We start from the raw sequence: 54,412 nt of genomic DNA, 5'->3' as shown, positions 1-54,412 counted from the left end.
TCCCCCCCCCCCCCCCCCCCCCCCCCCCCCCCCCCCCCCCCCCCCCGGGGCCATGCGGTCCGCGCGGCCGGTTTCCGCCGCCGCGCGGCGGGCCGGCGGCGGCCGGAGCAGGTGCGGGACACCGTAGCCCGGCGGGACAGGCGCGACGATCCGCTTCATGAGGGCGTAACACGCGCTATGTCATCGTCACCTACGTGAAACAAGTGCGGCCATCGACCGAAACGGCCCTCCGAAACGCTGTGGCGAATCCTGACCCGACCGAAAACATGCCCGCACGGGTCGTCGTTCTGAGGAGACGTCCACTTTGATTCCTGAGGAAGTGCAGTCATCGACCAATATCGCCTTCGTGGTCGTCAGTGCCGCGATGGTGATGCTCATGACTCCTGGTCTCGCCTTCTTCTACGGCGGCATGGTCCGGGTCAAGAGCGCGCTGAACATGCTGATGATGTCCTTCATCTCGCTGGGCATCGTCAGCGTCCTGTGGGTGCTCTACGGCTTCTCGCTGACCTTCAGCGAGACGAGCACCAGTCCGATCCTGGGCAATCTCGACTTCATCGGATTCCAGGACATCACCGTGGACCAGGGTGAGCTGCTGGCGTTCGCCGTGTTCCAGCTGATGTTCGCGATCCTCACCCCGGCGCTGATGAGCGGCGCACTCGCCGACCGGGTGAAATTCTCCGGCTGGGTCCTCTTCGTCTTCCTGTGGGTGACGGTCGTCTACTTCCCGGTCGCGCACTGGGTGTGGGCCGCCGATCAGGGCTGGCTGTTCAACCAGGGCGTGATCGACTTCGCCGGCGGTACCGCCGTCCACATCAACGCCGGTGCCGGCGGCCTCGCCGCGGCCCTGGTGGTCGGCAAGCGCATCGGGTTCAAGAAGGACCCCATGCGCCCGCACAACCTGCCGATGGTCCTGCTCGGCGCGGGCCTGCTGTGGTTCGGCTGGTTCGGCTTCAACGCGGGCTCCGCCCTGTCGCCGAACGGCACCGCCGCGATGATGGCGCTGAACACCCAGCTCGCCACCGGCGCGGCCGTTCTCGGCTGGCTGATCTACGAGCGCATCCGCCACGGCGCGTTCACGACCCTCGGCGCCGCCTCCGGCGCGATCGCCGGCCTGGTCGCGATCACCCCGTCCGGCGCCAACGTCAACCCGATGGGCGCCGTCCTGATCGGCATCCTCGCCGGTGCCATCTGCGCCTGGGCCGTCAGCCTCAAGTACAAGCTGGGCTTCGACGACTCGCTCGACGTGGTCGGCGTGCACCTCGTGGGCGGTGTCGTCGGCACCCTGCTGGTCGGTTTCCTCGCCACCGAGGGCGCGGGCTTCGAGCAGTTCGGCAAGCAGGCGCTCGGCGCCTTCTCGGTCATGGGCTACTCCTTCGTCGTCACCTACCTGATCGCGCTCCTGGTGCAGAAGACCATCGGCTTCCGCGCCACGGAGGAGGAAGAGGTCGCGGGCCTCGACCTGGCGTACCACGCGGAGACCGGGTACGACTTCAGCCAGACCGGCACCGGTTCCGTACCGGCCGGCGCAGTCCCCGGTGCCGCCGGCGCGGCGGTCACGGGTGAGAAGAAGGTGGACGCATGAAGCTCATCACCGCGGTGATCAAGCCGCACCGGCTCGACGAGGTCAAGGACGCGCTCCAGGCGTTCGGCGTGCACGGCCTGACCGTCAGCGAGGCCACCGGCTACGGCCGCCAGCGCGGCCACACCGAGGTCTACCGGGGCGCGGAGTACACCGTCGACCTGGTCCCGAAGATCCGCGTCGAGATCCTCACCGAGGACGACGACGCCGAGCAGATCATCGACGTCGTGGTCAGGGCGGCCCGCACCGGCAAGATCGGTGACGGCAAGGTCTGGAGCCTCCCCGTCGAGACCACCGTCCGGGTCCGCACCGGCGAGCGCGGCCCCGACGCACTGTAGGCCCGACACCCCGGGGGGACACCCCAGGGCACTCCTCGGAACCGGGCGCCACCGAGCCGGTCGCGGCAACCGCCGCGACCGGCTCGGGCGCCCCCCACCGCCCCCCACCGCCCCCCGCCCGGCCCCGCACCGGCGAACCCCCCGCACCGGCGAACCCCCCGCACCGGCGAAGAAGGGCACCACCGCATGACGGCGGAGACGACACCCACCAGCGGCGGCTACGCGGCCGCACGCCTGCGCCTCCTCACCGCGGACGGCCCCACCGGGCGCCCGCGCCGCGCCGAACTCGCACGCCTCACCGACACCTGGCTCGCCGGACTCCTCGCCGAAGGGCCGCGCCCCGGCCGCGTCGCGCTCGTCGCCGTCGGCGGCTACGGCCGCGGGGAGCTCTCGCCGCGCAGCGACCTCGACCTGCTCCTCCTCCACGACGGCACCGCCTCGCGCCAGGAGATCGCCGCACTCGCCGACCACCTCTGGTACCCGGTCTGGGACCTCGGCATCGCCCTCGACCACTCGGTCCGCACCCTCCCCGAGGCCCACGAGACCGCCGCCGCCGACCACAAGGTCCACCTCGGCCTCCTCGACGCACGCCACATCGCGGGCGACGGTGCCCTCACCGCCGAACTGCGCACCGCCCTCCTCGCCCAGTGGCGCGCCCAGGCCCCCGCCCGCCTGCCCGAACTGCACGAGATGGGCCGCGAGCGCGCCCGCCGCTTCGGCGAGCTGCCGTTCCTCCTCGAACCCGACCTCAAGGAGGCACGCGGCGGCCTGCGCGACGCGACCGCCCTGCGCGCCGTCGCCGCCTCCTGGGTCGCCGACGCGCCCCGCGAGGGCCTGGAGGCGGCCCGCAGCACCCTCCTCGACATCCGCGACGCCCTCCACCTCGCCACCGGGCGCGCCACCGACCGCCTCGCCCTGGAGGACCAGGACCAGGTGGCCAAGGCGCTCGGCCTGCTGGACGCCGACGCGCTCCTGCGCCGCGTGTACGAGGCGGGCCGCACGATCGGCTACGCGTCGGACGTCACATGGCGCGAGGTCGGCCGCGTCCTGCGCGCCCGGTCCGCGCGCCGCCGCCTCCGTACGCTCCTCGGCTCCCGCACCGCCCGCCGGCCCGAGGAGGAGCGCACGCCGCTCGCCGAGGGCGTCGTCGAGCAGGAGGGCGAGGTCGTCCTCGCCCGCGCCGCGCGCCCCGACCGCGACCCGGTGCTGCCGCTGCGCGCCGCCGCCGCGGCGGCCCAGGCGGGGCTGCCGCTCGCCCTCCCCGCCGTGCACGCCCTCGCCGCCGCCGACGCGCGGCTGCCCGTGCCCTGGCCCGCCGAGGCGCGGGAGCAGTTCCTGACCCTGCTCGGCGCGGGCCCCGACACCGTGCCCGTCTGGGAGGCCCTCGAAGCCGCCGGGATCGTCACCAAGCTCCTGCCCGACTGGGAACGCGTCCGCTGCCGCCCGCAGCGCAACCCCGTGCACCGCTGGACCGTCGACCGGCACCTCGTGGAGACCGCCGTCCGCGCGTCCGCGCTGACCCGCCGCGTCAGCCGCCCCGACCTCCTCCTCGCCGCCGCCCTGCTGCACGACATCGGCAAGGGCTGGCCCGGCGACCACAGCGTCGCGGGAGAGACCATCGCCCGCGACATGGCGGCCAGGATCGGCTTCGGCCAGTCCGACACCGAGACGCTCGCCACCCTCGTACGCCACCACCTGCTGCTGCCCGAGACGGCGACCCGCCGCGACCTCGACGACCCGGCGACCGTCGCCCACGTCGCCAAGACCGTCGGCGACCCCGTCACCCTGGAACTGCTGCACGCCCTCACCGAGGCCGACGCCCTGGCCACCGGGCCCGCAGCCTGGTCCGGCTGGCGCGCCTCGCTGATCGCGGACCTGGTCGCCCGGGTCGCGGCGACCTTCGAGGACGGCGGAACGGCCCGCGCCGTCCCGCCGGTCCCCACCGTCGCGGCCGAACGCCTCGCCGTCGAGGCCTCCCGCACCGGCTCACCCGTGCTCGCCCTGCTGCCGCGGCCCGAGCGGGGCCCGGCCGCCGGAGGCGGCGCCGAGGACCCCGCGACCCAGGACGAACGGGACGCGGACGCCGGCCCTGAGCCCGTCGGCGTCGAGCTGATCGTCGCCCTCCCCGACCAGCCGGGGGTCCTCCCCGCCATGGCCGGTGTCCTCGCCCTGCACCGCCTCACCGTCAGGTCCGCCGAACTGCGCTCCACCGATCCCGCGGGCCAGGGGCCCGTCCTGCTGCTCGACTGGCGCGTGGCCGCCGAGTACGGCTCCCTGCCCCAGGCGGAACGCCTCCGCGCCGACCTCGTCCGCGCCCTCGACGGCTCGCTCGACATCGCCGGACGCCTCGCCGAACGGGAGGCCGCGTACCGCCGCCCGCGCCGCCGCCTGCCCCAGGCGCCGCCGCCGCGCGTCACCGTCGCGCCCCTCGGCTCGCGGCTCGCGACCGTCATCGAGGTCCGCGCCCAGGACGCCCCCGGGCTGCTCCACCGCATCGGGCAGGCCCTGGAGACGGCGGGCGTCTCCGTCCGCAGCGCCCACGTCAGCACGCTCGGCGCCAACGCCGTGGACGCCTTCTACGTCACCGGGCCGGACGGCGCCCCGCTGCCCCCGGACGACGCCGCCCGCCTCGCCGCCGGGATGGAGCGCGCCCTGGCCGCCTGAACCCCGCCACCGGCGGGCTGACCGTTTCCGTGCGGGGCGGATAGGCTGGAGGGCACCGTTCCCCCAGCCGACCCGATGCTCCCCGAGCGTTCCCCCGACCTCTAAGGAACAGTCAGCGCCGTGTTCGACACTCTCTCCGACCGCCTTGCGGCAACGTTCAAGAACCTCCGCGGCAAGGGCCGTCTGAGCGAGGCGGACATCGATGCCACGACGCGTGAGATCAGGATCGCGCTGCTGGAGGCCGATGTCGCGCTGCCGGTCGTGCGCGCGTTCATCAAGCAGGTCAAGGAACGCGCCCTCGGCGCCGAGGTCTCGAAGGCGCTGAACCCCGGCCAGCAGGTCGTCAAGATCGTCAACGAGGAACTGGTCGGCATCCTCGGCGGCGAGACGCGTCGGCTGCGGTTCGCGAAGACCGCGCCGACCGTCATCATGCTCGCGGGCCTCCAGGGCGCGGGCAAGACGACCCTGGCCGGCAAGCTCGGCCGCTGGCTGAAGGGCCAGGGTCACACCCCGCTGCTCGTCGCCTGCGACCTCCAGCGCCCCAACGCCGTGAACCAGCTGTCCGTCGTCGCCGAGCGCGCGGGCGTCGCCGTCTACGCGCCCGAGCCGGGCAACGGCGTCGGCGACCCCGTCAAGGTCGCCGAGGACTCGATCGTCTTCGCGCGCGACAAGCAGTACGACGTCGTGATCGTGGACACCGCGGGCCGCCTCGGCATCGACGAGGAACTGATGCGCCAGGCCGCGGACATCCGCGATGCCGTGCGTCCCGACGAGGTCCTCTTCGTCGTGGACGCCATGATCGGCCAGGACGCGGTGACCACCGCCGAGGCGTTCCGCGACGGCGTCGGCTTCGACGGCGTGGTGCTTTCTAAGCTCGACGGCGACGCGCGCGGCGGCGCGGCCCTGTCCATCGCGCAGATCACCGGCCGCCAGATCATGTTCGCCTCCAACGGCGAGAAGCTGGACGAGTTCGACGCGTTCCACCCCGACCGGATGGCCTCCCGCATCCTCGGCATGGGCGACGTCCTCAGCCTCATCGAGCAGGCGGAGCGCACGTTCTCCCAGGAGGAGGCCGAGAAGCTCGCGGGCAAGCTCGCCAAGGGGCCCAAGGAGTTCACCCTCGACGACTTCCTGTCCCAGATGGAACAGGTCCGCAAGATGGGCTCCCTGTCCAAGCTGCTCGGCATGATGCCCGGCATGGGCCAGATGCGCGAGCAGATCAACAACCTGGACGAGCGCGAGGTCGACCGCACCGCCGCGATCATCAAGTCCATGACGCCCGCCGAGCGCGCCGACCCGAAGATCATCAACGGCTCGCGGCGCGCCCGTATCGCGCGCGGCTCCGGCGTGGACGTCTCCGCCGTCAAGGGCCTCGTGGAACGGTTCTTCGAGGCGCGCAAGATGATGTCCCGCATGGCCCAGGGCGGCGGGATGCCCGGCATGCCCGGCATCCCGGGGATGGGCGGCGGCGGCAAGCGCAAGGGCAAGCAGCAGCAGAAGCGCGGCAAGGGCGCCCGCAGGTCGGGCAACCCGATGAAGCGCCGCGAGGAGGAGGCGCAGCGCGCGGACGGCACCTTCGGTGCCACGGGCGCCGACCCCTCCGACTTCGAACTGCCCAAGGAATTCCGGGACATCCTGCCCCCGAAGTGACGCTCCCGTACGGGGCGCGCGGACACGGATTCACGCTCGGACCGCCGCGCCCCGTACCATCTCCGCCATGGCAAAGGCTCCCGTACTCACCCCCCAGGCGGATGACTTCCCGCGCTGGTACCAGGACGTGATCAGCAAGGCGGAACTGGCGGAGAACGGCCCGGTGCGCGGCACCATGGTCATCCGGCCGTACGGGTACGGCCTGTGGGAGCGGATGCAGGCGGAGCTGGACGCGCGGATCAAGGCGTCGGGCGCGCGCAACGCCTACTTCCCCCTCTTCATCCCCCAGTCGTACATGACCAAGGAAGCCGAGCACGTCGAGGGCTTCGCCCCCGAGCTGGCGGTCGTGACGCACGGCGGCGGGAAGCAGCTGGAGGAGCCCGCCGTCGTGCGGCCCACCTCCGAGATGATCATCAACGCCTCGTTCGCCCGCTGGGTGCAGAGCTACCGCGACCTGCCCCTGCTGATCAACCAGTGGGCCAACGTGGTCCGCTGGGAGATGCGGCCCCGCGTCTTCCTGCGCACCACCGAGTTCCTCTGGCAGGAGGGCCACACGGCGCACGCCACGTACGAGGACGCGCGCGACTACGCGGCGCACATCCACCGCGAGGTCTACCACGACTTCATGGAGAACGTACTGGCCATCGACGTGGTACCGGGCGTCAAGTCCCCCTCCGAGCGCTTCGCGGGCGCCATCAACACCCGCACGCTCGAAGGCATGATGGGCGACGGCAAGGCCCTCCAGATGGGCACCAGCCACGAGCTGGGGCAGAACTTCGCGCGCGCCTTCGACACTCGCTTCCTCTCCCGTGAGGGCAGCCGCGACCTGGTCTGGCAGACGTCCTGGGGCGCCTCGACCCGCATGGTCGGCGGCCTGATCATGTCGCACGGCGACGACAACGGCCTGCGTATCCCGCCGCGCCTCGCCGCCGTCCAGGCCGTCGTCCTCGCGATCAAGGACGACCCGGAGGTCCTGGAGACCGTCCGCAGGCTCGGTGCCGCGCTGGCGGACGCCGGTGTCCGCGTCGAGGTGGACGACCGCACCGACACCCCCTTCGGCCGCCGCGCCGTCGACTGGGAGCTGAAGGGCGTCCCGGTCCGCGTCGAGGTGGGTCCGCGCGACGTCGCGGCCGGTACCGCGATGCTCGTCCGCCGCATCCCCGGCGGCAAGGAGCCGGTCGCCCTGGACGCGCTGCCGTCCCTGCTGCCCGGCCTGCTGGAGGAGGACCAGGCGCTGCTGCTGCGCCAGTCCCGTGAGCGCCGCGAGTCCCGTACGAGCGACGTGCGGACCGTCGAGGAGGCCGTGGAGGCCGCCGCGGCGGGCGGCTGGGCGCGCCTGCCCTGGTCCGAGGTGGGCGAGGAGGGCGAGAAGCGGCTCGCGCAGGACGCCGTCACGGTGCGCTGCCTGGTCGGCGCGGACGGTTCCGTGCCCGAGGCGGTCGACGGGGAGGTCCCGCCCGGCACCCTCGCCGTCGTCGGCCGCTCGTACTGACGCGCGGGTCCCGCCCGCCGGACCCCCGGCGGGCGGGGCGTACGCCCCGGGCGCGCGGCGGCGGAATGAAGCCGAACTGACTGGTAAGTGCAAATTCGGGGACTTGACCCGGAATCGGAACACCCCGGGGGACTCGCTCGTTAGGTACGACGTGAGCACGACACCACCAGTTCTCGCCGCCGAGCTGGCACACGCGTGGGCCGACATTCAACGGCACCACCCGGAGCTGCCGGACCTGGCCGCCCCCGAGTCCCTGATCGGAGAGTCGTCGTCCGCCTGCGGCTCCGAGCTCTCCTTCGAAAGGCTGCTGCACGAGGCCGTGCACGGCATCGCCGCCGCGCGGGGTGTCCGGGACACCTCGCGGGCCGGGCGTTACCACAACAGACGGTTCCTCGCGATCGCCGAGGAGCTGGGTCTCGAACACGTCGAGGACCCCCACCCGAGCAGTGGGTTCTCGCTCGTCGTCATGACGCCGGAGACCCGGCGCCGCTACCGGCCCACGGCCGAGCGGCTGGCCCGCGCCCTGAAGGCGCACAACGTGGCCACCGCCACCGACACCAAGCGCACCTTCCGCGGCCCCGCCGCGCGGCACGGCTCCTCCGGAGGCGGCGTCCGGGTCAAGGCCGTCTGCGAGTGCGGGCGGAACGTCCGGGTCGTCCCGTCCGTCCTGGCGCAGGCGCCCATCGTCTGCGGGGCGTGCAAGAAGCCGTTCCAGATCGTGGAGGCGCTGACCGCGTCGGCACCCCACTGACGTCCTGTGGCACAATGGGCGGCTGAACTCGACAGTCGCACAGGACCCTCTCTCCTCCGGCTGGCGCGTCCATCGGGCCCGTGGCGCCGCATCCCCACGCGGAGACCGGCTGTGGCCCATCACGTCAACATGCAGGAGACACCACTCCCGTGGCCGTCAAGATCAAGCTGAAGCGACTGGGCAAGATCCGGTCGCCCCACTACCGCATCATCGTCGCCGACTCCCGCACCCGCCGGGACGGCCGCGCCATCGAGGAACTGGGCCTGTACCACCCGGTGCAGAACCCGTCGCGCATCGAGGTCGACTCGGAGCGCGTCCAGTACTGGCTGGGTGTCGGCGCGCAGCCGACCGAGCCCGTCCTGGCGATCCTCAAGGTCACCGGCGACTGGCAGCAGTTCAAGGGCCTCCCGGCTCCGCCGCCCATGCAGGTGGCCGAGCCCAAGCCCGACAAGCGCGCCGTCTTCGAGGCCGCCGCCAAGGCGACCGGCGGTGAGGCCCGTGGCGAGGCCATCACCCCGAAGAAGAAGGCCGAGAAGAAGGCGGACGCCGAGGCCGCCGAGGCCCCGGCCGAGACGACCGAGGGCTGAGGATGCTCGAAGAGGCCCTGGAACACCTGGTGAAGGGCATCGTCGATCACCCCGATGAGGTCCAGGTCGCCTCCCGCACCCTGCGCCGCGGACGTACGCTTGAGGTCCGGGTCCACCCCGACGACCTCGGCAAGGTGATCGGCCGCAACGGCCGCACCGCCAGGTCGCTGCGCACGGTCGTGGGCGCGCTCGGCGGGAAGGGCATCCGCGTCGACCTGGTCGACGCGGACGACATCCGCTGAGGGCGCGCAAGGCATCGCACGAAGGGCCGGGGGCGGATCGCCGCCCCCGGCCCTTCGTGACGTCCGTGGCCGGACCCGAGGGGTCCGCCGAACCGAGGAGTGGGAACAGAGCAGTGCACCTGGTCGTCGCGCGCATCGGCCGCGCCCATGGCATCAAGGGCGAGGTGTCCGTCGAGGTACGGACCGACGAGCCCGAACTGCGGCTCGCCCCCGGCAGCGTGCTGGTCACCGAGCCGGACACCGCGGGCCCGCTGACCATCGAGAGCGGCCGGGTCCACAGCGGCCGGCTGCTGCTGCGCTTCGCGGGCGTCACCGACCGCTCCGGCGCCGAGGCCCTCCGCAACACCCTGCTCCTCGCCGAGGTGGACCCGGACGAACTCCCGGACGACCCGGAGGAGTTCTACGACCACCAGCTCGCCGGGCTCGACGTCGTGACGGCCGCGGGCGAGGCGGTGGGCACCGTGCGCGAGATCGCGCACCTGCCGAGCCAGGACCTGCTGATCGTCGCCCGTCCCGGCGGCGGCGAGGTGATGGTGCCGTTCGTCTCCGAGATCGTGCCCGAGGTGGACGTACGGGAGCGCCGCGTGGTGATCGACCCGCCGCCCGGCCTGCTGGAGGACACGGACCCGGGTGACGGGGACGGCGACGGCGGGGACGGCGCCAGGTGAGGATGGACGTCGTCACGATCTTCCCCGAGTACCTGGAGCCGCTGGACGTCTCCCTCGTCGGCAAGGCCCGCGCCCGGGGACAGCTCGACGTGCGCGTCCACGACCTGCGCGCCTGGACCCACGACCGGCACCACACGGTGGACGACACCCCCTACGGCGGCGGACCCGGCATGGTCATGAAGCCCGAGCCCTGGGGCGAGGCGCTGGACGCCGTGCTGGCCTCCGGCGGGAGCGGGGACGGCGGCCCGGTCCTCGTCGTGCCCACGCCGAGCGGGCGCCCGTTCACCCAGGAGCTCGCCGTCGAGCTGGCCGCGCGCCCGTGGCTCGTCTTCACCCCGGCGCGCTACGAGGGCATCGACCGTCGTGTGATCGACGACTACGCCGCCCGCTGCGACGTCCGTGAGGTGTCCATCGGCGACTACGTCCTGGCCGGCGGCGAGGCCCCCGTCCTCGTGATGGTCGAGGCCATCGCCCGGCTGCTGCCCGGCGTGCTGGGCAACGCCGAGTCGCACCGCGACGACTCGTTCGCCCCCGGCGCGATGGCCGGGCTCCTGGAGGGGCCCGTCTACACCAAGCCGCCGGTGTGGCGCGGGCGCGAGGTGCCCGAGGTCCTCGTCAGCGGCCACCACGGGCGGATCGGCCGCTGGCGCCGCGACGAGGCCCTGCGCCGTACGAGCGAGAACCGCCCCGACCTCGTCGCGGGCGCCGAGCCGGAGGCGTTCGGCACGCACGACCGCGCCACTCTCGCCGAGCTGGGCTGGGAGCCGGGTCCCGACGGGCGATTTGGGCGGTCGTCGCGGCCCGTGGAAGAATAGGCCGTCGGCCCGGCACTCCGCCCGGCGCGCGACCCTGCCACAGGGGGACCGCCGCCCGCCCGCGGAGCCGGGGCCCGAGCACACACCCAGACACCACGTACCGCCGTTGACCTGTGGCACCGGCGAAGAGAGCAGCAGGTCATGAACCTCCTCGACAGCGTCGACGCCGCCTCCAAGCGCGACGACATCCCCGCCTTCCGGCCCGGCGACACGGTCAACGTGCACGTCCGCGTCATCGAGGGCAACCGCTCCCGTGTCCAGCAGTTCAAGGGCGTCGTCATCCGCCGCCAGGGCGCGGGCATCCGGGAGACCTTCACCGTCCGCAAGGTGAGCTTCGGCGTCGGCGTGGAGCGCACCTTCCCGGTCCACACGCCCGTCGTGGAGAAGATCGAGGTCGTCACGCGCGGCGCCGTCCGCCGCGCGAAGCTGTACTACCTGCGCAACCTGCGCGGCAAGGCGGCCAAGATCAAGGAGAAGCGCGACAACTGAGCCGGTCCTCCGTCCGGTTACCATCACGGCGTGACCGATACCGACGCACGGCCCCCGGAGCGCGATCCCGCCTCCCGCCCTTCGCCCGGCGGGTGGTGGCGGTCGCGCTCCGCGCGTCTGTGGACCGCCGCGGTCGCCGCGACGGTGGTCGTCACCTGGTGCGTGAGCGCGTGGATCGTCCAGCCGTTCCGTATCCCCAGCGGCTCCATGGAGGGCACGCTGCGGGTCGGGGACCGGGTGCTGGTCGACAAGCTGGCGTACCGTTTCGGCGATCCGGTGCGGCGCGGGGACGTGATCGTCTTCGACGGCACGGGCTCGTTCACCGCCGCCGAGCCGCCCGACGACCGGGGGCCGCTGCTCGGCCTGCTGCACGGCGCCGCCGCGGCGGTCGGGCTCGCCGAGCCGGCGGAGACCGACTTCGTGAAGCGCGTCATCGGCGTCGGCGGCGACCATGTCCGGTGCTGCGACGACCAGGGCCGGATCGAGGTGAACGGCGAGCCGCTGGACGAGCCGTACCTGTACCCGGGCGACGCGCCGTCCGAGGTCGGGTTTGACATCGAGGTGCCGGAGGGACGCTTGTGGGTGATGGGCGACCACCGCTCCGACTCCGCGGATTCACGGGCGTACCTCGGCTCCCCCGGGGGCGGCACGGTCCCCGTGGACCGGGTCGTCGGGCGGGTGCAGTGGATCGCGTGGCCGGTCGGCCGCTGGGGATCGGTGGACTCAGGGGATGAGTGACCAGGACCGGGACCACGCGCCCCCGCCGGAAGGCGGCCGGCGCCACGCCGGGCACCGGCGGGCCGGGGGCGGCAGGGCGCGGCGCGAGCCGGTCGCCGCGTCCTCGGGCGCGGGCGCGGCGGAGGAGCCGCGCGCCACGCTGCGCGGTCCGGGCGAGGGCCGGGCGGACCGGCGGCGCGCCGCCCGGCGCATCAGGCGGCGCAGGCGGCTGCGGGCCACCCGCGAGGTGCCGCTGCTCGTCGGCACGGCGCTGCTGATCGCGGTGGTGCTGAAGACGTTCCTGGTCCAGGCGTTCGTGATCCCCAGCGGCTCGATGGAGCAGACGATACGGATCAACGACCGCGTGCTCGTGGACAAGCTGACGCCGTGGTTCGGCTGGGAACCGGACCGCGGCGACGTCGTGGTCTTCCGCGACCCGGGCGGCTGGCTCCAGGGCGAGCAGGCGGAAGAGGACGACACCCCGGTCGGGATCAAGCAGGTCAGGGACGTGCTCACCGGGATCGGACTGCTGCCGTCGGCCGACGACCAGGACCTCATCAAGCGGGTCATCGGCGTCGGCGGCGACACGGTGGCCTGCTGCGACGCCGGGGGACGGGTGACGGTCAACGGCGCGCCGCTCGACGAGCCGTACCTCCACCCCGGGGACGCGCCGTCGGAGATCGAGTTCGAGGTGACGGTCCCCGAGGACCGCATCTTCGTCCTCGGCGACCACAGGTCGGACTCCTCCGATTCCCGCTACCACCTCGACGACGAGGGGCAGGGTACGGTACCCGTTGACCTTCTCGTGGGCCGGGCGGTCGTGATCGCGTGGCCGTTCTCCCACTGGCGGGGACTCGGTGACGACGGTCCGTTCGCGGAGGTGCCGGAGCCGGGTGCCGGCGCCGCCGCGGCCCGTGCGGGCCCTGGCGTGACGGCGGGCCGCGAGGAGATGGCGTCACTGCCGATCCCTGTGGAACTCCCGCTCGTTATGGGAGTGGTGGGCCTGTCGCGGAGGCGGATCGGGCTGGAGCGGAGCGTGAGGAGCGGATGTGGGGGATGTGGCCGTGGATGCGCGGGCCGGAGCGGACGAGCCGGGGGACGACCGGCCGGTGACGCCGGGTGCCGGAGCGTCCGACGAAGGGTCCCCCCGTCCGGACGGCGCCGCCGTGCGCCGGGGCGAGGGCGACGACGCGGCGGCGGATGACGCCACCGCGGGCGAGCGGGCCGCCGGCTCCCCGGACGGGCCCGACGCGCCGGACGCCGGCGGGACGGGCGGTGCGGGAGACGGCGGCGACGGGCCGGCCGACGACGGGGCCGCGGCCTCGGGCGGCGGCAGGCACGGGCGCAAGGCCGCCAAGCAGCGGTCGTTCTGGAAGGAGCTGCCGCTGCTGATCGGCATCGCGATCGTCCTCGCGCTGCTCATCAAGACCTTTCTGGTGCAGGCGTTCTCCATCCCGTCGCTGTCGATGCAGGACACCCTTCAGCGCGGGGACCGGGTGCTCGTGGACAAGCTGACGCCGTGGTTCGGCTGGGAACCGTCGAGGGGCGAGGTCGTCGTCTTCCACGACCCGGGCGGCTGGCTGGACGACGGCCCCGAGGACGAGGGCGGCATCGGGTCGGCGCTGCGCACCGGGCTGAGCGCGATCGGGCTCATGCCGTCCGACGAGGACCAGGACCTGATCAAGCGGGTGATCGCGGTCGGCGGCGACACGGTGGAGTGCCGGCAGGGCGGCCCGGTCGTCGTGAACGGGCAGGAGCTGGACGAGTCGGACTACCTGTTCCCGGGCAACACCCCGTGCGACGACCAGCCGTTCGGCCCGATCACCGTCCCCGAGGGGCGGCTGTGGGTCATGGGTGACCACCGGCAGAACTCCCTGGACTCCCGCTACCACCAGAACCTGGAGGGCGGCGGCACCGTCTCCGAGGACGAGGTCGTCGGCCGCGCCATCGTCGTCGCCTGGCCGGTGACGCGCTGGAGCACCCTGCCCGTGCCCGGCACCTTCGACTCCGTGACGAGCGCGGCGGCCGCGGTCGCGCCGGGCGCGGTCGGTCTCGCGGGCGCCGTGCCGCTGGTCCTGTGGCGGCGGCGCGTGGTGCTGCGCCGCCCGGAGGACGCGGCCGCCGTCCGGGACGGCGGGGAAGACGGCACGCGGGGCTGACCCCGGCCCTTCACCCCCGATAGGGTCTCCAGCGGCCCGGCGGCGGATCGTCGGCGGAGAGGGGAGGGGACCCGATGGGCGGTGCCGTGGACGGCGGGCGCGGCAGGGGACGGCTGCTGTCCGGGGTGGCCGTGGCCGTCGGATGCGTGCTCTTCCTCGGCGGCTTCGCCCTGGCCGCGCTGCTGTACCAGCCGTACACCGTGCCGACGGGGTCGATGGCCCCGGCGGTGGCGGCCGGCGACCGGGTCCTCGCTCAGCGCGTCGACGGGGACGACGTGCGGCGCGGGGACGTCGTGGTGTTCCGCGACGAGACGTGGGGCGACATCCCGATGCTGAAGCGCGTGGTCGGGGTCGGCGGGGACGAGGTCGCGTGCTGCGACGGGGACGGACGGCTGCGGATCAACGGCGAGCCGGTCGCCGAGCCCTACGTCCACTCCCGCCACGGCGCCTCGGCCACGGGCTTCGACGTCACGGTTCCGGACGGGGAGCTGTTCGTCCTCGGTGACGACCGGATGGACTCGCTCGACTCGCGCAGCCATATCACGGAGACACAGACCGGGACCGTGCCGCGCGACACGGTGGAGGCCAGGGTGGAGGCGACGGTCTGGCCGCTCGGCAGGCTGGGCGGCCTGCCGAGTCCCGGCGGTTTCGCGGAGCTGCCTGGCGGGATCTCGGAACGCGGGCCGCTGCGGCCCCTGTGCTGGGCCATGGGCGGCGGGGCCGTGCTGATCTTCGCGGGCGCCGCGTACGGGCCGCTCGCCCGCCGGGTGTCCCGTACGGGCCACCGGCGGCGTGCCGACGCGGCCGGTGGCGCACAATGAGGTAACGCACGGCTGAAGGGGATCACGCCATGAGTGCCGAGGACCTCGAAAAGTACGAGACCGATATGGAGCTGAAGCTCTACCGGGAGTACCGGGACGTGGTCGGGCTCTTCACGTATGTGATCGAGACCGAGCGCCGTTTCTACCTCACCAACGACTACGAGATGCAGGTGCACTCGGTGCAGGGCGAGGTGTTCTTCGAGGTGTCGATGGCGGACGCCTGGGTGTGGGACATGTACCGGCCGGCGCGATTCGTGAAGCAGGTCCGCGTCCTGACCTTCAAGGACGTCAACATCGAGGAGCTGAACCGCAGCGAACTCGACCTTCCGGAGGACTCGGGCTTCGGCGGCGGCCGGAGCACCTGACGTCCCGGGCTTCACCCGTACGGGCGACGGCGCTGTCCACAGGTGGCGGGTTGTCCACAGATTCACCGCCCGGCTCCCGGGCGCGGCGTGACCGGTGCAGGGTGGTCTCATGCTGTCCGTGATTGCGTCACCACTGGTCGTCCTCCTCCTGCTCCTTTCCGTCCCGGCGTCGGCCGCGCCGCCGTCCGAGGGCGCGGCCGGCGGGGAGGGGCTGCCGCTGTGGCCGGTGCCGGGCGCGGACGGCGGGCGCCGTCCGGCCGTGGACCGCGCGTACGACCCGCCGCCCGCCCCGTGGCGGGCGGGGCACCGGGGCGTGGACCTGCGCACGGACGCGGGCGCGCCGGTGCGGGCGGCGGGCCCCGGGCGTGTGACCTTCGCCGGACAGGTCGCCGGTCGGGGCGTGGTCACGGTCGAACTCGACGGCAGCGGGACACCACCGGTCAGGATCACGCACGAACCGCTCGCCGTCGCCGTCACCACGGGCGACCGCGTGGCGGCGGGCGCGCTGCTCGGCACCCTCGCCGCCGGTCCTGGACACTGCGCGGCGCCCTGCCTGCACTGGGGCGCGACGCGGGACGGCGCCTATCTCGATCCGCTGACACTGCTGCGGCCCGACCTGCTGCGCGCGGGGCCTTCCCGGCTGCTCCCGACGACCGGCGTCCCCCTCCCGGCGGGGTGACGCGGTCCGGATACCGTCACTGGATGGGACCTCTCGTGCTCGAAGCGGGTGCCTTACGGCTGCGGCCCTTCAGCAGCGATGACATCGACTGGGTATACCAGGTCTTGCTCGACCCGCAGGTCCAGCGGTTCGTCCATCTCCTCTCGTCCCGCCGGAGGACGGACGCCGCGTACTTCGTGGAACGGCCGACCGTGGCGGGCCGGGAGAACGGGACCCGAACCGAGTTCCTGGTCGAAGCGGCGGGGGAGTCCGGGCAGCGTCTCGGCCGCGTCGGGCTGCACCTGCGGGGCGACGGCACCGGCGAGACCGGTCACCGGACCGATCCGTCCGCCAGGGGGCACCGCCGTCTGCCGGTGGGCGTTCGACATCCGGAACCTCGCCCTCGTGGAATGGCGTGCCCAGGTGGGCAACGAGGCGTCGCGCCGGGTCGCGGAGAAGGTGGGTTTCTCCATGGAAGGGGTGCTGCGGCAGCGTCTCGTGCACCGGGGGTGCCGGGTGGACGCCTGGGTGGGGTCGCTGCTCCCAGGGGAGATCAAAGGCTGAACGGGTGGGCTCAGCCGGTCACATCGGCCAGTTTCGCGCGCAGTTGCAGCACCGACTTGGTGTGGATCTGGCTGACCCGGCTCTCGGTGACGCCGAGCACCTCGCCGATCTCCGCGAGCGTCAGCCCCTCGTAGTAGTAGAGGGTCACGACGGTCTTCTCGCGGTGCGGCAGCGTGTTGACCGCGCGGGCGAGGAGCCTGCGCAACTCGCGGTCCTCGGCGACCTCCACCGGGTTGTCGGCGGCGGTGTCCTCCAGCGTGTCCATCAGGCTGAGCCGGTCGCCGCCCTCGCCGCCCGCGTGCAGCAGCTCTTCGAGGGCGACCACGTTCGCCAGGGACAACTGGCTGAAGACGGCGTGCAGTTCCTCCAGCGTGACGTCCATCTCGGCGGCCACCTCGGACTCCGAGGGCGTGCGCCGCAGCGACGCCTCCAGCGTGGCGTACGCCCGCTCGATAGCCCGCGCCTTCTGCCGGACGGACCGGGGAATCCAGTCGAGGGCCCGCAGCTCGTCGATCATCGCGCCCCGGATGCGGGTGATCGCGTAAGTCTCGAACTTGATCGACCGGCCGGGGTCGAACTTCTCGATGGCGTCGATCAGCCCGAAGATCCCGGACGAGACGAAGTCGGCCTGCTCGACATTGGGCGGCAGCCCCACGCTCACCCGGCCCGCCACGTACTTGACCAGCGGTGAGTAGTGCAGGATCAGCTGCTCGCGCAGCCGCCCGTCGCCGGTGGTCTTGTAGGAGCGCCACAGTGCGTCGAGTGCGGAGGGCGCCGGGGCGAGCGCGGCCCCCTCCGTCGCGGCGGGCGCTGCCGGAGCCGCGTGCCGTGGCCCGGTGGAGTGCTGTGGCATACGTGGACGGGAACCGTTCTCCAGGATGCGGACGGGTGCTGCGTGGACGGGGCGGCGCGGTGGACGTCGCCGGAGGCGTCGGAACCCTGTGAGCGTAGCGTGACAGTCAGGTCGCTTTGCGCACGTGGAAGTCGCTCGGGTATGCGCAGATACGTTCCGCTGCCCGCACGGTGGTGTCAGTCCCGGTGATGTGTCCGAGAATTCCCTCCCCCCGCGTGTCGGGACGGCTCCCGGCACAACTGCCAGCGGTCGCCCACGCGTTCGACGAAGCCGAGGCAGCTCAGCTCGTGCAGCCGGGCGAGCGCCGCCTCCGGGCTGGTGCACGCGCCCTCCGCCACCGCCGCCAGCCCGGCCGCCCCACCGGCGGGCAGCGCGTCCAGGATCTGCCCCGCCTGCGGCGCCAACAGGTCGCGCGGGACGGCGGGGAACGCCTCGTCGGGGGCCAGCTCGCCCATGTGCCCGGCCAGTTCGGTGACCTCTCCCGCGCTGCCGACGAGGACGGCGCCGTCGCGGATCAGCTGGTGGGTGCCCGCCGACAGGCCGGAGGTGACCGGTCCCGGCACCGCCATCAGCTGCCGCCCCAGCCCGCCCGCCCGCCGGGCGGTCACCAGCGAGCCGCTGCGCCGCGCCGCCTCGACGACCACCGTCCCCCGTGTCAACGCGGCGATCACCCGATTCCGCTGAAGGAACCTGCCCCGCGTCGGGTGGTCGCCCGGCGGCAGCTCCGCCACCAGCAGGCCACCGGCGGCCACCCGCTCCAGCAGCTCCCGGTGCCCCGCCGGATACGCGCGGTCCACCCCGCACGCGAGGATCCCGACCGTCGCCCCGCCCACCGCGAGCGCACCCCGGTGGGAAGCGCCGTCGATCCCGTACGCCCCGCCGGAGACGACCGTCCAGCCGCGCTCGGCCAGCGCGCCCGCCAGCTCGGCGGCGACATGCGCGCCGTAGTCCGTGCAGGCACGCGCCCCCACCATGGCCACCGACCGCAGGGCGACGAACCGCAGCGAGCAGGGCCCCCGCACCCACAGGCCGATGGGTCTGCCGTGCCCCAGGTCGTCCAGCTGCCGGGGCCACTCCCGGTCGCCGGGACACACGAATCTGCCGCCCACCCGAGCGGCCAGCTCCAGGTCACGGCCGGGCGCCGCGCGCCGCGACCTGGCCCGCAGACCGGCCCACCGGTCGGGTGACACACCGGGCAGCGGACGGTCCGCCGCCAGCGCCTCGACCACGGACCCGGGCCCGTACTCCGCGAGCCAGCGGCCCATCAGCTCGTCACCCGGCTCGGCGACCCTCGTCAGCGCGGCCCGCGCCGACCGCGCGTCCTCCGGTTCCCGCTCCAGCGCCGCCGGCCCCTCCCGCTCCTCCTCCGTCACCGTCACCGTCACGGCAGGCTCCCCACCACACCGGCGCCCCGGCGCACCCCGGTGCGCAGTTCGAGCGCCGCGTCCACGTCCTCGGCCGTCGGCCGGTCATGACCCGCCAGGTCCGCGACCGTCCACGCCACCCGCAGCACCCGGTCCAAGCCCCGGGCCGTCAGGAGCCCCCGGTCCATGTCCTGCTCGGCCCGCAGCAGCGCGCCCGGGACAGGCGTCCACCGGGTCCGCAGCTCATGGCCGGGCACCTGGCCGTTCGCCGACCACGGCGTCCCCGCGAACCGCGCACCCGCGCGCTCCCGCGCCGCCAGCACCCGGGCAGCGACCGACGCCGTGCCCTCCCCGCCGGGCGCCGCCACCAGCTCGGCCCGGCCGACCGGCTCCACCGGCACCCGCAGGTCGATCCGGTCGAGCAGCGGGCCCGACAGCCGCGAGCGGTAGCGGCGCACCGTGGACGGAAGGCACTCGCAGTCGCCGCCCGCCGAGCCGTGCCTGCCGCACGGGCAGGGATTGGCCGCCATGACGAGCAGCACACGCGCCGGCATCCGCACCACCCCCGCCGACCTGGCCACCACGATCTGCCCCGACTCCAGCGGCTGCCGCAGCGCGTCGAGCACCTGCGCGCTCATCTCCAGCGCCTCGTCCAGGAACAGCACACCGTGGTGCGCCAGTGAGACGGCCCCCGGTCTCGGCACGCCGCTCCCCCCGCCGACCAGGGACGCCATCGACGCGGAGTGGTGCGGCGCGCAGTACGGCGGTCGCTCGATCAGCGGCCGGTCCCGCGGCAGGGCGCCGCACACCGAGTGGACGGCGGTCACCTCCAGCGACTCCCGCCGTGACAGCGGCGGGAGGATGCCGGGCAGCCGCTCCGCGAGGAGGGTCTTGCCCGCGCCGGGCGGCCCTTTCAGAAGGAGGTGGTGCCGTCCCGCGGCGGCCACTTCGAGCGCCCGCCTGGCGACCCGCTGCCCGGCCACCTCGGCGAGGTCGGGCCGCCGCTCGTCCGCCGTCAGCCAGGCGAGACCCGCCGTCGGCGGGCAGTCCCACCCCACGCCACCCGCCATCCCCGGCGGGCCGCCGGGATCACCGGGAGCCGGCTCCTCCGGCACCGGCTCGTCGGCCAGCACCGCGATCAGCTGACGCAGGCTGCGCACCCCGAGCACCGCCACCTCGGGCACGAGCGACGCCTCCGCCACCACGGCCTCGGGCACGACGACGCGCCGGTACCCCGCGTTCGCGGCGGCCAGGACGGCGGGCAGCACCCCGCGCACCGGACGCACCCACCCGTCGAGCCCCAGCTCCCCGATCATCACCAGGTCCGCGATGGCCCGCGGATCGATCCGTTCCGCCGCCGCCAGCACACTGCACGCCACCGCCAGGTCGAACCCCGAGCCGTGCTTCGGCACCGCCGCCGGGCTCAGCCCCACCGTGAGCTTCTTCTGCGGCCACTCCGCACCCGAGTTGACCACCGCGGCACGGACCCGGTCGCGGCTCTCGGACAGCGACCGGTCGGCGAGCCCCACCAGGGAGAACACGGCCACCCCCGGCTCCAGGTCGGCCTGCACCTCCACCACCACGCCGTCCACCCCGGTCAGGGCCACGGCGCAGGTCCGCGCGAACGCCATCACGCCACCCCCCGCACGTGCTCCACGACCGGTGCGCCCCGGCGGGGCACCAGCACGCCCAGCAGATCGATCCGCACCCCGCCGGACGGCGGCGCGGCGTGCTCCGGCAGCCACCGCTCGCTCAGCCACCACTCGGCCAGCTCCCGCAGACGCCGCGTCTTGCCGGGCGTCAGCGCGGCCATCGGGTGCTGGAAGCCGCCGCTCCTCCTGGTCTTCACCTCGCAGACCACCAGCGCCCCGTCCGCCGCCGCCTCCCTGGCCACGACGTCGATCTCGCCCGCCGGACAGCGCCAGTTGCGCTCCAGCACGGTCAGTCCCGCCTCGCACAGCCGCCGTACGGCGACGTCCTCCCCGAAGCGGCCCAGCGCACCTCGCCGGTTCATCACGCATCACCTCCGCCCCCGACGATGGCCCGGCCCGGCGGAAGAAGTGGATCTTGGTGGAAAAACCGGCGGATGTGGACAACTCCGTCACCCCTGCGGGTGACCATCCGTGCGTGAGCGCTCTGTCGCCCCGGGTCCTCCCCGTCCCGTACACTTCTGGTGGCGATCCGGCAGCCCCGGATCGACCTCGCATGCCCCGCCACCCCGGCGCCCGCCGGCCGGTCCACCCGGCTCCGGCGCCTCGGTGGCCGCGCACCTCGGTCCTCGGAACCGCCCGCCGCGCGCGGCGGCTCCAGGCTCAGCGCGCCGGGGCGTCAGGGGCGCCGCCCGGCCGGGCGGCGCTGACAACCGAGCGTCACAAGGAGAACGGCCATGGCCGTCGTCACGATGCGGGAGCTGCTGGAGAGCGGCGTCCACTTCGGGCACCAGACCCGCCGCTGGAACCCGAAGATGAAGCGCTTCATCTTCACCGAGCGCAACGGCATCTACATCATCGACCTGCTCCAGTCGCTGTCGTACATCGACCGCGCCTACGAGTTCGTCAAGGAGACCGTCGCCCACGGCGGCACGGTCATGTTCGTCGGCACCAAGAAGCAGGCGCAGCAGGCCATCTCGGAGCAGGCGGCCCGCGTCGGCATGCCCTACGTCAACCAGCGCTGGCTGGGCGGCATGCTCACCAACTTCTCGACCGTCCACAAGCGGCTTCAGCGCCTCAAGGAGCTGGAGGCCATCGACTTCGACGACGTCGCCGCCTCCGGTCTCACCAAGAAGGAGCTGCTCGTCCTCTCCCGCGAGAAGGCGAAGCTGGAGCGCACCCTCGGCGGTATCCGCGACATGCAGAAGGTGCCCAGCGCCGTCTGGATCGTGGACACCAAGAAGGAGCACATCGCGGTCGGCGAGGCCCGCAAGCTCAACATCCCGGTCGTCGCGATCCTGGACACCAACTGCGACCCCGACGAGGTCGACTACAAGATCCCGGGCAACGACGACGCGATCCGCTCCGTCACGCTGCTGACCCGTGTGATCGCGGACGCCGTCGCCGAGGGCCTGATCTCCCGCTCCGGTGTCGCCACCGAGGCCAAGGAGGGCGGGAAGCCCGCCGGCGAGCCGCTGCCCGAGTGGGAGCGTGAGCTGCTGGAGCGCGCCGAGGAGAAGCAGGCCGGCGAGCAGCCGGCCGCTGCCGAGGCCCCCGCTGCCGAGGCGCCCGCTGCCGAGGCCACCGCCCCGGCGGCCGAGGAGGCCCAGGCCCCCGCCGAGCAGGCCTGACGCGGAACAGAGCGACGGCCGGGCGTACGGCGGCGGCGGGCGGTCCAGACCGCCCGCCCCCCGTGCGCCCGGCCGGGCGAGTGCCAAGCGATCCGATCGACTTCCGGAAGAGAATCCAGTAACCATGGCGAACTTCACCGCCGCCGACGTCAAGAAGCTCCGTGAGCTCTCCGGCGCCGGCATGATGGACTGCAAGAAGGCGCTCGACGAGGCCGAGGGCGACGTCGACAAGGCCGTCGAGATCCTGCGCGTCAAGGGCCAGAAGGGCGTGGCCAAGCGCGAGAGCCGCACCGCCGAGAACGGCGCGGTCGTCGTGCGCCTCGCCGAGGACAGCACCCGCGGCGTCCTGGTCGAGCTGAAGTGCGAGACGGACTTCGTCGCCAAGGGTGAGAAGTTCCAGGTCGTCGCCGAGGCCATCGCGGAGCACGTCTTCGCCACCGCCCCCGCCGACCTCGGCGCCCTGCTCGCCTCCGAGATCGAGCCCGGCAAGTCCGTGCAGACCTACGTGGACGAGGCGAACGCGTCGCTGGGCGAGAAGATCGTCCTCGACCGCTTCGCGCAGTTCTCCGGCGCCTACGTCGCCTCCTACCTGCACCGCACCAGCCCCGATCTGCCCCCGCAGGTCGGCGTCCTGGTCGAGCTCGACCAGGAGAACGCGCAGGCCGCCAAGGACGTCGCGCAGCACATCGCCGCCTTCGCCCCCGGCTTCCTGAGCCGCGAGGACATCCCGGCCGAGACGGTGGAGAACGAGCGCCGCATCGCCGAGGCCACCGCGCGCGAGGAGGGCAAGCCCGAGGGCGCCCTGCCGAAGATCGTCGAGGGCCGGGTGAACGGCTTCTTCAAGGAGAACGTCCTCCTCGACCAGCCCTTCGCCAAGGACAACAAGAAGACGGTGGCCAAGGTCCTGACCGAGGCCGGTGTGACGCTCAAGGGCTTCGCCCGCATCCGCGTCGGCGCCTGACCCCGCCACCTCGCGCCGCCGCGCCGTCGGCGACGGAACGGACTCCGCCCGGCTATTGTCGGGCGGAAGTCCGTCAGGCCGCAGGCTGTGCACCGGCCGGGACGACCGTAGTTGTGACGAGGAGGCCACCGCACGGACGGAACCGCACACGGAACCGCCGGCAGTGGCCTCCTTGGTGTGTGCCCGAGGAGAGTGCCATGAACCAGGACGACAAACCGCGGCGTTTTCTGCTGAAGCTGTCGGGAGAGGCCTTCGCGGGCGGCGGCGGGCTCGGTGTCGACCCCGACATCGTCCACACGATGGCGCGGGAGATCGCCGCTGTCGTGCGGGACGGCGCGCAGATCGCGATCGTCATCGGCGGCGGCAACTTCTTCCGCGGCGCCGAGTTGCAGCAGCGCGGCATGGACCGGGCGCGCTCCGACTACATGGGCATGCTCGGCACCGTGATGAACTGCCTCGCCCTCCAGGACTTCCTGGAGAAGGAGGGCATCGACTCCCGCGTGCAGACCGCCATCACGATGGGCCAGGTCGCCGAGCCGTACATCCCGCTGCGGGCCGTGCGGCACCTGGAGAAGGGCCGGGTCGTCATCTTCGGCGCCGGTATGGGCATGCCCTACTTCTCCACCGACACCACCGCCGCCCAGCGCGCCCTGGAGATCCACGCCGAGGCGCTGCTGATGGGTAAGAACGGGGTGGACGGGGTCTACGACTCCGACCCCGCGAAGAACGCCGACGCCGTCAGGTTCGACGCCCTGGACTACGGCGAGGTGATCACACGCGATCTGCGGGTCGCCGACTCGACCGCCATCACCCTGTGCCGGGACAACCAGTTGCCCATCCTGGTGTTCGAACTGCTCACGGAAGGCAATATCGCCCGTGCGGTAAAGGGTGAGAAGATCGGCACACTCGTCAACAGCCAGGGCCGCCGGGCCTGAGCAGCCTCCCACACACCGAACCAGGAGCACGTGGTGATCGAAGAAGCCCTCCTCGAAGCCGAGGAGAAGATGGAGAAGGCCGTAGGCGTCGCCAAGGACGACCTGGCCGCGATCCGTACCGGCCGTGCGCACCCGGCGATGTTCAACAAGATCGTGGCCGAGTACTACGGCACCAAGACGCCGATCCAGCAGCTCGCCTCCTTCTCCGTGCCGGAGGCGCGGATGGCGGTGGTGACCCCGTTCGACAAGTCGGCGCTGCGCAACATCGAGCAGGCCATCCGCGACTCGGACCTCGGCGTCAACCCGACGAACGACGGCCACATCATCCGCGTCGTCTTCCCCGAGCTGACGGAGGAGCGGCGCCGCGAGTACATCAAGGTGGCCCGCACCAAGGGCGAGGACGCCAAGATCTCCATCCGCGGTGTCCGCCGCAAGGCGAAGGAGACCATCGACAAGGCCGTCAAGGACGGCGAGGTCGGTGAGGACGAGGGGCGCCGCGGCGAGAAGGAGCTGGACGACACCACCGCGAAGTACGTCGCCCAGGTGGACGAGCTGCTGAAGCACAAGGAAGCCGAGCTGCTCGAAGTCTGACCCCGACCCGGCCGGCCGGGTCCGGCCGGTGCCCGCACAGTGAGGACGAGGACGCACCCTCCCGTGAACGATTCATCCTGGGGACCGCCCCGGGCCACCGGTTACGTCGCGCAGCCCCAGGCCGTGCCGCCCGCCCCGGCGGGTCCCGCGCGCGAACCGGTCCCGGCGGCGCAGACTCGGCCTATGACGGAGCAGCAGCCCAGGAAGCGGGCGGGCCGTGACCTGCGCGCGGCGGTCGGGGTCGGGCTCGGCCTCGGGGCGGTGGTGGTCGCCGCGCTTTTCGTCTACAAGCCGGTCTTCGTGGGCGTCATAGCGGTGGCCGTCGTCGTCGGCCTGTGGGAGCTGTCCACGCGGTTCGCCGAGCGCAAGAACATCCACGTGCCGCTCCCGCCGCTGGCGGTGGGCGGCGCGGCCATGGTCGTGGCCGGCTACCTCGGCGGTTCCGAGGGCGCGTGGATCGCGATGGCGCTGACGGGTGTGGCCGTCCTGGTGTGGCGGATGCTCCGGCCGCCGGACAACTACCTGCGGGACGTGACGGCCGGGGTGTTCGTCGCGCTGTACGTGCCGTTCATGGCGACGTTCGTGGCGCTGATACTGAGCGCGGACGACGGCTCGTGGCGCGTGCTGACGTTCCTGCTGCTGACGGTGATCAGCGACACCGGCGCGTACGCGGTGGGCTGGCGCTTCGGGCGGCACAAGCTGGCGCCGCGCATCAGCCCCGGCAAGACGCGTGAGGGCCTGGCGGGCGCGGTGGCGTTCGCGATGACGGCCGGCGCGGTCGTCATGCCGCTGCTGATCGACGGCGGGACGTGGTGGCAGGGGCTGGTGCTCGGCCTCGGCGTCTCGGTCAGCGCGACCCTGGGCGACCTGGGGGAGTCGATGATCAAACGGGACCTCGGCATCAAGGACATGGGGTCCCTGCTGCCGGGGCACGGCGGGATCATGGACCGGCTCGACTCGATACTGCCCACGGCGCCCGTCGTGTGGCTGCTGTTCCTCGCCTTCGTCGGCGCGGGCTGAGCCGGCCGGGCGATCTGCGACACTGGCAGGACCATGCCTGCACCTGGAGAGCTCACGTTCATCGCGCCGCGCGGCGCCAAGAAGCCGCCGCGGCACCTCGCCGACCTCACGCCCGAGGAGCGCCGCGAGGCGGTCGTGGCGCTGGGCGAGAAGCCGTTCCGCGCACAGCAGTTGTCGCGGCACTACTTCGGCCGCTGGACCGCCGACCCGGCGGAGTGGACGGATGTGCCCGCCGCGGCGCGCGGGCGGCTCGCGGCGGCGCTGCTGCCGCCGCTGATGACCGAGGTGCGGCACATCGAGTGCGACGAGGGCGCCACCCGCAAGACGCTGTGGCGCCTGCACGACGGCACGCTGGTCGAGTCGGTGCTGATGCGCTACCCGGACCGGGTCACCATGTGTGTCTCGTCGCAGGCCGGGTGCGGGATGAACTGCCCGTTCTGCGCCACCGGGCAGGCGGGGCTCGACCGCAACCTGTCGACCGCCGAGATCGTCCACCAGATCGTGGACGGCATGCGGGCGCTGCGTGACGGCGACGTGCCGGGCGGCCCCGCGCGGCTGTCGAACATCGTCTTCATGGGCATGGGCGAGCCGCTGGCCAACTACCGCCGGGTGACCGGCGCGATCCGCCGCCTGACGGACGAGGCGCCGCACGGCGTGGGCCTGTCGCAGCGCGGGATCACCGTCTCGACGGTGGGCCTGGTCCCGGCCATGCGCCGCTTCGCCGACGAGGGTTTCTCCTGCCGTCTCGCGGTGTCGCTGCACGCGCCGGACGACGAGCTGCGCGACACCCTGGTGCCGGTCAACACGCGCTGGAAGGTCCGTGAGGTCCTCGACGCGGCCTGGGACTACTCGGACAAGTCCGGCCGCCGCGTCTCCATCGAGTACGCGCTGATCAGGGACATCAACGACCAGGCGTGGCGCGCCGACCGGCTGGGCCGGCTGCTCAAGGGGCGTGGCGCGCACGTGAACCTGATCCCGCTGAACCCCACGCCCGGATCGAAGTGGACGGCGTCGCGTCCGGAGGACGAGCGGGCGTTCGTCGCCGCGCTGGAGGCGCACGGCGTACCGGTGACGGTGCGGGACACCCGGGGCCAGGAGATCGACGGGGCCTGCGGGCAGCTGGCGGCGACGGAGCGGGTCTGACCGGCGGCTGCTATCGTTGGCCGGTAGTTTTTCATCTTTCCGACAGGGGAGCGCTCGCAGCGCTGAGAGTGCGGCAACGGCCGCAGACCCTCGAACCTCGCCCGGGTCATGCCGGGTAGGAAGTTCGGAACCACTCTCGTGCTGCCCGCGCGCGCCCGCGCCAAGAAGGCGGCACCATGAAGCGCACCGCGACACTGGGCATATGCGGTCTTGCCCTCGGCCTCTGCCTGGTCACCGCCTGCGGCAGCGACGGCGACGGCGGCAGCGGTGGGTCGGAGGGCGGTGACGGCGCCGGCTCGCGCGAGGTGACGCTGGTCACGCACGACTCGTTCCTCGTCTCCGACGACGTCCTCGCCCGCTTCGAGGAGGAGTCGGGCTACCACGTGAACGTCCTGCGCGGCGGCGACGCGGGCGTGGTCGTCAACCAGGCGGTGCTCTCGCGGGGCAACCCGCAGGGCGACGTGCTGTTCGGCGTGGACAACACGCTGCTGTCCCGCGCGCTCGACGAGGACGTGTTCGAGCCGTACGAGGCGGCGGGCCTGGACGCGATACCGGCTCAGCTGCGCCTCGACGGCGAGAACCGCGTCACGCCCGTGGACACCGGCGACATCTGCGTCAACTACGACCGCGCGTGGTTCGCCGAGGAGGGCATCGACCCGCCCGAGACGTTCGCCGACCTGACCGACCCCGCCTACCGCGACCTGCTCGTGGTGGAGAACGCCGCGACGTCCTCGCCCGGCCTCGGCTTCCTCCTGGCGACCGTCGCGACCTTCGGGGAGGACGGCTGGCAGGACTGGTGGCAGCAGCTCGCCGACAACGGCGTGGAGGTCGTGGACGGCTGGGAGCAGGCGTACAACGAGCGGTTCTCCGGCTCAGGCCAGGGCGGTGACCGGCCGCTGGTCGTCTCCTACGCCTCCAGCCCGCCCGCCGGGGTGGTCTACGGCGGCGAGGAGCGGCCGGACGAGGCGCCGACCGGTGTGTCCACGGGCACCTGCTTCCGGCAGGTCGAGTTCGCCGGGCTGCTGGCGGGCGCCCAGAACCCCGAGGGGGGCCGCGCGCTGCTGGACTTCCTGATCGGCAGGGACTTCCAGGAGGACATGCCGCTCCAGATGTTCGTCTCGCCGGTGCTGCCCGACGCGGCGCTGCCCGAGGAGTACACGCGGTACGGCGTCACCGTGGACGATCCGGTGACGATGGACCCGGCGGAGATCGCCGAGGGCCGTGACGGCTGGATCGACGAGTGGACCTCGCTGGTCGTCAGGTGACCGGCCGGGCCACCGCCGTACGGCTCGCGCTGCTCGCGGGGCCCGTCGCGTTCCTCGCCGTCTTCTTCCTGTATCCCGTGACCGCGATCGTCGGGCAGGGGCTGCGGGAGGACGGCGCCTGGCACCTCGGGCGTGTGGGCGAGGTGCTGGGCGACGGGGACACCGCCGGAATCCTGTGGTTCACGGTCTGGCAGGCTGCCGCGTCCACGCTGCTGACGCTGGCCGTGGGGCTGCCCGCGGCGTGGGCGTTCGCCCGGCTGCGGTTCCCCGGGCGGCGGGTGCTGCACGCGGCGGTGACCGTGCCGTTCGTGCTGCCGACCGTGGTGACCGGTGCGGCGTTCCTGGCGCTGGTGGGGCGCGGCGGGCTGCTCGACGACTGGTGGGGCGTGCGCCTGGACGAGTCGGTGTGGGCGATCCTGCTGGCGCACGCGTCGCTGAACTTCGCGGTGGTCGTGCGCATCGTCGGCGGCCTGTGGTCGCAGCTCGACCCGCGCCAGGAGGAGGCGGCGCGCATGCTGGGCGCCACGCGGCGCGCGGCGTGGCTGCGGGTCACGCTGCCCGCGCTGACCCCGGCGGTGGCGTCGGCAGCCGTGATGGTGTTCCTGTTCACCTTCACATCCTTCGGTGTGGTCCAGATCCTGGGCGGGCCGCGCAACGGGACGCTTGAGGTGGAGATCTACCGGCAGACCGCGCAGCTGCTCGACCTGCCGACCGCCGCCGTGCTCACCCTTCTCCAGTTCGCCCTGGTCGCTGTACTGCTGGGCGTGCAGGCGCTGCTCACCCGCAGGACGGAGTCCGCGCTGAGTCTCGTGGACCCGGCGACGACCGCCCGCCGTCCCCGTGGTGCCGCGGAACGCGTCACGCTGGGCGCCGTCCTCACGGTCATCGCGCTGCTGCTGCTCCTCCCGCTCGGCGTGCTGCTCGAACGGTCCCTGTCCGTGCCCGGCGGGGGCTACGGCTTCGGCAACTACAGCTCGCTGTTCACCACCGACGGCGGCACGTTCGTCACCGCCCCCTGGTCCGCCGTCGGCACCTCGCTGCGCTACGCCGCCGTCGCCACGGCCATCGCGGTGCTCGTCGGCGCGCTCGCCGCCACCGCCCTCGCCAGGCGCGGCGGCGGCCGCCTGCTGCGCGGCTTCGACGCGCTGCTGATGCTGCCGCTCGGCACCTCCGCCGTGACGGTCGGCTTCGGCTTCCTCATCACGCTGGACGAACCGCCCCTCGACCTGCGGTCGTCCTGGCTGCTCGTCCCCCTGGCGCAGGCGCTGGTCGGTGTGCCCTTCGTCGTGCGCGTCCTGCTGCCGGTGCTGCGTGCCGTGGACGACCGGCTGCGGCAGGCGGCCGCCGTGCTGGGCGCGTCCCCCGCCCGGGTGTGGCGCGAGGTGGACGTGCCCCTCGTACGGCGCGCGGTGCTCGTCGCGGCGGGCTTCGCGTTCGCCGTGTCCCTGGGCGAGTTCGGCGCGACCGTCTTCATCGCCCGCGCCGACAACCCCACCCTGCCGGTCGCCGTGGCCCGGCTGCTCAGCCGCCCCGGGGCCCTCAACTACGGGCAGGCGATGGCCCTCAGCGCCGTCCTGATGCTGGTGTGCACCGTCACGCTGCTCGCCCTCGAACGCCTGCGTCCCGCCGAGAGGACGACGCCATGACCGCCTCGCACCCGCTGCTCGCCGTGGACGGGGTCACCGTCGCGTACGGCGGCCGCGCCGCCTCCCGCACCGCGCTCCAGGACGTGCGCCTCACCGTCGCCGAGCACGAGACGGTGTGCGTCCTCGGCCCGAGCGGCAGCGGCAAGTCCACGCTGCTGCGCGCCGTCGCGGGCCTCACCGGCGTCGCCGCAGGGACGGTCCGCCTGGCCGGGCAGGACCAGGCGGGCGTGCCCGCGCACCGGCGCGGGGTCGGCCTGATGTTCCAGGACCACCAGCTGTTCCCGCAGCGCGACGTCGGCGGGAACATCGCGTTCGGCCTGCGCATGCGCAAGGTGCCCCGCCGGGAGGCCGAGCGCCGCGTCGCCGAACTGCTCGACCTGGTCGGCCTGCCGGGCGCGCAGCGCCGCGCGGTCGGCTCGCTGTCGGGCGGCGAGCAGCAGCGGGTGGCCCTCGCCCGCGCGCTGGCGCCCAGGCCGCGGCTGCTGATGCTGGACGAGCCGCTCGGCCAGCTCGACCGCGACCTGCGGGACCGGCTCGTCGTGGAGCTGCGGCAGCTCTTCCGCGACCTGGGGACGACGGTGCTGGCCGTCACGCACGACCAGGCCGAGGCGTTCGCGCTGGCCGACCGCGTGGTGATCACCCGGGAGGGGCGCATCGCGCAGACCGGCACGCCGGTCGAGGTGTGGCGGCGGCCCGCCGACGCGTTCGTGGCGCGTTTCCTGGGCTTCCGCAACGTGGCGGACGCCGTGGTGCGCGAGGGCGTCGGGGCGATGCCGTGGGGGCCCGTCCCCGTGCCGGCCGGCACCCCGGACGGCGAACGGCGGCTGCTGGTGCGGCCGTCGGGTGTGCTTCTGGGCGTCCCCGACGGGGAGCGGCGCGCGGTGGTGCGGGCGCGCAGCTTCCGGGGCGACCACGTCATGGTGCTGCTTGAGTGCGGGGACGGGACGCCGCTGGAGGCGTCCTGCCCGCTGCGGGACGCGCCGGAGGAGGGCGCGGAGGTGGGGTACGCCTTCGACGCGGCCGAGGTCGTCGTCCTGCCAGGCTGAGCCCGGCTCAGGCGTCCGCGCGGCGGCGCGCGGTCACGACGGCCTGCGGTGACCGTTCCACCGCGTCGGCCGCCCGCAGCAGCCGCGAGACGGGCGCGAGGCCCGCCGCCGCGAGCGTCTCCTCGACGTACTCCAGCGGCAGTCGCGGGTACGCGAGGTCCACGGCGTGCCCGAACACCTCGTCCAGGCGCACCGGCTCCGGCCGCACCTGGAACGCCAGCTGCACCAGCCCGCCCGGCGCCAGCACGCGGTGGAACTCGGCGAACGCCACCGGCAGCTCCCCCGGCGGCAGGTGGATCACCGAGTACCACGCCGTGATGCCCGCCAGGCCGCCGTCCGGCAGGTCGAGCGCCGTCATCGACCCCTCAGCGAACCGCAGCCCGGGGAACCACTCCCGCGCCACCGTCAGCATCCCCGGCGAGAGGTCCACCCCGGACACGTCCAGGCCAAGACCGTGCAGGTACGCCGTGATCCGCCCGAAGCCGCAGCCCACGTCGAGGACGGGCCCGCCGCCCTCCGCGGCGACCAGTTCCGCGAACGTGGCGAGCAGCGCGCGGTCGAACGGCTTGTGGTCCAGCTCGTCACGGAACCGGTCGGCGTACTCCGGCGCGATCGCGTCGTAGGCCGCCCGCGTCGCGCCCAGGTGGTCGGGTCGTGTCATGGCGCGGGACTCTAGCCCACGCGCCCCAACTGTCGCGCGCGAGACGGAAGTTTTCATCTGTACGCCCTTCCGGCGGCGACGTATGTTGTCGCGACGACGTCACCTTCCCCGAAGGGGTCCGTATGCGCCGCACCCTCCGTGTCCGCCCCGCCGCGTCCGCCCTCCTGGCCTGCCTCACCCTGCTGTTCGGCCTCCTCGCCTCCGCTCCCGCCACCGCCGCCCCCTCCGCCGACCGCCTCCCGGAACAGTGGCGCAGCTACTGGGTGGACGGCTTCAACGAAGGCATCTACACCCCGGCGCAGGTGGAGCGCCTGATCGACGACGCCCTGGCCGTCAACGCCAACGCGCTGATCGTGCAGACCGCCCGCCGCTACGACTGCTTCTGCAACAACGCGCTCTACCCCCGTACGGACGCTGCCATCGACCCCGCCCCCTACGACCCGCTGGCCGAGGTGATCGAACGTGCCCACGCCGCCGGTCTCCAGGTCCATGCCTGGGTGAACGTCAACACCCTCTGGAACAGCACCACCCCGCCGACCTCCCCCGACCACGCCTACAACCAGCACGGCCCCTCCGCGCAGGGCCGCGACCGCTGGCTGAACCGCAAGGCGGACGGTACCGAACGCGTCGGCGCCAACACGTACATCGATCCCGGCCACCCCGACGCCGCCGCCTACATCGTCGCCGCCGTGCAAAGCATCGCCCGCGCCTATGACGTGGACGGCATCAACCTGGACTACGTGCGCTACCCCGACGGCAGTGCGCAGACCACCCACAGCGACTGGGGCTACAACCCCGTCTCCGTCGCCCGTTTCCAGCAGGCCACCGGCCGCACCGACATCCCCGCACCCGCCGACCAGCAGTGGAGCGACTGGCGCCGCGACCAGGTCACCAGCCTCGTCCGCCACATCTACCTCGGCCTGTGGGAGGTGGACCCCCGCGTGCGGCTGTCCATGGACGCCATCACCTACGGCCACGGACCCCAGGCCGTCGGCGGCTGGGAGAACACCCGCACCTACGCCGAGGTGCTCCAGGACTGGGCGGGCTGGCTGGACGAGGGGATCATGGACACGGTCGTGACCATGAACTACAAGCGCGAGTGGGACCCCGACCAGGCCGCGATGTTCGCCGAGTGGTCCGCGTTCCTGGCCGACGCGCAGGGCGGCCGGCAGGCGGTCAACGGGCCCGCGCTGTACCTCAACGGCGTGGACGACAGCGTCGCCCAGGTCCGCCGCGCCCTCGCCCCCACCCCGGCGGGCAACACCGCCGCCGGATGGAGCGGCTACTCGTACGCGACCCCCAGCATGGACAGCGCGGCGAACGGCGCGGCGGCCGAGCGCGCCCGCCTCGCCGAGGCGCTGACCACGGGCCCCGGCGCCCCGTTCGCCGAGCCTGCCGCCGTCCCGGGGATGCGGTGGAAGACCGCGCCGCGCGACGGCCACGTCACCGGCACCCTGGCCCTGCGCGGCGGGACGCCCCTCGACCAGGCCAGGCTGACGCTCACCCCGCTCGCCGCACCCGGCGCGTACGAGAGCGAGACCCGGACCGACGGCACCGGCTGGTTCGGCTTCGCGCACGTCGCGCCGGGCCTGTACCTCGTACGGGCCGACCTGCCGCGCGGTGTGACGGGCGCGCCGGTCACCGTCGTGCACGTGCGGCGCGGCGGTATCGCCGAGGCGCGGCTGCCGGGGCTGACCGCCCGCTGACACCGGACACACCCGCGGGCCCTCACCCGGAAGTGGGGCCCGCGGGGGGAGGCGCCGTTCAGCGCCCGGTGGGCAGGGTGATCAGCTGCACGGCCAGCCACGTCAGCGGCACGAAGACGGCGATCAGCGTCCCGATCCGTACGGCCGCCGCGCCGCGCAGCAGCCCGCGCGCCGCGCCGAGACGCAGCAGCAGCGCCGTGGCAGGACGACGCGCGGAGCGCGCCTGGTCGGCGGCGGTGGCGAACGTACCCAGTGCGCAGAGCAGTACGACGGCGGTGCCCAGCGCGCCCAGGGGGCCGAAGTCGCCCAGGCCGTCCAGTTCCATGGCGGCCAGCACCACCGCGCAGGCGGCGGAGAGCGCGCCCATGGGACGGCCGACGCGCGTCGCCTCCTCCAGCAGCCCGCGTCCGGCGAGCAGCCGCAGCACGCCGGGCCTGCCGGTGGTCAGCAGCAGGCCGCAGATGTGGATCAGTCCCGGCGCGGCCAGCACGACGCCGGCGACGATCAGCAGCCAGCCGCCCACCATGCCCGAACTGACGCCGCCCAGCGCGCCGTCGAGCGGCAGCCAGCCGTCCGGGGGGACGGCCAGCGGCTTGTCACCGGCGAAGGCGGAGACGGCGATGCCCGTGCCCATGAGCGTCGTGCCCCACGGGAATCCGGTGGGGAGCGGCGGCGGGGGTTCGGCGCGGGTGATCTCGGTCAGGTCCGTGACGACGACGGGTGTCGGCGCTGGGCGGCGCGCGGGGCGGGCGCGCATCGCCAGCGCGCTGGCCGCGGCGGCCGCCGCGGGCGCGACCGCCAGCAGCGTGACCGTGGCGCCGAGCGGCAGCGGGCCGCCGTCCGGCAGCGTCCCGGCCGCCGCGCCGTGGAACGGCAGGCCGGTCAGGTCGCCGCGCAGCAGCAGGAAGAGGCCGAGCGCCCCGGCGCTGCCCAGCCCCCCGGCCGCCGCCGCCGACACGGCCGCGAGCGCGGGCACCCGCGCCGGTCCGAGACCGACCATGTCCAGACCGGAACGCGGCCTCCCCGCCGGTTCCGCGCGTGCCACGGCGACCGCCAGCTGGACGGTCGCCGCCAGCGGCACGGCGCACCACGCCAGGCGCAGCACGGCGGACCGCCCGCCGTCCGGGTGCGCGGCGGCGTAGGCGAGCGCGCTCAGCAGCAGGAATCCCACGCCGCCCGCCGCGCAGGCCAGCAGCAGCCGGCGCAGCAGCACGGCCGGGTGGGAGCCCCGGGCTAGACGGTAAGCGAGCATGCTTCGGCCACCGCGCCCGAGGCGCGGCCGTCGAGGAGGGTCACGGTGCGGTCGGCGAGGGTGGCCACCTCGGCGTCGTGCGTGGCCAGCACCACCGTGATGCCGTGCGAGCGGCCCGCCGTGGTCAGCGTCCGCAGGACCTGCGCGCGGTCGGCGCGGTGCAGCGGGGCGGTGGGCTCGTCGGCGAACAGCACGTCGGGCTTGTGCACCAGGGCGCGTGCCAGGGCGATGCGCTGGCGCTGCGACTGCACCATGGCGTACGGGCGTTTGTGCGCGCAGTCCGCGACGTCCAGGCGCTCCAGCCAGTCGAGCGCCGCGCGCCGGGCCGCGCGGTGGCCGGTGCCCGTCAGCAGCAGGGGCAGCGCCGCGTTCTCCCAGGCGGTCAGCTCGTCCACGAGCTGCGGGGTGTCGCCGACCCAGCCGAAGCGGTCGCGGCGCAGCCGTTCCCGTGAGGCCGCGTCCAGGGTGTGGATCGGCATGCTGTTGAACCAGACTTCGCCCTCGTCGGCCACGAGCTGTCCTGACAGGCAGCCGAGGAGGGTGGTCTTGCCGCAGCCGCGCGGGCCGGTGACGGCGAGGATCTCGCCCTGCCGGACGCTCACCGAGACCCCCAGCAGCGCGGGGGAGCCGTGGTGCGCGTGCCGCAGGCCGCGCCCCCAGAGCACGTCGTTGTCGGGTGGGGCCGTTTCTGGTGGGGCCATGGTCGGCGGCACCTCCGCTCGTCTCGCCGTGGTTCGCCCTGGTCCCCCGACCGGGTGAACGAGAACGGCGCGGGAGACCGTCGAAGGCATCCCCAGCACGCTGGCACAGGCGGACGGGGGTGCGGCGGGCGACTCGGCGGGCGGTCCTAAGAATCCTCCGGACGGTGTACGGCGGATCGGGCTGCCGGGAAGATCTGTGCTCCAGGGCGGCGAACAGTGCTGTTTATCCGGTGTGCTGTCTTGTGTAGCGCTGGATCTCTTGTCGTGTGTGCTGTTCGCCGGGGCGGTGCCGGGCATAGTGTGGGGGCGCAGCAGGGTAAGAACGCAGGACGCCGGGAGACCAGGAGGGTTCCGTGACCAGCGAGCCGCGTCGGGTGCGCAACTACATCAGCGGGGAGTACCGGGACGCCGACGACGGGCGGACCACGGACATCTTCGATCCGGCCACGGGCGAGGTGTACGCGACGGCGCCGCTGTCGGGCGCGGCCGACGTGGACGCCGCGATGGCGGCCGCCGCCGCCGCGTTCCCCGCGTGGCGCGACGCGACGCCCGCGACGCGGCAGCTCGCGCTGCTGCGGATCGCCGACGCGTTCGAGAAGCACGCGGACGAGCTGCTGGAGATCGAGTGCCGCGACACGGGCAAGCCCCTGGAGCTGACGCGGCAGGAGGAACTGCCCGCGATGCTGGAGCAGATCCGCTTCTTCGCGGGCGCGGCACGCATGCTGGAGGGCAAGGCGGCCGGCGAGTACATGGCCGGGCTGACCTCGTTCGTCCGGCGCGAGCCGGTGGGCGTGTGCGCGCAGGTCGCGCCGTGGAACTACCCCGTGATGATGGCGGTGTGGAAGTTCGCCCCGGCGCTGGCGGCGGGCAACACGGTGGTGCTCAAGCCGTCCGACACCACGCCCGCCTCCGCGTCGTTCGTCGCCGGGCTGATCGGGGAGATCGTGCCCTCGGGCGTGTTCAACGTGCTGTGCGGCGACCGCGACACGGGCCGCCTGATGGTCGCGCACCCGACGCCCGCCATGGTGTCCGTCACCGGCTCCGTCAGGGCCGGGACCGAGGTGGCGACCAGCGCGGCCAAGGACGTCAAGCGCGTCCACCTGGAGCTGGGCGGCAAGGCGCCGTGCGTCGTCTTCGAGGACGCGGACATCGCGGCGGCCGTCGAGGGCATCCGCGACGCGGGCTTCTTCAACGCGGGCCAGGACTGCACGGCGGCGGCGCGTGTGCTCGTGCACGAGTCGGTGCACGACGAGTTCGTCGCCGCGCTCACCAAGGCCACCGCCGACGTCCGCACCGGCGACCCCGCCGACCCCGACTGCTTCTACGGGCCGCTCAACAGCGCCGGACACCTGGAGAAGGTCGCCGGGTACGTCGACCGCCTGCCCGCGCACGCCACCGTCGTCACCGGCGGGCGGCGCGTGGGGGAGCGCGGCTGGTTCTACGCGCCGACGATCGTCACCGGCGTCCGGCAGGACGACGAGATCGTCCAGCAGGAGGTCTTCGGCCCGGTGATCACCGTCCAGTCCTTCATGGACGAGCCGCAGGCGGTCGAGTGGGCGAACGACGTGGAGTACGGGCTCGCCTCGTCCGTCTGGACGCGGGACCACGCGCGGGCCATGCGGCTGTCGAAGGCGCTGGAGTTCGGCTGCGTGTGGATCAACACGCACATCCCGCTGGTCGGGGAGATGCCGCACGGCGGGTTCAAGAAGTCGGGCTACGGCAAGGACCTGTCGGCCTACGGCCTGGAGGACTACACGCGGGTCAAGCACGTCATGACCGCGCTGTGAGGGCTGTGCTGTGAGGGCTGTGAGCGCCGTGAGGCCGTGAGCCTGTGAGGCGGTGAGGTCCCGCCAGGGCCGTGCCCGGGACGACGGGCGGCGCGTGTGGGCCGCCGCGGTCTCCCGGGCGCGGTACGGCGCGTGCTGCCGGGGGGTGCCCGGTGCGGCGCGCGGTGCCCCTCGTGGAGGGGGCGGGTGTCAGTGGGCGGCGGCCCTGCGGGCCAGTTCGGCGGCCAGCGCATGGCGGCACTTGCCCCGGCTGACGTGGTACTCGGCCCACCAGTGGCAGGTGCAGCCCTCGGCGATGCCGTCGTCGGCGAACGTCACCCGGTGGGTGCGGTCCGGGCCGGCGACCGTGGCCGTGCGCGCGCGGGGGTCGAGGCGCACCTGCCCCTCGGCGAGCAGCGCGCGGGCCGCGTCGAGCCGGGGGATGAGCCGCTGGGAGCTGACCGCGTCGTAGGGCAGGTCGCGGTGGTAGAACGCGGCGTCCGCCACGTCGTAGCCCAGCCGTCCCGCCGCGCCGAGCAGGCCGAGGGCGGCGCGGACGCGGGCGATGCCGAGGCCGGTGTTCCCGGCGAGCGCGCCCAGGTCGAGGCCGCCCCTGTGGTCGAGGAGCGGCTCGACCAGCCCGGCGTCCTCGGCGACCCGTTCGGCCGCCAGGGTGCCGACGGCCGGTGTGGTCGCGGCGAAACCGGTGCGGGCGTCGCCCGAGAGGGTCAGCGTCAGGCGCATGCCCGGCATGACCAGCTCCCAGGCGGAGGCCGCGGGTTCGCCGTCCGCCGTGACCGGCGGCCCGTACGCGCGCAGGGACTCCGCGAAGCGCAGCAGCGGGCGCAGCGCGGCCAGCCGCGGGGCACCCACGAGGTGGACGGCGCCCGCCACCGGGTGCAGCGAGGTGCGCAGCCGGCCGTCGAAGGGGAGGGCCCACAGGGAGCGCGCCGTGCCGGTGCCGCTCGGCAGCGTGGCCAGGAACTGGGCGGCCTCCGCCGGGCCGAGTGCGGCCCGCAGGTCGAGGCGCGCGGAGACGGCGTGGAGTCCGGCGAAGGCGCGCAGCCACCGCTCGGGCAGTGGGACGCGGCGCTTGGGCGCGGGCTCGGCGGATGTGCCGGGCGCCTCCTGGCCGACGGTCAGCCGGAGCGGCTCGGGGCCCCTGACCCGGCCGAGCGCCTCCCGCAGGGGCGCGCCGAGGTCGACGCTCGTGCTGCCGCGCAGCGGGGTGCCCTCCGCGAGGGCGTCGGGCAGGACGTCGAGCCGCGCGGCGATGCCGCCGCAGACGGACAGCGACTCGAAGCGGAGCCGGGTGCCGTCCGAGCTGGCGACCGGGTCGCGCGGGGCGGCGGGGCGCCGCCGGTCGTAGCCCGCCTGGGCCACGTTCATGACGGCGAGCAAGGCCCGTGCGAATTGCTCCGGGTGCCGTATCCGGCCGTCGAACAGCCGGGGTGCCTCCTGCGGGCCCTCGGGTGTCGAACCACCGTAAGTCGCCAGTCTCATAAGGCCGTTGGGAACATCAAGTGCGGACGGCCGAAGGTATCGGTATGCGTGCCACCGTGTTGCCACCATGCTGGAACGTTAGCGCGTGCAACGGCTTGGTGGGCGTCTGCGGGACGTCAAAACCGTATCTCTGAGCGAAAATTGAGGGTGCTGAGCCGGCTGACGGCGTGTGCTCACCGGGTGAACTCCTGGGGCGGGGGGCTGACAGGGCGTTCGCTCACCGCCACTCCACGCAGTCGTCGCCGGTGGTGGCACCACCGGCGCCCACCCGGACGGCCGTGCGGGGAAGTATGGCACCGCGAGGGCCGGGCCGTCGCCCCCGCGGCCCGCCCGTTCACCCGGGATTCACGCCCCGGTCCCGCCGCGCCAGCACGGCGCGCAGCGCGCCGATCCGGTTGGTCGTCACGGAGTCCGCGCCCAGCGCGACCAGCCGCCGCATGACGCGCGGGCTGTCCACCGTCCACGCCGCCACCAGCAGGCCGCGCCCGTGGTCCTCGGCGACGGTGCGCGCCGTGACCAGGCCGAAGGGGTAGTTCAGCCAGCGCGGGCGCAGTTCGTCCAGCAGGGTGCCGCGCGGCCGCGCGGTGCGGTGCCACGTCAGGGAGATCTCGGCGTCCGGGTCGGCCGTGCGCACCGCGCGCAGCGCCACCGGGTCGCCGCTGTAGTAGACGCGCCCGGCGGCGCCCGCCCGGCGCACGGCGGCCAGCGCCGCCAGCGCCGTGCCGGCCGACCGCTCCGGCAGGTCGATCAGCGTCCGCACGGACGAGGTGACGGCCAGCGCGTCGTCCAGGACCGGCACGCCGCCGCCGGTCAGCTCGCGGATCTCCGCCGCCGTCAGCTCCGCCACCGCCCGCCGGTGGCCCCACAGCCGCTCCAGCGTCGCGTCGTGCACGACCACCGGCACGCCGTCCGCGCTGCGGCGCACGTCCAGCTCGACCGCGTCGGCCCCGGCCGCGACGGCGGAGCGGAAGGAGGCCAGGGTGTTCTCCCGCGCGTGGTACGGATCGCCCCGGTGGGCGACGGCCTGCACGCTCACCCGGGCCACGCCGCGAGGCACGCGTCGATCTCGCCGGTCAGCCGCGCCTTGCCCGCCGGGTCGAGGAACGACGCGCGCACGCCCTCACGCGCCAGCTCCGCGACCCCGGCGGCGTCGAGGCCGAGCAGCCGGGCGGCGATGGCGTACTCGTTGTTCAGGTCGGTCGAGAACATCGGCGGGTCGTCCGAGTTGACCGTCACGCGCACCCCCGCGTCCACCAGGGCGCGCAGCGGGTGCTCCTCCAGCGACGGGACGGCGCGCGTCGCCACGTTGGACGTCGGGCAGACCTCCAGCGGGATGCCGCGCTCGGCGAGGTGCGCGAGCAGCGCCGGGTCCTGCGCGGCGCTGGTCCCGTGCCCGATGCGCTCGGCGCGCAGCTCGGTCAGCGCGTCCCAGACGGTCCCGGGACCGGTCGTCTCGCCCGCGTGCGGCACGCTGTGCAGGCCCGCCGCGATAGCACGGTCGAAGTACGGCTTGAACTGCGGGCGCGGCCAGCCGATCTCGGGCCCGCCGAGACCGAACGCCACCAGCCCGTCGGGCCCCAGCTCGCAGGCCAGGCGCGCCGTCTCCTCGGCGGCGGGCAGCCCCAGCTCGCCCGGGATGTCGAAGCACCAGCGCAGCACCACGCCGAAGTCGCGCTCGGCGGACCGGCGGGCGTCCTCCATGGCCTCCATGAACGCCACGTCCGGGATGCCGCGCTTCACCGACGAGTAGGGCGTCACCGTCAGCTCCGCGTACCTGATCCGCTGCCGCGCCATGTCACGCGCGACCTCGTACGTGAGCAGCCGGATGTCCTCCGCGTCCTTGATCAGCTCGACCACCGAGATGTACACCTCGATGAAGTGCGCGAAGTCCCGGAACGTGAAGTACTGTTCGAGCGCCGTCGGGTCCTTGGGCACCGGCGAGTCGGGGTGCCGCGCGGCCAGCTCGGCGACGATGCGCGGCGAGGCGGAGCCCACGTGGTGCACATGCAGCTCGGCCTTGGGCAGCCCGGCGATGAAAGCGGTCAGATCGGACAACGGGCCCTCCCTGGATGGACGATGCCCGCTCATCGTAGGCGGCGGCCGACCGGCCGCCGCGGGTCGGCCGTAGGGTGTGGCCGGACATCAGAGGAGGTCGTGTGACCGCGGAGCACCCCAACCCGTTCCGGACACCGGAGCCGGTGCCGCCCCCGGCCCCCGCCGGGCCCTACGCGCCGCCCGCCGGGCCCCGCCCGTACGCCCCGCCGCCGCCCCCCGGCGGCACCGCGGGCCACGGCATCCCGCCGCAGCAGCCCGCGCCGTACCCGCCGCCCTACGCCCCCCCGCCCCCGCCCCCGCAGCCCGCGCCCTTCCCACCCTCGCCCTACGACCCCGCCGCCTACGCGGCGCAGGGGTACGGGACGCCGGGCGGCACGCCGCTGTGGCCCGCGCCGCCGGGCAACGGGCCGGCCACGGCGGCGATGGTCTCCGGCATCGTCTCCGCGTCGCTGTGCTGGACGTTCTTCCTCAGCCCGGCGACGCTCGCCGCAGGGATCACCGCGCTGGTCCTGGCGCGCATAGCCTTCCTGCGCATACGGCGCGGCGCCGCGACCGGCCGCCCCAAGGCGCTCGCCGGGCTGTGGACGGGCCTGGGCGGCACGGTCGTGTCGGCCGTGCTGACCGTCCTGCTGGTCGTCTGGGCCGGCGCGTCCACGCCCGTCGACTCGGACGCGGGCTCGGAATGGCTCGCCGGGCCGAGCGAGCAGGTGACCTGGGACGACGGGCTGAGCGTCACGTTCGACCGGCCGCGCGCGCAGGAGGGCGGCGCGGAGGACCAAGGCGTCGTCGTCCTGGTCGCCAATGTGATGAACGACGGCGACGGCACCGTGGACGTCTCGGCCGGCGACTTCCGCGCCCTCGCCGACGACGCGCGGGTGGCGCGCGGCGACGTCCTGCGCAGCGCGCCGCGCGACACCGTACGCCCGGGGCAGACGCTGCGCGTCAGGTTCGAGGTGACCGTCCCGGCGGACACCGGGGTCGTCGGCGTGGACTACGCGCCGGGCGGCGACCATGACACCGGCTACTGGGAGTTCGACGTCGAGACCGGCGCGGCCGAGGACGGCGCGGGGAGCGACGGCGGGCTCAGCGGCAACCCGGGTGGCGACAGCCTCGACGTGTGACGCGCGCCACGCCGCCCGCCGCGCCGAGTCGCGTAACGATCCGCCCGCCGCGGCCTCCCCCTCCCCGAGACCCGTGACACGGGCGTCATGGCGTGAAGGGGAGGGCCGGTATGAGGACCGGGGACGGCACGAACAGGACCGCGGTGGACTGGCTGGCGTCGGCGGCGCCGGAACCGGCGGCCTGCCGCTGGGAGTGGGAGCGGCACCCGCTCGGCGTGGCGCTGCTGCCCGCCGGCCGGCTGTGGGACGTGCTGGTGGTGCCGGAGCCGCTGGCCCGGCCGACGCTCGACGTGCTGACGGTCCTCCTGGACCGGCCTGGGCCCGTCCTGGCCGACCGGGGCGACCGGCGGATCGGGTTCTTCGTCCCGGCGGGCACGGCGGGCCGCTGGCTCGGGACGGGCGTGCGCGCGGCGGGGAACGGGAGCTGGATCGTCGTGCCGCACCCGGGGCGTCCCGCCGCCGGGGTGCGCTGGCTGGTGCCGCCCGACGGGTCCGGCGTCCTCACCGATCCGGGGCTGCTGGAGCTGGCGATGCACGAGGCGGCGGCCGTCGTGGGCCCCGTCTCCCGCGCGCCGCGCGCGGCGGCGGTGAACGGACGGGCCGCCCGCCCCGGGGGGTGTGGGGCGGGCGGGTCCGTTCCGTAAGGAGAAGGAGAGTGCGGGAGTCTGGCCGCTCTCGCCACAGCCGACCGTACGGCAGCGCCCCGGCCGATGGGCCGGGTGCCGCCGGACGCACATCACATCCGCGCACCTTCTTCAAGGTTGGGGCTCGGCCTCCGACATCGACGGGATTGCCGGGCACCCCGCGGTCGCCCGTCACGTCGGCCCGGCTGTCGTCAGGACAGGCGGGCCCACGTGTCCATGACCGCCTCCAGTGTCCAGATGCGCACATCGGCCCGGACCCGCGAGGCATACAGGTCGCGTTCCGCGACGATGCTCAGGTCCCCGGTGCCGAGCTGCTGCCGGGCGGCGTGTTCGACCAGGTCGATGGACGTGCTGGCGCCCTCGCAGAGCGACGTGAGGAAACCGCTGTCCCAGGTCCGCTCGTGCAGGACCCAGGGGGCCTCTCCCCGCGCTGTCTTGACCAGCATGTTCATGAAGCTTCTGGCGCAGGTCCGCCGGGTCGCCCCGTCTTTGACCTGGAAGACATGGTTGCCCGTCTCGATCACCGTCGCCGTGGGGAGAACGAAACGGGTCCTGGCCTCCAGCCGCTTGTCCATCTCGGACAGCACTCCGGCCCTGTGGGCGTTCCTGTGCGGAATGTCGAGAATCTCGACCAGTACCGATGTGTCGAGAAAATCGACGACCGGCAGTTCAAGGCCCGGCCTGCGCTGTCCGCTCACGGGTCTCACAGGCTCCTCAGGAAGTCCTCGACACTCATCGTCCCCGTCTCCCGGGGGTGCAGCGCGTCCGGGAGACGGTTCTTGCTGACCGCGTCTCCGAGGTCACCCGCGGCCAGAAGATCGACGTAGCCCGGCAGATCCGTCAACCGGGCCAGGACGCTTTCTCCCGTTCTAGGATCCCTGCTGCATACGACGACGCCGGTGTGGTCCTGTGCTGTGAGGGAGTTGAGCAGCGCGGGACTGTGTGTGGTGAACAGGACATCGATCCTGCGCCGCTTCGACTCCTCCTTCATCAGGTGCAGCACTCGTGCGGCCTGTGTGGGGTAGAGGCCGTTCTCCACCTCCTCGATCACCAGATGCCGGCGGGTCACGGCCGGATCGTCTCCGCTGCCGGAAACGGGGGCGCTGAGCAGGGCGGTCCCGAAGGCCAGGAAGCGGAGCATGCCATCGCTGAGCAGCCGTGCCGGAAGCACGTGGTCCTTTCCCCCGTAGCCCGACTCCTGGAGCGTCAGCTGGACGTCGCCCAGTTTCGTGCCGACGGTGCTGATCGCCCGTACGGGGTACTCCGGCATTCCGGCGATGAGTTCCGTCAGCCTCCGAAACGCCTCGGGATCGCTCTCCTGGAGGTGGGCGGCCGCCGCGCTCAGGTTGTCGGCGCTGCGTCTGAGATCGGTGTCACGAGCGTTGACGTACTGCCGCATGAGGTGGGGGACGGGGTCGAGCAGGAAGACGTCGCGCAGAGCCGCGAGGACCATCTGGGAGGTCCGGTGCACCAGCCTGGCCGCCTCGGTGGAGAGGGGCAGCCGTACCGGTACCTGGCTCGTCAGGAGGCGGTCGGCGGCGAAGGGGACGCCCGGGTCCACCCCCCGCAGGCCGTTGAACCAGCGCACGGTGAGATCGCTGCGGCGCGGGTCGGCGTGGTCGCTCGCCAGCAGTGACCGGCCGGGTGCCAGCCTGCGACCGCCGTAGGACACCCCCTCCACAGCAGTCAGTTCCTCGTGCACGATGCGCACTTCGGGACGGACCGCAACTTCCACGTCGAGTTGGAGGACCGCCGGGCCGGACCGCACACGGCAGCCGAGCCGGAAGCCGTCCTCGTCAAGGGGGGCGCACCCTTCGGCCCCGCCCCGGATCGGTTCCTCGCCGCCACTCCTCGGGCCGTCCAAGGCGTCCCGCACCGGTTCTCCCAGGGCGAGCCGGGACAGGACCATCAGCCCGTCCAGGGCGTTGGACTTCCCGCTGCCGTTGCGGCCGATCACCACCGTCAGGTCGTGAAGTGGCAGACACTGGCCGGTGAAGCTCTTGAAGGAGGTCAGGCGTACTTCCTCCAAACGGGGAGTCTCCACCGGCCACCTCGTCTGTCGTCGCTGCGCGGAACGGTCGTTTCCTCAGCTAACCAGCAGTTCTCCTCACTCGTCCAACGGGCCGGGATCGCGGTCAGAGCGTGGCGAAGGCGTTCTCCAGGATGTCCAGGCCCTCGGTGAGGAGGTCCTCGCCGATCACCAGCGGGGGCAGGAAGCGGACGACGTTGCCGTACGTGCCGGTGGTGAGGACGAGCAGGCCCTCGGCGTGGCAGGCGGCGGCGACCTTCGCGGTGGCGGCGGCGTCGGGCTCCTTGGTGCCCGGCTTCACCAGTTCGACGGCGACCATCGCGCCGCGCCCGCGCACGTCGCCGATCGCCGGGTACTTGCCGGCCAGCTCCGCCAGCCGGGGCAGCATGATGTCGCCGATGCGGCGCGCGCGGGCCGGGAGGTCCTGCTCGCGCATCGTCTCGATCGCGCCGAGCGCGGCGGCGCAGGCGACCGGGTTGCCGCCGTACGTGCCGCCGAGGCCGCCGGAGTGCGCCGCGTCCATGATCTCGGCGCGGCCGGTGACCGCCGCGAGCGGCAGGCCGCCCGCGATGCCCTTGGCGGTGGTGATCAGGTCGGGCACCAGGCCCTCGTCCTCGGACGCGAACCACTGGCCGGTCCGGCAGAAGCCGGACTGGATCTCGTCGGCGACGAACACGATGCCGTGCTCCCGCGCGAACTCCGCGATCCGGGGCAGGAAGCCGCGCGCGGGCACGATGAAGCCGCCCTCGCCGAGGATCGGCTCCACGACGACCGCCGCCGTGTTCTCGGCGCCGATCTGCTTGGTGATCTGCTCGATCACCTGGGCCGCCGCCTCCTCGGCGCAGTTCTCCGCGCCGCTCAGCCAGCGGTACGGGTAGGCCATCGGGACGCGGTAGACCTCGGGCGCGAACGGGCCGAAGCCGTGCTTGTACGGCATGTTCTTCGCCGTCAGGGCCATCGTCAGGTTGGTGCGGCCGTGGTAGCCGTGGTCGAAGACGACGACCGCCTGGCGCTTGGTGTGGTAGCGGGCGATCTTCACGGCGTTCTCGACGGCCTCGGCGCCCGAGTTGACCAGGATCGACTTCTTGGCGTGGTCGCCGGGCGTGAGGCGCGCCAGTTCCTCGCAGACTTCGACGTACCCCTCGTACGGCGTGACCATCGCGCAGGTGTGGGTGAACTGCTCCAGCTGGGCGGTGGCGCGGCGGACGACGGCCTCGGCGCTGTTGCCGACCGAGGTGACGGCGATGCCGGAGCCGAAGTCGATGAAGCTGTTGCCGTCCACGTCCTCCAGGACGCCGCCGCCCGCGCGGCGGGCGAACACCGGCAGCACCGAGCCCACCCCCGCCGCGACGGCGGCGCTCTTGCGGGCCATCAGCTCCCGGGAGCGCGGCCCCGGGATCTCGGTGACGAGGCGGCGCCGCTGGGGGAGGGAGGGGCCGCCGGTCGTCTCGGTCGTGTCGCTCGTGGCGCTCATGAGGACTCCTCGTCGCGAAGGGGCGTGTGTCGGGTTCGTCCCTCGCAGGCTAGGGCCGCGCGGCGGCCGGGGGCACGCGCCGTGGCGGAGTGGTCGGCGCGGCTTCTTGGCCAATCCGTCAGGAGGTGGCCGGAGCCGGGCGCGCGGAGTGCCTAATGGTAATGTCGCGTACAACCATTAGAACGAGGGGAAGAGGTGACCACGTTGCCTGTGCCGCCCGCACTGTCCGAGCCGCCCGGGGAGGCACCCGGTTTCGCCACGGAGGCGGCGCCCGCCGGGCCCGTCGAACTGTTCGCCGGCTGGCTGCGCGAGGCCGTCGAGGCAGGCGAGCCGGAGCCGCACGCCATGACGCTCGCCACCGTGGACGCCGACGGCCACCCGTCGGCGCACGTGCTGCGGGCCGAACCCGTCGAGTTCTGGCAGGGCAGGCGCGACCGCGACCGCGACCACGAACGGCTGGCGTACGACCGCGACGGCGCGGCGGGCTGGAAGCGGGGACGACTGTGGCCGTGACTCCCGACCCGGCCGCCGTCCGGGACCACGTACTGGCGGCCCACCGCCGCCTCCGTGCCCTGCTGCCGCGCCTCACCGACGGCGACGAGCGCGCCCCGAGCGCCCTGCCCGGCTGGTCGAGGGCGCACCTGCTGTCGCACATCGAGGGTGTGGGCCGGGCCCTCGCGCGCCAGGCGCGGTACGCCGTGCGCGGCGAGCGCGTCGCCGTGTACGACGGCGGCCGTCCCGAGCGCGACGCGGGCATCGAGGCGGGCTCCGTGCGGGACGCGGGGCAGCTGCGCCGCGCCGTCGCCGCCGCGCTGGACGAGGCGGACGCCGCCTGGTCGGCGGTCGGCCCGGACGACTGGCGGCGGCCGGTGGGCTACCGCGACAGTGTGCTGACGGACGCGCTGCTGGCGTGGTGGCGCGAGGTGGAGGTCCACACGGCGGACGCCCTGCTCGGGTACACGCCGGGGGAGTGGCCCCGCCCGTTCTGCGCGCACGCCCTGGACTTCCTGTCGGCGCGGGTGCCGGAGGGCGTACGGCTGCGGCTGGCGGCCTCGGACGGGCCGGAACGCGCGGAGTACGGCGCCGGGCGCGAGGTGGCCGTGGAGGGGCGGCTCGCCGACCTGACGGCCTGGCTCGCGGGCCGGACACCGGACGGCGCCCTGACGCCGCCGGTGGCGCGGCTGCCCGCTCTCGACCCCTGGCCGTGACGCGCGCCCGCGCGGCGGCGCCCCACGGCGCCGCCGCGTCGGGCAGATGTCCCAGGCGAACGGGTATGCGGCGGTCCCCCGTTGGGCAATCTCACCGGGCATCTCCCTACGGCTTCCCGGTCCCACGGGGTCTGCGCCGCGGGGGCACTAGATTGAGGGACGACGCACTGTCACCCGATCGCCTGCTCAGGGGGCTTGGCAGCGAATGACCACGAACGGCGCGCCTGACGCGCACAGCGCACGCGAGGACGCACCGCCCGTCCCCCGCCCGCCCGGCACACCGCCGGTGCCCCGGCAGGCACCCGACGCAGACGCGCCCCCCCTGGTCCGCTGGCTGCGCGCCCCACGCCCGCCCGCCGTACCCGGCGTCTGGCGCACGGGACACGTCCCCAAGCCCCCCGAGGACCCGGACCGCCTCGGTGACCGCGAGCTGCACGGCGGCGCCGCCCTCGCGGCGATCACCGGCTGGGTCGTGTGGTCGCTGTACGCGAACGGCTACCTGCCGTTCGTCACCTGGCCGCTCGACTGGCTGGGCGCGGACTCCTGGGGCACGTCGGCTGCCGGTCCGACGCTGTTGTGGCTGTACGAGCTGCTGTTCGCGTACCTCCTCGTCTACGCCTTCGCGCGCGTCGGGAACGGGCCCGCGCTGTGGCGGCGCTGGCGGCCGTCGCTGCTGCGCAGGGTGTGCGGCCGGTCCGACATCCCGCCGCTGCCGCCGCGCGCCACCGCCCGCGCGCTGGCGGCGCTGGCCGCGCTGTGGGCCGCCTGGCGGCTCAGCTTCCTCGGCATCTGGACGTTCTGGCTGGAGCCGCTGTACGCCGTCGTCCCCGACTCCTGGTGGCGCGACGGCGACACCACCGCGTACACCCTCGCGTACAACGCCCACTACCTCCTGTGGACCGCCCTCCTCGTCGCCCTCGCCGCCGCCGCGGGCGGCTGGCGGCACGTCCTGCGGCACTTCCCGCGCGGCGCCGCCGGGGGCACGACCGCCGCCGACCGCGCGCGCCTCGCCGACTTCGCCGAGCTGCGCGCCGCGGGCGCGCCCGCCGCCGCCGACCGGCTCGCCCGCGAGATCAAGGACGGCACGATGAGCGACCTCGACTACGCGCGCATCGAGCACGCCTGGCGCGCCGTCCGCAGCCGCCCCACCGCGCTGCCCGCCTTCGCCGGGGCCGCCGAGACCGAGGGCGCCGCCGCGTTCGTCCACCCCTCGGGCGACCGCGACCTGCCCGCCAGGACCGCCCGCCACGACCTCCTCACCGGCCAGGTCCGCATCGGCACCGCCCTGGACGAGGACCGCAACGCCTACGCCTACCGGGGCGAGGAGGTCGCCCTCGACCCGGCCGTCCTGGGCACATCGCTGCTCGCCGTCGGCCCGCCCGGCTCAGGCAAGACCGGCCGCGTCATACGCCCGGTCACCGAGGCCCTGTGCCTGCGCGCCCTCACCGGACAGGCCGCCGTGGTGGCCGTCGGCACGGCGCGCAGCGCGCTGGGGCCCGACGCCTCGTTCGACATCATCGTGCGCGTCGGCGACCCGGCGAGCACCCACCACCTCGACCCCTACGGCGGCGCCGCCGACAACGACGAGGCCGCCGCGCTGCTCGCCGAAGCCCTGGTCGGCGGCACCCGCGTGGACCCCGCCGAGGCCGCCGCCGTCCTCGTCCAGCTGATCGCGCCCTACCACGCGGCGTACGCGCGGCTGCCCGGCGTCCCCGAGCTGCGCGCCATGCTCGACGGCGCCCCCGCCCTCCTCGCGACCCTCCGCGACGACCTCGCCCACGCGGGCGCCACCCACCAGCAGCGCGAACTCGACGCACGCGCCCGCCAGGCCCAGCGCCCCGACGACCTCGGCCCCCAGCTCGCCGACCGGCTGGCCGTGCTGGACCGCGCGGGCTTCTCCCTCGGCGCGCGCCCGTTCTCGCTGAGCGCCCTCGTGCACCCCGTGCGCGTACGCGTCGATCTCCCGGGCGGCGGGCACGCCGAGGCGGGCCGCATCATCACGCGCCTGCTGCTCGCCCAGTTCACCACCGCCGCGACCACCCGGGCGGACCGGACCCTCTTCGCCTGCCTCGTGCTGGACGACGCGACCGCCGCCGTCACGCCCGGCACCGTACGCGGCCTCACCCAGCTGCGGCCCAACAACGCCGGTGCCGTCATCGCCCTGCGCACCCTGGACGACGTGCCGTCCGCGCTGCGCACCGGGCTGCTGGGCGCGGTCGGCTGCCGGATGGCGTTCTCCGGGCTGACCACCTGGGACGCAGAGCACTTCGCGCGCGCCTGGGGCACCGCGTGGACCGAGGACCAGGAGACGACGCGCACGCCCGACCGCGCGGGCGGCGTGCTACGGCGTACGGTCCGCGGCGTGCGCAAGCTGTTCACCGGCCGCGACACCACCACCGAGTCGGTCACCGTGCGGCGGGTCGAACGCGAGCGCTGGTCCGCGTCCGAGCTGGCCCACCGCGTGCCGCCCCGGCACGCGGTGGTGTCGATGACAACCGTCGGCGGCGAGCCGAGCCCCCCCGTCCTCGTACGGCTCGGCTGAGCCCCCGTGACCTGGGCGCACCGCGCGCCCGCCGCCCCCTATGGCGATCGATGTACCGTGATGGCACGTGTTGTCCCGGCCCCCGAGGTGACCCATGCAGCCCACGCTCGCCTCCCTGGCCCAGCACACCGGGCTCAAGCTCGCCGTGCTCTCCGGGGAGGGCAGGCTGGAGACGCCCGTGCGATGGGCGCACGCCAGCGAACTCGCCGACCCCGTCCCCTGGCTCGACGGCGGCGAGCTGCTCCTGACCACGGGCCTGAAGCTCGCCGTGGACGACGCCGACGCGATGCGGGAGTACGTGACGCGGCTGGCGGGCGCCGGGGTCGTCGGCCTCGGCTTCGGGGTCGGCGTCAACCACCCCGAGGTGCCGCCCGCGCTGCTCGACGCCGCACGAGCGGTCGGCCTGCCGCTGCTCGAAGTACCGCGTCCCACACCGTTCATCGCGATCGGCAAGGCCGTGTCCGCCGCCATCGCCGCCGAGCAGTACCGCACGGTCTCGGCCGGATTCGCCGCCCAGCGCGAGCTGACCAGGGCGGCCCTCTCGGACGGCGGGCAGCAGGCGCTGCTCGACCGGCTCGCCGTCCAGCTCGGCGGCTGGTGCGCCCTGTACGACCTGGCGGGGCGCGTCACCGGCGCCGCGCCCGCCTGGGCCGGGCGCCGCGCCGCCGCGCTGGCCGACGACGTCAGGGCCCTCGGGGAACGCCAGGCCCCGGCCAGCGCGGTCTGCGCCGGCGCCCCCGACGACGACCGCGTGGAGCTCCAGTCGATCGGCGCGGGCCGCACGCCCCGGGCCGTCCTCGCCATCGGCACCGGCGCGCCCCCCGGCACGGCGGAGCGGTACGCGGTGCAGTCCGCCGTCGCCGTGCTGACGCTGCTCACCGAGCGCTCCCGCGCGTACCAGGAGGCGGAGGGGCGGCTCGGCGGCGCGGTGCTGCGGATGCTGCTCAGCGGCGAGGCGGACCACGCCCGCGCGGTGGCGGGCCAGCTGTACGGCGGGCTGTTCGACGCGCCGCTGCGGGTCCTCGTCGCCGAGGTGCCCGGCACCGGCGAGGAACGCGACGCGCTCGGCCGCGCCGTCGTGACCGCCGCCGCCCGCGCTGGCGAGCCAGTGCTGGCGGCGGCCGTCGGCGACGGTCTGGTGTGGCTGCTGCCCGACGGTGGCGCCACCGCCGCGGCCTGCGGCGAGTACGCCGCCGCGGGGGAGCCGCCCGCCGGGCTCGTCATGGGCCTGTCGGCGCCGGCGGGTCCGGCCGCCGTGGACTCCGCCTACCGGCAGGCGCGTGAGGCGCTGGTGGTGGCCAGGCGGCGCGGCCGCGTCCTCGTGGAGCACACCGACGTGGCGGCCGGGTCGATCCTGCCGCTGCTGGCGGACGACGCGGTGCGCGCGTTCGCGGACGGCATGCTGGGCGCCCTGCGCCGCCACGACGAGCGGGGGAGGGGCGATCTGGTGGCGTCCCTGCGCGCCTGGCTGGCGCGGCACGGGCAGTGGGACGCCGCGGCCGCCGACCTGGGCGTGCACCGGCACACGCTGCGGTACCGCATGCGCAGGGTCGAGGAGATCCTGGACCGCTCGCTGGACGACCCGGACGTCCGGATGGAGCTGTGGCTGGCCCTGAAGGCGACCGCGCCGGGGACCTGAGGCCGTGCCGCCCGCCCGTGTGCTGACGGGGACAGCCGGACGGGGGCCGGGCGTGTGGCCGGGGTGGTCCCCGCGCGTGGTCCCTGTCCGTTCTCGACGGGCGGGCTGTGTTCTGCCGAGTGCACCGCGCGGCGGGCTGTCGCGGCGGGGTTTTCCGGGGGCAGTGGGTGGCCTGGACGGACGCCGCCCCGTTCCCCCCGGGGAACCGGTGGGGAACGGGGCGGCGGTGTCAGCAGTACGTGTTCTGCCGGCCCGTGATGCGGTATACGCAGTCGGCGTACTCCAGCAGCAGGAGCACCGCCGCGTCGTTGCGCGCCGTCTCGCGCGCGATGACGCTGCCCGGCGGGTAGAAGCCGCCGCCGCCGGCGCTGCGCGGGTACATCTCGAAGGTGTACGAGAAGATCCCCTGGTTCGCCCACAGCCAGTCGTTGATGGACCCGTCCGTGATGTACAGGTCGCTGGACTGCTGCGGCGTGTAGCCGTTGGTCCCCGCCATCTGCCGGCCGAGCGCCTCGAAGGCCGCCGCGTCGTCCGCCGTCAGGCCGGGGCCGGTGCGGTTGTACGTGTAGCCGTAGGGCCACAGCACCAGCTCGCCGTACGTGTGGAAGTCGATGTGCGCGGTGATCTGCTGCTGCCCGCCGATGACCCGGCCGCGCACGAAGTCGGCGACGACGCGCGTCTCGGTGGCCGACTCGGCGGACGGGCCCCGGTACGTCTCCGAGCCGGCCGAGCCGGACGAACCGCCACAGCAGCCCCAGCGGTACGCCCAGTTACGGTTCAGGTCGGTGCCGACGGAGGAGCTGCCCGGGGTGGGCTGCCGGTTCTTGCGCCAGCTGCGGAACGAGCCGGACTCCTGGTCGTACACCTTCCCGTCCGGGTTGACGGACGGGATGAGCCACACCTCGCGGGTGTTCAGCAGCTCGGTGATGCGGGCGTTGGTGCCGTAGCCGGAGGTCAGCACGCTGAGAGTGCGCAGCGCCATCTCGACGGTCAGGTGCTCGCGGGCGTGCTGGTTGTGGGTGAAGAGGACCTCGGGCTCGTTCTCGTCCGTGGCGGCGTTGTCGCTGATCTTCACGGCGATGATGTCGCGGCCCTGGTAGGAGCGGCCGATGACCCGGGTCGTGACCAGGCTCGGGTGGGCGGCCCTGACGGCGTTGATCTCCGCGACGGCGGCGGCGTACGTGTGGTAGTCGGAGGGGGCGTGGGGCCGGATGTCGGTGGCGGCGGTGCCGGGCAGGGCGCTCAGTTCGTACCCGAGCGCGCGCAGGCGCCGTACGTCGGCCGCGCTCGCCGTGATGACGACGGAGTCCGCGCGTACCTCGTCGATGGCCGTGCCGGTCCGGGAGAGCGCGGTGCGCTCGGCCGCGGTGCTCAGCCCCGCGACCTCCCACTGCTGGACGGTGGCGGCGCCCGCGGCGGGGGACGGGGACACGGAGGAGGCGGTGGCCTGCGTGCCGAGACCGGCGGCGAGGGCCAGCGCCACGAGGGCGGCTGCTGCGGTGCGCGCACGGCGCGCCGGTGTGCTGGGTCTGGTGCGGCGGAACGGTCGCAAGGCTTCTCCCTGGGGTGTCCGATGCGCCGGTGGGCGCCCCTCGTGGGGCGCCCCGCTGTGGTGCGCCAGGCTCGCGCAGAGCCATGCTCCGGCTCGTGACATGCTCCGGTCAATAGCGCCTCTCCGTGCCGCCCCGTGCCGCCTCCCTGCCGAAGTGGCGCACCACCGCACCCCACCGCGCCACGCCGGACAAGAAGCCGCGGGCGTACCAGCGCCTACGGTGGGAACCGAGGACAGCAGACACCACCGGAAGGCGGGCTCCGCGATGACGACGACCACTTCTCCGCAGCCGTTCTGGCTCGCCGGGCGGCAGGCGACCGGCGAGGACACCCTGGCGGTCACCTCACCCTGGGACGGCAGGACCGTGGGCACGGTGAGCGTCCCCACGGCGGCGCAGACCGAGGAGGCGGTGGCCGCCGCCGCGTCCGCCGCCGCCGAGTTCGCCGCCACCCCCGCGTACGTACGGGCCGCCGCGCTCGACCGCGTGGGCGCGCTGCTGGCCGCGCGCGCCGAGGAGATCGCGCAGCTCATCAGCGCGGAGAACGGCAAGCCCGTCAAGTGGGCGCGGATCGAGGTCGCCCGCTGCCAGTCCGTCTTCCGCTGGGCCGCCGACGAGGCGCGCCGCTTCAACGGCGGCACCGCCCAGCGCCTGGACGCCGACGCGGGCGGCGCCGGGCGGCTCGCGCTGACGCGGCGCGTCCCGTACGGCCCGGTGCTCGGCATCGCGCCGTTCAACTTCCCGCTCAACCTGAGCGCGCACAAGGTCGCCCCCGCGCTCGCCGCCGGCGCCCCGATCATCCTGAAGCCCGCCCCCGCCACCCCGCTCTCCGCGCTGCTGCTGGGCGAACTGCTCGCCGAGACCGAGCTGCCCGCCGGCGCCTGGAGCGTCCTGCCGGTGCCGAACGACGCGATGCCGGCCCTCGTGCAGGACGAGCGGCTGCCCGTCATCTCGTTCACCGGCTCCGTGCCCGTCGGCTGGTCGATCCGCGACTCCGTGCCGCGCAAGCGCGTCACGCTCGAACTCGGCGGCAACGGCGCGGCCGTCGTCCTCGCCGACTACGCCTCGGACGCCGACCTCGACTGGGCGGCCTCGCGCATCGCGACGTTCTCGAACTACCAGGGCGGCCAGTCCTGCATCTCGGTGCAGCGCGTGATCGCCGACACCGCCGTCTACGACCGCCTCGTCCCGCGCATCGTCGCGGCCGTCGAGGCGCTCGTCACCGGGGACCCCGCCGACGACGCCACCGACGTCGGCCCGCAGATCAGCGAGGAGGCCGCCCGGCGCATCGAGGGCTGGGTGAACGAGGCCGCCGACGCGGGCGCCAAGGTCCTCACCGGCGGCACCCGGCAGGGCGCCTCCGTCGCGCCGACCGTGCTGGAGGACGTCCCGGCCGACTCCAAGGTGGCGCGCGAGGAGATCTTCGGGCCCGTGCTGCTGGTGACCCGCGCGGACGGCGAGGAGGCGGCGTTCGCGGCGGCCAACGACTCGGAGTTCGGGCTCCAGGCGGGCGTGTTCACACACGACCTCCAGGCGGCGTTCCGCGCGCACCGGGCCCTGGAGGTCGGCGGCGTGGTGATCGGCGACGTGCCCTCGTACCGCGCCGACCAGATGCCGTACGGCGGGGTGAAGGCGTCGGGCGTCGGGCGCGAGGGTGTGCGGTTCGCGATGGAGGACTACACGTACGAGCGCGTCATGGTGCTCACCGGCCTCCAGCTCTGAGGCCGCTGTGACGTCCCGGGGGCGGCCGTGACAGCGCCCCCGGGACGCCGGTCAGCGGGCCAGGCCCAGCCTGTACCAGCCGGACTCCTTGAGGTTGCCGACCGAGTTGATCAGCCGGTTGAGCGTGTTGCGGGCCTCCTCGGCACCCGAGCCGAACTGCGACGCGGCCTCGCCGC

50 protein-coding genes, 1 pseudogene and 1 riboswitch are annotated in these 54,412 nt (G+C 74.0%); of the genes and pseudogenes, 37 read left to right on the top strand and 14 right to left on the bottom strand.

Annotated elements, in window-relative coordinates; genetic code table 11:
• Window positions 1-346 precede the first annotated feature (346 nt).
• The 19 genes and pseudogenes from ACL02R_RS24855 (at window position 347) to ACL02R_RS24765 (ending at window position 16,559) form a co-directional block, all read left to right on the top strand.
• A complete protein-coding gene (locus ACL02R_RS24855) occupies window positions 347-1,582 on the top strand; it encodes an ammonium transporter (protein ID WP_412799189.1) in 1,236 nt (411 codons plus the stop codon).
• Window positions 1,579-1,917, top strand: a complete 339-nt coding sequence (locus tag ACL02R_RS24850; protein ID WP_362968243.1) for a P-II family nitrogen regulator — start codon at window positions 1,579-1,581, stop codon at window positions 1,915-1,917. Before ACL02R_RS24855 ends, ACL02R_RS24850 begins: the two co-directional genes overlap by 4 nt.
• A 186-nt stretch (window positions 1,918-2,103) precedes the next feature.
• The gene (locus ACL02R_RS24845) at window positions 2,104-4,581 is read left to right on the top strand and encodes a [protein-PII] uridylyltransferase (RefSeq protein WP_412799188.1); all 2,478 of its coding nucleotides are present in this window, start codon (window positions 2,104-2,106) and stop codon (window positions 4,579-4,581) included.
• Window positions 4,582-4,701: 120 nt separating this feature from the next.
• The gene (gene ffh / locus ACL02R_RS24840) at window positions 4,702-6,231 is read left to right on the top strand and encodes a signal recognition particle protein (RefSeq protein WP_412799187.1); all 1,530 of its coding nucleotides are present in this window, start codon (window positions 4,702-4,704) and stop codon (window positions 6,229-6,231) included.
• A gap of 67 nt (window positions 6,232-6,298) precedes the next feature.
• Window positions 6,299-7,723: a proline--tRNA ligase gene (proS, locus tag ACL02R_RS24835; RefSeq protein ID WP_412799186.1), complete on the top strand. Its 1,425-nt coding sequence runs from the start codon at window positions 6,299-6,301 to the stop codon at window positions 7,721-7,723.
• A gap of 151 nt (window positions 7,724-7,874) precedes the next feature.
• Window positions 7,875-8,474 carry a hypothetical protein gene (locus ACL02R_RS24830; RefSeq protein ID WP_412799185.1) on the top strand — a complete coding sequence of 200 codons (600 nt, stop codon included), beginning with the start codon at window positions 7,875-7,877 and terminating at the stop codon, window positions 8,472-8,474.
• A gap of 149 nt (window positions 8,475-8,623) precedes the next feature.
• Window positions 8,624-9,061 carry a 30S ribosomal protein S16 gene (rpsP, locus tag ACL02R_RS24825; protein WP_362965149.1) on the top strand — a complete coding sequence of 146 codons (438 nt, stop codon included), beginning with the start codon at window positions 8,624-8,626 and terminating at the stop codon, window positions 9,059-9,061.
• Between the two features lie 2 nt (window positions 9,062-9,063).
• On the top strand, window positions 9,064-9,303 hold the full coding sequence (locus ACL02R_RS24820) for an RNA-binding protein (protein WP_052852049.1): 240 nt from the start codon (window positions 9,064-9,066) through the stop codon (window positions 9,301-9,303).
• A gap of 113 nt (window positions 9,304-9,416) precedes the next feature.
• Window positions 9,417-9,971, top strand: a complete 555-nt coding sequence (gene rimM / locus ACL02R_RS24815) for a ribosome maturation factor RimM (RefSeq protein WP_412799184.1) — start codon at window positions 9,417-9,419, stop codon at window positions 9,969-9,971.
• Window positions 9,968-10,786, top strand: a complete 819-nt coding sequence (gene trmD, locus ACL02R_RS24810; RefSeq protein ID WP_412799183.1) for a tRNA (guanosine(37)-N1)-methyltransferase TrmD — start codon at window positions 9,968-9,970, stop codon at window positions 10,784-10,786. The genes rimM and trmD overlap by 4 nt, the downstream gene beginning before the upstream one ends.
• A gap of 141 nt (window positions 10,787-10,927) precedes the next feature.
• The gene (rplS, locus tag ACL02R_RS24805) at window positions 10,928-11,275 is read left to right on the top strand and encodes a 50S ribosomal protein L19 (protein ID WP_362965155.1); all 348 of its coding nucleotides are present in this window, start codon (window positions 10,928-10,930) and stop codon (window positions 11,273-11,275) included.
• Window positions 11,276-11,305: 30 nt separating this feature from the next.
• The gene (gene lepB, locus ACL02R_RS24800) at window positions 11,306-12,013 is read left to right on the top strand and encodes a signal peptidase I (RefSeq protein ID WP_412799182.1); all 708 of its coding nucleotides are present in this window, start codon (window positions 11,306-11,308) and stop codon (window positions 12,011-12,013) included.
• Window positions 12,006-13,196, top strand: a complete 1,191-nt coding sequence (lepB, locus tag ACL02R_RS24795) for a signal peptidase I (RefSeq protein ID WP_412799181.1) — start codon at window positions 12,006-12,008, stop codon at window positions 13,194-13,196. Before lepB (ACL02R_RS24800) ends, lepB (ACL02R_RS24795) begins: the two co-directional genes overlap by 8 nt.
• Window positions 13,159-14,151, top strand: a complete 993-nt coding sequence (gene lepB / locus ACL02R_RS24790) for a signal peptidase I (RefSeq protein ID WP_412799180.1) — start codon at window positions 13,159-13,161, stop codon at window positions 14,149-14,151. The genes lepB (ACL02R_RS24795) and lepB (ACL02R_RS24790) overlap by 38 nt, the downstream gene beginning before the upstream one ends.
• Window positions 14,152-14,225: 74 nt before the next feature.
• Window positions 14,226-14,972 (top strand): signal peptidase I, encoded by a 747-nt coding sequence (gene lepB, locus ACL02R_RS24785; protein WP_412799179.1) that lies wholly within the window; start codon window positions 14,226-14,228, stop codon window positions 14,970-14,972.
• A 29-nt stretch (window positions 14,973-15,001) separates the two neighbouring features.
• Complete coding sequence (locus ACL02R_RS24780) at window positions 15,002-15,337, top strand: DUF2469 domain-containing protein (protein WP_362965164.1); 336 nt, start codon at window positions 15,002-15,004, stop codon at window positions 15,335-15,337.
• Window positions 15,338-15,446: 109 nt separating this feature from the next.
• Window positions 15,447-16,016, top strand: a complete 570-nt coding sequence (locus ACL02R_RS24775) for a murein hydrolase activator EnvC family protein (protein ID WP_412799178.1) — start codon at window positions 15,447-15,449, stop codon at window positions 16,014-16,016.
• A 23-nt stretch (window positions 16,017-16,039) separates the two neighbouring features.
• Window positions 16,040-16,345: pseudogene (locus ACL02R_RS24770) on the top strand (GNAT family N-acetyltransferase); the annotation flags it as partial.
• Between the two features lie 55 nt (window positions 16,346-16,400).
• Complete coding sequence (locus tag ACL02R_RS24765; protein ID WP_412799192.1) at window positions 16,401-16,559, top strand: GNAT family N-acetyltransferase; 159 nt, start codon at window positions 16,401-16,403, stop codon at window positions 16,557-16,559.
• Window positions 16,560-16,569: 10 nt separating this feature from the next.
• On the opposite strand, the gene whiG is transcribed toward ACL02R_RS24765, so the two are convergent.
• The 4 genes from whiG to ACL02R_RS24745 all read right to left on the bottom strand — a co-directional run bounded on the left by whiG (window position 16,570) and on the right by ACL02R_RS24745 (window position 20,790).
• Window positions 16,570-17,412 (bottom strand): RNA polymerase sigma factor WhiG, encoded by an 843-nt coding sequence (gene whiG / locus ACL02R_RS24760; protein WP_362965169.1) that lies wholly within the window; start codon window positions 17,410-17,412, stop codon window positions 16,570-16,572.
• Between the two features lie 176 nt (window positions 17,413-17,588).
• Entirely contained in the window at window positions 17,589-18,791 is a 1,203-nt protein-coding gene (dprA, locus tag ACL02R_RS24755) for a DNA-processing protein DprA (RefSeq protein WP_412799191.1), read from the bottom strand.
• A gap of 2 nt (window positions 18,792-18,793) precedes the next feature.
• Complete coding sequence (locus ACL02R_RS24750) at window positions 18,794-20,407, bottom strand: YifB family Mg chelatase-like AAA ATPase (protein ID WP_412799177.1); 1,614 nt, start codon at window positions 20,405-20,407, stop codon at window positions 18,794-18,796.
• Window positions 20,407-20,790: a YraN family protein gene (locus tag ACL02R_RS24745; RefSeq protein ID WP_362965173.1), complete on the bottom strand. Its 384-nt coding sequence runs from the start codon at window positions 20,788-20,790 to the stop codon at window positions 20,407-20,409. The genes ACL02R_RS24750 and ACL02R_RS24745 overlap by 1 nt, the downstream gene beginning before the upstream one ends.
• 372 nt (window positions 20,791-21,162) lie before the next feature.
• Here ACL02R_RS24745 and rpsB point away from each other — a divergent pair, with 372 nt between their 5' ends.
• The 9 genes from rpsB (at window position 21,163) to ACL02R_RS24700 (ending at window position 30,663) form a co-directional block, all read left to right on the top strand.
• Entirely contained in the window at window positions 21,163-22,056 is an 894-nt protein-coding gene (rpsB, locus tag ACL02R_RS24740) for a 30S ribosomal protein S2 (protein ID WP_412799176.1), read from the top strand.
• A 124-nt stretch (window positions 22,057-22,180) separates the two neighbouring features.
• On the top strand, window positions 22,181-23,017 hold the full coding sequence (tsf, locus tag ACL02R_RS24735) for a translation elongation factor Ts (protein ID WP_412799175.1): 837 nt from the start codon (window positions 22,181-22,183) through the stop codon (window positions 23,015-23,017).
• Between the two features lie 197 nt (window positions 23,018-23,214).
• Window positions 23,215-23,952 carry a UMP kinase gene (gene pyrH / locus ACL02R_RS24730; RefSeq protein WP_362965179.1) on the top strand — a complete coding sequence of 246 codons (738 nt, stop codon included), beginning with the start codon at window positions 23,215-23,217 and terminating at the stop codon, window positions 23,950-23,952.
• A 33-nt stretch (window positions 23,953-23,985) separates the two neighbouring features.
• Window positions 23,986-24,543, top strand: a complete 558-nt coding sequence (gene frr / locus ACL02R_RS24725; RefSeq protein ID WP_362965181.1) for a ribosome recycling factor — start codon at window positions 23,986-23,988, stop codon at window positions 24,541-24,543.
• A 63-nt stretch (window positions 24,544-24,606) separates the two neighbouring features.
• Window positions 24,607-25,563 (top strand): phosphatidate cytidylyltransferase, encoded by a 957-nt coding sequence (locus tag ACL02R_RS24720; protein ID WP_412799174.1) that lies wholly within the window; start codon window positions 24,607-24,609, stop codon window positions 25,561-25,563.
• A gap of 33 nt (window positions 25,564-25,596) precedes the next feature.
• Window positions 25,597-26,706, top strand: coding sequence for a 23S rRNA (adenine(2503)-C(2))-methyltransferase RlmN (gene rlmN / locus ACL02R_RS24715; protein WP_412799173.1), 1,110 nt, complete (start codon window positions 25,597-25,599; stop codon window positions 26,704-26,706).
• 34 nt (window positions 26,707-26,740) lie between these two features.
• Window positions 26,741-26,846, top strand: a riboswitch (TPP riboswitch).
• A 36-nt stretch (window positions 26,847-26,882) separates the two neighbouring features.
• Window positions 26,883-27,971 carry a thiamine ABC transporter substrate binding subunit gene (locus ACL02R_RS24710; RefSeq protein WP_412799172.1) on the top strand — a complete coding sequence of 363 codons (1,089 nt, stop codon included), beginning with the start codon at window positions 26,883-26,885 and terminating at the stop codon, window positions 27,969-27,971.
• Window positions 27,947-29,617, top strand: coding sequence for an ABC transporter permease (locus ACL02R_RS24705; RefSeq protein ID WP_412799171.1), 1,671 nt, complete (start codon window positions 27,947-27,949; stop codon window positions 29,615-29,617). The genes ACL02R_RS24710 and ACL02R_RS24705 overlap by 25 nt, the downstream gene beginning before the upstream one ends.
• On the top strand, window positions 29,614-30,663 hold the full coding sequence (locus tag ACL02R_RS24700; protein WP_412799170.1) for an ABC transporter ATP-binding protein: 1,050 nt from the start codon (window positions 29,614-29,616) through the stop codon (window positions 30,661-30,663). Before ACL02R_RS24705 ends, ACL02R_RS24700 begins: the two co-directional genes overlap by 4 nt.
• 7 nt (window positions 30,664-30,670) lie before the next feature.
• Here ACL02R_RS24700 and ACL02R_RS24695 read toward each other — a convergent pair whose 3' ends face one another.
• Window positions 30,671-31,324, bottom strand: coding sequence for a class I SAM-dependent DNA methyltransferase (locus ACL02R_RS24695; protein WP_412799169.1), 654 nt, complete (start codon window positions 31,322-31,324; stop codon window positions 30,671-30,673).
• 122 nt (window positions 31,325-31,446) lie between these two features.
• Here ACL02R_RS24695 and ACL02R_RS24690 point away from each other — a divergent pair, with 122 nt between their 5' ends.
• The gene (locus tag ACL02R_RS24690) at window positions 31,447-33,030 is read left to right on the top strand and encodes a family 10 glycosylhydrolase (RefSeq protein ID WP_412799168.1); all 1,584 of its coding nucleotides are present in this window, start codon (window positions 31,447-31,449) and stop codon (window positions 33,028-33,030) included.
• Window positions 33,031-33,088: 58 nt separating this feature from the next.
• Here ACL02R_RS24690 and ACL02R_RS24685 read toward each other — a convergent pair whose 3' ends face one another.
• Together ACL02R_RS24685 and ACL02R_RS24680 are read right to left on the bottom strand one after the other, a co-directional pair.
• A complete protein-coding gene (locus tag ACL02R_RS24685; RefSeq protein ID WP_412799167.1) occupies window positions 33,089-34,282 on the bottom strand; it encodes a hypothetical protein in 1,194 nt (397 codons plus the stop codon).
• Window positions 34,264-34,983, bottom strand: coding sequence for an ABC transporter ATP-binding protein (locus tag ACL02R_RS24680; RefSeq protein ID WP_362965199.1), 720 nt, complete (start codon window positions 34,981-34,983; stop codon window positions 34,264-34,266). Before ACL02R_RS24680 ends, ACL02R_RS24685 begins: the two co-directional genes overlap by 19 nt.
• Before the next feature lie 353 nt (window positions 34,984-35,336).
• Between ACL02R_RS24680 and ACL02R_RS24675 the strand changes: the two genes are divergently transcribed.
• Window positions 35,337-36,770 (top strand): gamma-aminobutyraldehyde dehydrogenase, encoded by a 1,434-nt coding sequence (locus tag ACL02R_RS24675; RefSeq protein WP_412799166.1) that lies wholly within the window; start codon window positions 35,337-35,339, stop codon window positions 36,768-36,770.
• A gap of 189 nt (window positions 36,771-36,959) precedes the next feature.
• Here the strand turns inward: ACL02R_RS24675 and ACL02R_RS24670 are convergent, their stop codons facing one another.
• The 3 genes from ACL02R_RS24670 to ACL02R_RS24660 form a co-directional block, all read right to left on the bottom strand.
• Window positions 36,960-38,252, bottom strand: a complete 1,293-nt coding sequence (locus ACL02R_RS24670) for an SWIM zinc finger family protein (protein ID WP_412799165.1) — start codon at window positions 38,250-38,252, stop codon at window positions 36,960-36,962.
• A gap of 334 nt (window positions 38,253-38,586) precedes the next feature.
• A complete protein-coding gene (locus tag ACL02R_RS24665) occupies window positions 38,587-39,288 on the bottom strand; it encodes a glycerophosphodiester phosphodiesterase (RefSeq protein WP_412799190.1) in 702 nt (233 codons plus the stop codon).
• The gene (locus ACL02R_RS24660; protein WP_412799164.1) at window positions 39,285-40,340 is read right to left on the bottom strand and encodes an adenosine deaminase; all 1,056 of its coding nucleotides are present in this window, start codon (window positions 40,338-40,340) and stop codon (window positions 39,285-39,287) included. The genes ACL02R_RS24665 and ACL02R_RS24660 overlap by 4 nt, the downstream gene beginning before the upstream one ends.
• Before the next feature lie 68 nt (window positions 40,341-40,408).
• Here ACL02R_RS24660 and ACL02R_RS24655 point away from each other — a divergent pair, with 68 nt between their 5' ends.
• Together ACL02R_RS24655 and ACL02R_RS24650 are read left to right on the top strand one after the other, a co-directional pair.
• A complete protein-coding gene (locus ACL02R_RS24655) occupies window positions 40,409-41,428 on the top strand; it encodes a DUF4190 domain-containing protein (protein ID WP_412799163.1) in 1,020 nt (339 codons plus the stop codon).
• Window positions 41,429-41,538: 110 nt separating this feature from the next.
• Window positions 41,539-42,072 carry a hypothetical protein gene (locus tag ACL02R_RS24650; RefSeq protein ID WP_412799162.1) on the top strand — a complete coding sequence of 178 codons (534 nt, stop codon included), beginning with the start codon at window positions 41,539-41,541 and terminating at the stop codon, window positions 42,070-42,072.
• Between the two features lie 191 nt (window positions 42,073-42,263).
• Here the strand turns inward: ACL02R_RS24650 and ACL02R_RS24645 are convergent, their stop codons facing one another.
• From ACL02R_RS24645 to gabT, 3 genes are all read right to left on the bottom strand, one after another.
• Window positions 42,264-42,770, bottom strand: coding sequence for a hypothetical protein (locus tag ACL02R_RS24645; RefSeq protein ID WP_412799161.1), 507 nt, complete (start codon window positions 42,768-42,770; stop codon window positions 42,264-42,266).
• A 5-nt stretch (window positions 42,771-42,775) separates the two neighbouring features.
• Window positions 42,776-44,101 carry an AAA family ATPase gene (locus tag ACL02R_RS24640; RefSeq protein WP_412799160.1) on the bottom strand — a complete coding sequence of 442 codons (1,326 nt, stop codon included), beginning with the start codon at window positions 44,099-44,101 and terminating at the stop codon, window positions 42,776-42,778.
• 106 nt (window positions 44,102-44,207) lie between these two features.
• The gene (gabT, locus tag ACL02R_RS24635) at window positions 44,208-45,575 is read right to left on the bottom strand and encodes a 4-aminobutyrate--2-oxoglutarate transaminase (protein ID WP_412799159.1); all 1,368 of its coding nucleotides are present in this window, start codon (window positions 45,573-45,575) and stop codon (window positions 44,208-44,210) included.
• 195 nt (window positions 45,576-45,770) lie between these two features.
• Here gabT and ACL02R_RS24630 point away from each other — a divergent pair, with 195 nt between their 5' ends.
• The 4 genes from ACL02R_RS24630 (at window position 45,771) to ACL02R_RS24615 (ending at window position 50,964) form a co-directional block, all read left to right on the top strand.
• Window positions 45,771-46,088 (top strand): pyridoxine 5'-phosphate oxidase C-terminal domain-containing protein, encoded by a 318-nt coding sequence (locus ACL02R_RS24630; protein ID WP_412799158.1) that lies wholly within the window; start codon window positions 45,771-45,773, stop codon window positions 46,086-46,088.
• Entirely contained in the window at window positions 46,085-46,783 is a 699-nt protein-coding gene (locus ACL02R_RS24625; protein ID WP_412799157.1) for a maleylpyruvate isomerase family mycothiol-dependent enzyme, read from the top strand. The genes ACL02R_RS24630 and ACL02R_RS24625 overlap by 4 nt, the downstream gene beginning before the upstream one ends.
• 205 nt (window positions 46,784-46,988) lie before the next feature.
• Complete coding sequence (locus ACL02R_RS24620) at window positions 46,989-49,325, top strand: ATP-binding protein (protein ID WP_412799156.1); 2,337 nt, start codon at window positions 46,989-46,991, stop codon at window positions 49,323-49,325.
• A 94-nt stretch (window positions 49,326-49,419) separates the two neighbouring features.
• Window positions 49,420-50,964, top strand: a complete 1,545-nt coding sequence (locus ACL02R_RS24615; RefSeq protein ID WP_412799155.1) for a PucR family transcriptional regulator — start codon at window positions 49,420-49,422, stop codon at window positions 50,962-50,964.
• Between the two features lie 229 nt (window positions 50,965-51,193).
• On the opposite strand, the gene ACL02R_RS24610 is transcribed toward ACL02R_RS24615, so the two are convergent.
• A complete protein-coding gene (locus ACL02R_RS24610; protein ID WP_412799154.1) occupies window positions 51,194-52,516 on the bottom strand; it encodes a M14 family metallopeptidase in 1,323 nt (440 codons plus the stop codon).
• Between the two features lie 265 nt (window positions 52,517-52,781).
• Between ACL02R_RS24610 and ACL02R_RS24605 the strand changes: the two genes are divergently transcribed.
• The gene (locus ACL02R_RS24605; RefSeq protein ID WP_412799153.1) at window positions 52,782-54,236 is read left to right on the top strand and encodes an aldehyde dehydrogenase family protein; all 1,455 of its coding nucleotides are present in this window, start codon (window positions 52,782-52,784) and stop codon (window positions 54,234-54,236) included.
• Window positions 54,237-54,412: the final 176 nt, after the last annotated feature.

It is taken from the genome of Streptomyces sp. MS19, from assembly GCF_047200595.1.
In the GTDB taxonomy this organism is placed as follows: domain Bacteria; phylum Actinomycetota; class Actinomycetes; order Streptomycetales; family Streptomycetaceae; genus Streptomyces.
The sequence above is the reverse complement of the archived record's forward strand: the minus strand, read 5'-3'. Positions and strand labels throughout refer to the sequence as shown.

Excerpts from the sequence above, each read along its gene's own strand:
- lepB (WP_412799181.1), top strand. The coding sequence starts at position 12,006 with ATGAGTGACCAGGACCGGGACCACGCGCCCCCGCCGGAAGGCGGCCGG.
- ACL02R_RS24700 (WP_412799170.1), top strand. The coding sequence starts at position 29,614 with ATGACCGCCTCGCACCCGCTGCTCGCCGTGGACGGGGTCACCGTCGCG.
- ACL02R_RS24690 (WP_412799168.1), top strand. The coding sequence starts at position 31,447 with ATGCGCCGCACCCTCCGTGTCCGCCCCGCCGCGTCCGCCCTCCTGGCC.
- ACL02R_RS24775 (WP_412799178.1), top strand. The coding sequence starts at position 15,447 with ATGCTGTCCGTGATTGCGTCACCACTGGTCGTCCTCCTCCTGCTCCTT.
- ACL02R_RS24710 (WP_412799172.1), top strand. The coding sequence starts at position 26,883 with ATGAAGCGCACCGCGACACTGGGCATATGCGGTCTTGCCCTCGGCCTC.
- whiG (WP_362965169.1), bottom strand. The coding sequence starts at position 17,412 with ATGCCACAGCACTCCACCGGGCCACGGCACGCGGCTCCGGCAGCGCCC.
- rplS (WP_362965155.1), top strand. The coding sequence starts at position 10,928 with ATGAACCTCCTCGACAGCGTCGACGCCGCCTCCAAGCGCGACGACATC.
- rpsB (WP_412799176.1), top strand. The coding sequence starts at position 21,163 with ATGGCCGTCGTCACGATGCGGGAGCTGCTGGAGAGCGGCGTCCACTTC.
- gabT (WP_412799159.1), bottom strand. The coding sequence starts at position 45,575 with ATGAGCGCCACGAGCGACACGACCGAGACGACCGGCGGCCCCTCCCTC.
- ACL02R_RS24670 (WP_412799165.1), bottom strand. The coding sequence starts at position 38,252 with ATGAGACTGGCGACTTACGGTGGTTCGACACCCGAGGGCCCGCAGGAG.
- ACL02R_RS24660 (WP_412799164.1), bottom strand. The coding sequence starts at position 40,340 with ATGAGCGGGCATCGTCCATCCAGGGAGGGCCCGTTGTCCGATCTGACC.
- tsf (WP_412799175.1), top strand. The coding sequence starts at position 22,181 with ATGGCGAACTTCACCGCCGCCGACGTCAAGAAGCTCCGTGAGCTCTCC.
- ACL02R_RS24650 (WP_412799162.1), top strand. The coding sequence starts at position 41,539 with ATGAGGACCGGGGACGGCACGAACAGGACCGCGGTGGACTGGCTGGCG.
- ACL02R_RS24615 (WP_412799155.1), top strand. The coding sequence starts at position 49,420 with ATGCAGCCCACGCTCGCCTCCCTGGCCCAGCACACCGGGCTCAAGCTC.
- proS (WP_412799186.1), top strand. The coding sequence starts at position 6,299 with ATGGCAAAGGCTCCCGTACTCACCCCCCAGGCGGATGACTTCCCGCGC.
- pyrH (WP_362965179.1), top strand. The coding sequence starts at position 23,215 with ATGAACCAGGACGACAAACCGCGGCGTTTTCTGCTGAAGCTGTCGGGA.
- ACL02R_RS24605 (WP_412799153.1), top strand. The coding sequence starts at position 52,782 with ATGACGACGACCACTTCTCCGCAGCCGTTCTGGCTCGCCGGGCGGCAG.
- ACL02R_RS24750 (WP_412799177.1), bottom strand. The coding sequence starts at position 20,407 with ATGGCGTTCGCGCGGACCTGCGCCGTGGCCCTGACCGGGGTGGACGGC.
- ACL02R_RS24780 (WP_362965164.1), top strand. The coding sequence starts at position 15,002 with ATGAGTGCCGAGGACCTCGAAAAGTACGAGACCGATATGGAGCTGAAG.
- ACL02R_RS24620 (WP_412799156.1), top strand. The coding sequence starts at position 46,989 with ATGACCACGAACGGCGCGCCTGACGCGCACAGCGCACGCGAGGACGCA.
- ACL02R_RS24745 (WP_362965173.1), bottom strand. The coding sequence starts at position 20,790 with ATGAACCGGCGAGGTGCGCTGGGCCGCTTCGGGGAGGACGTCGCCGTA.
- ACL02R_RS24685 (WP_412799167.1), bottom strand. The coding sequence starts at position 34,282 with ATGCTCGCTTACCGTCTAGCCCGGGGCTCCCACCCGGCCGTGCTGCTG.
- ACL02R_RS24695 (WP_412799169.1), bottom strand. The coding sequence starts at position 31,324 with ATGACACGACCCGACCACCTGGGCGCGACGCGGGCGGCCTACGACGCG.
- rlmN (WP_412799173.1), top strand. The coding sequence starts at position 25,597 with ATGCCTGCACCTGGAGAGCTCACGTTCATCGCGCCGCGCGGCGCCAAG.
- ACL02R_RS24680 (WP_362965199.1), bottom strand. The coding sequence starts at position 34,983 with ATGGCCCCACCAGAAACGGCCCCACCCGACAACGACGTGCTCTGGGGG.
- ACL02R_RS24845 (WP_412799188.1), top strand. The coding sequence starts at position 2,104 with ATGACGGCGGAGACGACACCCACCAGCGGCGGCTACGCGGCCGCACGC.
- ACL02R_RS24850 (WP_362968243.1), top strand. The coding sequence starts at position 1,579 with ATGAAGCTCATCACCGCGGTGATCAAGCCGCACCGGCTCGACGAGGTC.
- ACL02R_RS24820 (WP_052852049.1), top strand. The coding sequence starts at position 9,064 with ATGCTCGAAGAGGCCCTGGAACACCTGGTGAAGGGCATCGTCGATCAC.
- lepB (WP_412799179.1), top strand. The coding sequence starts at position 14,226 with ATGGGCGGTGCCGTGGACGGCGGGCGCGGCAGGGGACGGCTGCTGTCC.